We start from the raw sequence: 54,566 nt of genomic DNA, 5'->3' as shown, positions 1-54,566 counted from the left end.
CGGCCGCCATGACGGCTACGGCCTCGGCCTCGCCATCGTCAATGCCGTCACGCAAGCTCACCACGCCACCCTCACCGCCAGCGCACGCCCCCAAGGCGGCTTGTCCATCACCGTGCAGTTCGCGCACGGATCTCATCCGAACCTTCCCTAACGTCAGGGAAGGGCACACGGACAACGCGCTACCTGCGTCGCAGCGCCGAGCAGACGAACACACCGGACCAGGAGAAGACCCACCGCGTGAAAGGGCACGCGGGCAACGCGCTATGTGCGTCGGGTCACACGTGGATGGTGGTGATCGGCAGGGAGGAGTCGGCGGGGAGGTCCAGGTCCGAGGGGCCGACGCCGGCGGCCACCAGCTCGGAGCCGAGGGCCGCGATCATCGCGCCGTTGTCGGTGCACAGGCCGGGCCGTGGCACCCGCAGACGCACTCCCGCGGCGTCGCACCGCTCCTGGGCCAGAGCGCGCAGCCGCGAGTTGGCGGCCACGCCACCTCCGATCAGCAGGTCCTTCACGTCGTACCGGCCGCACGCCTGCAGCGCCTTGCGCGTGAGCACGTCCACGACGGCCTCCTGGAAGGACGCGGCGACGTCGGCGACCGGCACGGACTCGCCCGACCGCTCCTTGGCCTCCACCCAGCGTGCGACCGCGGTCTTCAGCCCCGAGAACGAGAAGTCCAGGGTGCCGTCGTCGTACTTGCCGCGCGGGAACGCGACCGCCATGCCGGACCCTTCGGCGGCGACCCGGTCGATATGGGGACCGCCCGGGAACGGCAGGCCCAGCACCCTGGCCACCTTGTCGAACGCCTCGCCGGCCGCGTCGTCCACCGTGGAACCCAGGGAGATCACGTCCTTGGCGACGTCCGGCACCAGCAGCAGCGAGGAGTGGCCTCCGGAGACGAGCATCGCGATCGACGGCTTGGGCAGCGGCCCGTGCTCCAGCTGGTCCACGGCGACGTGCGCGGCCAGGTGGTTGACGCCGTACAGCGGCACCCCGAGCCCCAGCGCGTAGGCCTTGGCCGCGGCGACGCCCACCAGCAGCGCGCCCGCGAGCCCGGGACCCGCGGTGACGGCCACGGCGTCGATGTCGGAGAAGCGCAGGCCGGCCTGCTCCAGAGCACGCTCGACGGTCGGGGTCATCGCCTCCAGGTGGGCGCGCGACGCCACCTCGGGCACGACCCCGCCGAACCGCGCGTGCTCCTCGACGCTGGAGGCCACGGTGTTGGCGAGCAGCGTGTGGCCGCGGACGATGCCGACCCCCGTCTCGTCGCAGGAGGTCTCGATGCCCAGGACCAGAGGTTCGTCAGCCATTCGCGCTCTCCACGCCGTCCAGCTTTCTCATCATCATGATCGCGTCGGTTCCGTCGTCGTAGTAGTCGCGGCGCAGCCCGATGCGCTCGAAGCCGAAGCGCTCGTACATCGCCTGCGCCGGCGGGTTGTCCGCCCGGACCTCCAGGAACACCGCCGTCGCGCCCCGGCGTACGGCCTCGGTGAGCAGGGCCTTCAACATCGCGCTGCCGATGCCGGCGCGCTGCTGGTCGGCGCTCACCGCGATCGTCTGCACGTCGGCCTGGTCGCCCGCCGCCGCCAGCCCGGCGTACCCCACGATGCGCCCGCCGGCCTCGGCGACGACGTAGTGGCGGGTGCGCGGCTGGTCGGCCAGCTCGCCCCGCAGCATGCCCTCACTCCAGGCGTCGAACGGGAACGTCGAGCGCTCGATCGCGAGGACCGCCGGCAGGTCGCCCTCGGTCATCTGGCGCAGCGTCGCGGCCGTCATGCGGTGACCTTCTTCGGCGGACCGGGCACCCGCGCGTCCGGACGTCGAAGGTAGATGGGGCTCGGCGAGGTCAGGACCCGGCCGTCCGCACCGGCGTCCGCGGCGGCGCCGGAGACGCCCGCCGCGAGGTGCTCGGCGGCGAGCGCGGCCAGCGCGCCCGCCCGAGGGTAGTCGGGAGCGTCCTCCACCAATCGGCCCTCCCCCACGATCTCGGCGTACATGCGAGCGCCGGCCCCCACCAGGGGAAGCTCGCCGGGCACGTCGCCGGGACGGTCCACGAAGGGTCCGGCCACCCGGGTGCGCATGTCGGCGTAGCGCGCCCAGAAGACCTCCTTGCGCCGGGCGTCGGTGGCCACGATGAAGGGCTCGGCGAGGCCGCTCGCGTAGGCGAGCACGTCCAGCGTGCACACGCCGTACGCCGGCGCCCCGCTCGTCGACGACAGCGCCTGGGCGGTCATCAACCCGACCCGCAGGCCGGTGTAGGGGCCCGGGCCCGAGCCGGCGACGATCGCGGTCACATCGCGCAGGGACGCTCCCGCCTCGCGCAGGACCTCGCGCACGGAGGGAACGAGCAGCTCACCGTGACGGCGAGCGTCGATCGTCGTCGATTCGGCGAGCACGCGCTCGCCGTCGTGAAGCGCCGCGGTGACGGCCGGAGTCGCGGTATCGAAGGCCAAGACCAGCACGAACATCAAGCCTAGCCGTGTTTGATGGCGCTCGCTCCGCTCGCGTGTGCTCGGGCGCCCTTGAGCCGGTGTCCTTCCCTCGTCACTCGGAAGCGCTCGTTCCTCGCACTTCCTCCTTCCTCGGTCAGGACACCGGCGCGCCCGAGCACACGCGAGCAATTCAGGTAGAGAGGTGGGAGGCGTAGACGATGATGTTGTCCACGTACTCGTGGGTCTTGCGGTCGAAGGTGCCGCCGCAGGTGATGAGGCGCAGGCCGTCGTCGATGTACACGCGTTCGGCGGGGAAGCGGTCCTTGGCGACCTGCTCGATGGAGTCGACCTTGTAGGAGGCGACCTTGCCGTCGCTGCGCAGGACCTTGATGACGGCGCCCTTCTTGACGTCGCGGAGCCGGTAGAACACCGCGGGGGCCGTCTTGGTGTCGACGTGACCGATGATCACCGAGGCTCCGGAGTCGCCGGGCACGACGCTCTGGTCGAACCACCCGGCCGTCGCGGGCTTCTCGAACGGCGGCAGTTCGACCTCCCCGTCGTCGCTGAGCCCGAGCTTCATGAGGGGGGCCTTGAGGTCCAGCGAGGGGATGTCGAGCCGCTTGGGGGTGGCGGCGGCCTGCCGGGGCGCGGCGGCGTCCCGCTCACGGCCGGTGAGCGCGAACATGATCGTCCCGGTGACGAACCCGGCCACCACGATCTTCAGCCACTTGGGGGAATCGGCCATCGGGGGAGCGCCGGTTCCGGGCTCAGCGGCTCTTGGACCTGCGGCGTGCCACGGCGATGCCGCCGGCGAGGGCCGCGCCGAGCGCCACGGCCACCACGGCAGGCGGCATGCTCGACGGTTCGTCGCCGGGCCCGCCCGCCGCCGTGCCGCCGCCGCCCGCCCGCGGCGCCTTGGTGGGCACGACGCGGGTCCTGGTGGGGGTGGGGGTCGGCTTGGGCTTGGCGGTCACGGTGAGCGTGGCCTTGCCGGTGTCGTTGGTGGCGTCGCACTTGACCTCGACCTGGTAGCTCCCCGGCTCGCTGTCCTCGTCGACGAGCGCGAAGCCGTGGACCTCGGGCGGCGGCGCCGCCGTGGTCAGCGGGGTCGAGGACGCGGCCGGGGTGGTGGCCGGCGGCTGGGTCAGGGTGACCAGACCGGTGAAGGCACCAGAGCGCGCGGTGGCGCGATACGCGGTGCCGCCCTGCGGCAGGGGGCAGTACGCCCGGACGCGGATCGACCGCGTCGCCCCGCCCTGCACCTTGTCGGGTATCAGCTGGACACGGATGTCCTGCCGGCTCATGGACGGGGTTGGCGTGGGTGCCGAACCGCCGGTCTGCGCCTCGGCCGTACATCCGACGCCACCTAAGAGAAGGAATGCTCCAGCAACCGCGAACTGCCCGACCCTGTGCACCGTCGCACTCCACTTCGCCCGCGATCCGACCCCGCCCGAATACGACCACACCTAGGCGTTACCCCACCTGCATACCCAGAAAATACTGGTCAATCCATCGAAAAGATCTTCTATCCGATGATCCATAGCGACGCGGGCATGAGTCAAGGCTGGCTAGATTACCGGTCTAGATCAGGGAAAGGCGGTCAATCGAGCGAGTTCGGCATGTCGCTCCATCGCCGGCCGATGCCGCGAAGCCGTACGAGGCGCTCGTCTCCGGCGTCGCCGCGCTCGATGGAGATCTCGAGCCGGTCGTCGGCCAGGCCTTCCACCAGACCCTCGCCCCACTCCACCACGGTCACCGAGTCGTCGAGGGACGCGTCGAGGTCGAGGTCGTCGACCTCCAGCGCGCCGCCGAGGCGGTAGGCGTCCGCGTGGACGAGCGCGGGACCGCCGGCCAGCGACGGGTGGACCCGCGCGATCACGAATGTCGGCGAGGTGATGGGACCGCGGACCTTCAACCCCTCGGCGACGCCCTGCACCAGGGTCGTCTTGCCCGCCCCCAGCGGGCCGGACAGCACCACGAGGTCGCCGGGACGCAGCAGGCGCGCGATCTCCTCGCCCAGCGCCCACATCTCCTCGGTCGTGGCCGCACGCCTCATCGGGCCCCCTCCACCGCGTGCCTCATCGAACCCTCCATCGCGCCTTTCGCCCCGTACTCCAAGATTGCCCCGTATTGAGCCCTCCGCCCCGGATGTCACGAGGCCTCCTCTTCCGGCTCCGTGTCGTCGTCCGCGCCGGCAGCGCGCATCGGCCGTACGCCGGCCTCCGCCAGGCCTTCGACACCCGCGGCCGACCCGCTCGCCTCAACCGCCTGGACCCTTTCCAGCAGCTCGCCGATCGCCTTGTTCACCACCGACGGCTTCTCCAGGAGTACCAGATGGGAGGTGCCCGGCACCTCGGTCAGCCGGGCGGACGCCACGGTCGCGTGGATGGCCCTGCTGTGCTCCGGCGGGGTCAGCCAGTCCTTCTCACCGACGATGACCTCGACCGGCACCTTGCCCACCACGTCGAGAGCGGCCAGCTTGTCGTGCGACATCAGCGCCGGATAGAAGTCGGCGATGACGTCCGTGGGGGTGGACCGGATCATCGACTCGGCGAAGTCGACCACCGTGGGACTGACGCTCGAGGGATCGCCGAACGCCAGGTAGCGCAGCGCCAGAAAGGACACGTCGTTGCCGGCCTGCCTGCCCCGGTCGACCAGCGCGGCGCGGCGGCCGAGCACCGACACCGCCGGCGGCGCCACCCGGTGGACGACCTTGGAGATCAGGGCGGGTAGTCCGAGGGTCAGCTCCGCGAGCCTGCCCGCCGAGGTGGAGATCAGCGCGACGCCGCGCACCTTGTCGCCGAACAGCTCGGGATGGCTGTCGGCCAGCGCCATGACGGTCATGCCGCCCATGGAGTGGCCGACCAGCACGCACGGCCCTGGCACCAGCACCTTGAGGACCTCCGCGAGGTCGTCTCCGAGCCGGTCGATGGTGCAGTCTTCGGCGGGGGTGCGGGCCGAGCGCCCGTGGCACCGCTGGTCCCAGAAGACCATGCGGTAGGTGTCACGCAGGCCGCGCCGCTGGTAGTGCCAGGCGTCGAGGTTCAGCGTGTACCCATGGCAGAAGACGATGGTCAGCGGGGCGTCCTCCGGCCCGTCGACCTCGGCGTACAGCTCGACACCATCGGAGGTCTTCACGCCGGCCTGGCGCCCGCGCAGCTCGCCGAAGGGCTCACTCGCCTCGAGATCGGGCCGGAGGCGGATGCGCCCCACGACGTACCTCTTGGCAAGGGCCGTCGCCGCCAGACCCGCCGACGCGGCTCCGAAGACCGCCCCTGCGATCCCGACCCTGCGCCGTGTGGACATTAACGACCTCCTCATACCGGTGTACGCGCGCCACTTGGGGAACTCTTTACCTGTGAACGCGCGGCACGCGTGAACCAATCCTGGTCACGATCTCATGAGTGATCGTGCCGAGGGAATCCGCCCACTCCTGAGCGGTGGGTTCACCACCGGTTCCCGGCCCGAACAGGACGACCTCGTCGCCCTCGCTCGCCTGGTCGTCCCCGAGGTCGATCATGAACTGGTCCATGCAGACCCGGCCCGCCACCGTGCGCCGCTTACCCGCCGCCAGGACCTGCGCCCGGTTGGTCGCCCCCCGAAGCACGCCGTCGGCGTAGCCGAGGGGGACCACCGCCACCGTGGTCTCGCGCTCGGTGACGTACAGGTGGCCGTAGGACACACCGGTGCCGGCGGCCACGCGCTTGACCACGGCCATGCGGGCGCTCAACGTCATCGCCGGACGCAGGCCGAAGTCGCCCAGCTCGGGGATGGGGCTGAGCCCGTACGTCGCGATGCCGGGCCGGACCATGTCGTAGTGGGCCTCGGGAAGGGTCACCGTGGCCGCCGAGTTGGCGATGTGGCGCAGGACGCGCGGCCCGGCCACGCCGGCCTTCTCGGCGATCGCGAGGGCGTCCTCGAACGCGGCGAGCTGCTGACCGATCGAGGGATGCCCGGGGATGTCCGCGCAGGCCAGGTGGGACCAGAGCCCCACGATCTCGATCATGCCCTCGGCCTGGGCGGCGAGGGCCCGGTCCAGCAGCGCCGGCCACCGGTCGGCCGTGGCGCCGCCGCGCGTTGTGCCGGTGTCGATCTTGAGGTGCACGCGGGCCGTACGCCCCGCGCGGCGGGCGGAGGCCGCGATGTCGTCGACCAGCCAGAGGGCCCCGGCGGACAGGTCGACGGCCGCCGCGACGGCGTCGTCGATGGGCTCACCGGGAGTGACGATCCACGACAGGATGGGCGCGGTCACGCCCGCGGCACGAAGGTCCAGGGCCTCCTGGATGTAGGCGGTGCCGAGCCAGGACGCGCCTGCGTCGAGCGCGGCGCGCGCGCAGGGCACCAGGCCGTGGCCGTAGGCGTCGGCCTTGACCACGGCCATCATCTCGGCGGCCGGGGCGTACCGGCGCAGCACGGCCACGTTGTGCCTGATCGCCGAGAGATCCACCCGGGCCTGGGCAGGGGTGACAAGGGAACCGTGAATGTGCAAGCTCACCCTCTCAGTCTCGCAGCCGCGCGCCCCGCCGGAGCCGGTTCGCCGCCGAGGCGGGGGTAACGGTCGTCACAGTTGCCAGGCGCTCGCCGTGAGCGCCCGGATCGCGCCGGGGAGCTCCACAGCCACGTCGAGGGCCGCGATCGGCGCCTCGCCCTCCTGCGGGTCGCAGGCCGCGAGGCGAGCCGCGAGACCATGCAGGTAGGCCGCGCACGAAGCGGCGTCGTAGCAGCTCAGACCCCCGGCGAGGAAGGCTCCCGCGATGCCGGCGAGCACGTCGCCCGTGCCGCCGGTCGCCAGCCAGGGGGTGCCCGTGAGGTTCACCCGGACCGGCCTGCCTTCCTCGGCGACCAGGGTAGTCGACCCCTTGAGCAGGACGGTCACGCCGAGCTCCCGCGCCGCCCGCCGCGCGTAGTGGAGCCTGCGGGCCTCGATCTCCTCAGGAGGGACGTCCAGCAGGCGGCCCAGCTCGCCCGTGTGCGGCGTGATCAGCGTGGGCGCCGCGCGGCGCAGGAGCGAGCGGTCGCGGGCCGCGATGGTCAGCCCGTCGGCGTCGACCAGCACCGGGACGTCACTGGCCAGCACGGATCTGGCGAGCGCGTGCGCCCCGTCGTCGGTGCCCATGCCGGGCCCGACCACCCATGCCTGCACACGGCCGACGTCGCGCACCCCCTCCTCGGGGGTGATGACCTTCGTCACGGCCTCCGGCCACCTGGCGCGCACCTGGCGGACGGGCTCCTCGGCGCTCGCGAAGCGCACCAGCCCGGCCCCCGCCCGTACGGCGCCGCCGGCCGAGAGCACGGCGGCCCCGGTGAACCGGTCGCTGCCCGCGACGATGCCGACCACTCCCCTGCGGTACTTGTTCGACTCCGCCGAGGGCCGCGGCAGCCGGTCGGCGACGTCCGGGCCGGTGAGCGCGGCCACGCCCGGGTCGGGGAGGTGCGAGCCGAGGCCGATGTCCACGACCTGCAGGGTGCCCACGTGGCTCGCCCCCGGATCGATCAGCAGACCCGCCTTGACCGCGCCGAAGGTGACCGTCAGGTGGGCGCGGATCGCCTCGCCCTCGACCTCGCCGGTGCTCGCGTTCACACCGCTCGGGACGTCCACCGCGACGACGACGCCGGGCGCCCGCGCGGTGAGCCCGGCCAGCGTCGCGTACGGCTCGCGCAGCGCCCCGGCGCCGCCGATGCCCACCAGGCCGTCGACGATGACGTCGGCCCGCTGGATCAGATCGGTGAGCACCTGGTCCGCGTCACCGCCGCGGGTACGGCCGCCTGCGCGGCGCAGGTCGGCGAGGCCGCCCTCGTGCGTCTTCTGCCCGGCGAGCACGGCGTCCACCCGCGCGCCGCGGCGGGCCAGCATGGCGCCCGCGTACAGCGCGTCCCCGCCGTTGTCCCCGCTGCCGATCAGCAGGACCACCCGCGAGCCGTACACGCGGGGAAGGGCCTTCGCGCAGGTCACGGCCAGGGCGGTGGCGGCCCGCCGCATGAGCGTCCCCTCGGGGAGCACGGCCATGAGCGCCCGCTCCGCGGCCCTGATCTCATCGGAGGTGTACGCGGTCAGCATCTCACCGAATGTAGCCCTCCCCGATCATCGCCGCGAGGGCCACCCGCCGCGCGCCGCCGATCTGCGGAGATCGCATGGCGGGTGCGGAACCCGCCGGCGGCCGTCAGCCTTCGGCGATCACGTACGCGATGGCGAACCCGCCGTCGTGGCTGAGGGAGATGTGCCATCGCTTCACCCCGAGCTCCGCCGCCACCTCGGCGACCCTGCCACGCACCCCGAGCACCGGACGGCCGTACTCGGCCGTCGTGACCTCGGCGTCCAGGTGACCGAGGCCCGGCGGCGCGCCCAGCGCCTTGGCCACCGCCTCCTTCGCGGCGAACCGGGCGGCCAGCGAGGCGACGGGAAGCCCCTTCTCGACATCGGTGAAGACACGGTCGAGCAGGTTCGGCGTCCGTTCGAGGGCGGCGCCCAGACGCGCGATGTCCACGATGTCCACACCGATGCCCACGATCACGCCCCCATCTTGCCTCAGACGGCCCGCCGGAGGCCGCAGGTGAGGCCATCAGTAGAGTTTGCGCCCATGGAGGCACCGAATCCGTACGTCGAGCTCAGCCGCGAGCAGTGGCGGGACCTACGAGAGAACACGCCTCTCACGCTGACGGCCGAGGAGCTGGAGGAGCTGCGCGGCGTCGACGACCCCATCGACCTGGCCGAGGTCACCGACATCTACCTCCCGCTGACCCGCCTGCTCAATCTGCACTTCACCGGGGCGCGGCAGCGCAGCGCGGCCGTGAACCTCTTCCTCGGCGACCGGCGGCAGCCGCCGCCGTACATTCTCGGCATCGCGGGCAGCGTCGCGGTCGGCAAGTCCACCACGGCCCGGCTGCTGCACACCCTGCTGGCACGCTGGCCCGAGCACCCCCGGGTCGACCTGATCACCACCGACTCCTTCCTGTACCCCAACAAGGTGCTGGAGGAGCGCGGGATCCCCCATCGCAAGGGGTTCCCCGAGAGCTACGACCGGCGGGCGCTGGTCCGGTTCGTCGCCGAGGTCAAGGCCGGGACGCCGGAGGTGCGCGCCCCCGTCTACAGCCACCTGGAGTACGACATCGTCCCGGGCGCCGTCCAGACCGTGCGCCGGCCGGACATCCTGATCGTCGAGGGCCTCAACGTGCTCCAGCCCGCTCCCCCCGCGGCGCTCGCGGTCAACGACTACTTCGACTTCTCGATCTACGTGGACGCCAAGGTGGAGGACATCCGGTCCTGGTACGTCGACCGGTTCCACAAGCTCCTCCGCACGGCCTTCGCCGACCCCAAGTCGTACTTCACCTACATCGCCGACCTGTCGGAGGAGGAGGCGACGCGGTTCGCCAAGGACGTCTGGCGGGACGTCAACGAACGCAACCTGATCGAGAACATCGCCCCGACGCGCGGGCGCGCGGGCCTGGTGCTGCTCAAGGGCCGCGACCACGCGGTACGCCGGATACGGCTGCGCCGCACGTAGCCCGTTTCCGCGCCGAGGCCGTACGGGGCGTCGTGCCGGCATGGTGATCGCCGGAACCGCGACACTCCTGGTCCAGCGGTTCTTCTGGGCGAAGTACGGCACGCGTATCGCCTCGCCCGCCGCTCGGATGAGTCGAGGTTCGTCCGTGTGAGGGAGGAACCCCGGGCACAGGCTTGGATAGTGTCCGGTCATGACCATCCTCGCCACCGAGGGACTCACCAAACGCTTTCCCCGCGTGACGGCGCTGGACCGCCTCACCGTCAGCGCGGGGTCCGGCGTCACCGGCCTGGTCGGCGCGAACGGCGCGGGGAAGTCCACCCTCATCAAGATCCTGCTCGGGCTGCTGCCTCCCACGGAGGGAAGCGCCACCGTTCTCGGGCTGGACCCGGCCACGCGGTCCCTGGACATCCGTCGAGCCGTCGGCTACATGCCCGAGCACGACTGCCTGCCACCGGACATGTCCGCGACCGAGTTCACCGTCCACATGGCCCAGATGTCGGGCCTGCCGCGCAGCGCCGCCCGCGAGCGCGCCGCCGACACCCTGCGCCACGTCGGCCTGTACGAGGAGCGCTACCGTCCCATCGGCGGCTACTCCACTGGCATGCGGCAGCGCGTCAAGCTCGCCCAGGCCCTCGTGCACGACCCTCAGGTCGTCTTCCTGGACGAGCCCACCAACGGCCTGGACCCTCAGGGCCGTGACGACATGCTCGCCCTGATCCGGCGCATCGGCACCGAGTTCGGCATCAGCGTGGTCGTCACCTCCCACCTGCTCGGCGAGCTCGAACGGGTCTGCGACCACGTCATCGTCATCGACGGGGGCCGCCTGCTGCGCTCCTCCTCCATCGGGGAGTTCACCCAGGCCACCACGTCGATCACCGTCGAGGTGGAGGAGGGCACAGAGCGCCTGGCCGAACTGCTCACGGCGGCGGGCCGGCAGGTCACGCTGCACGGCCGCCTGCTCACGGTCGAGGCCGGCTCACCCGACACCTTCGACATCGTCCGGGACGCCGTGTGCGACCTGGACCTGAGCCTGGTCCGACTCGAACAGGGCCGCCACCGCATCGAGGACGTCTTCAGGGAGGAGGCGTCCCATGTCTGAGACCGTCCCCGCGCCGGCTCCCGGCCCCACCGGCGTCATCCACGACATCGGCTACCGCCACTACGACGGCCCGCGGCTCGGCCGCGGCAGCGCGCTCGCCGCGCTCATCGTGCACAGCCTGCGGGGTGTCTTCGGCCTCGGCCGCACCGCCCGCGCCAAGATCATGCCGTTCCTGCTGGCCGGCGTGATGATGCTGCCCGCCGTCGTCTCGATCGCCGTGATGGCCATGATCAAGCGGCCGGGGCTGTCGTACCCGTCCTACGCCGTGACGATGCAGGCCGTGCTCGCCGTCTTCCTCGCCGCCCAGTCGCCCTACCTGGTGGCTCCCGACCTGCGCTTCCGCGTGCTGCCGCTCTACCTGTCGCGGCCGGTCAAGACCGGCGACTACGTCGCGGCCAAGCTCGCGGCCATGGCCATCGCGCTGTTCCTGCTGGTGGCGGTCCCGCTCACCACCCTGTACGTCGGCGAGCTGCTCATCGACCTGCCCGGCCCCCCGCACACCCACGACTACTTCGCCGCGCTCGCCACCTCGGTCGTCTACGCGGTGCTGCTGGCGTCCGTCGGGGTCGCGCTGGCCTCGTTCACCCCCCGGCGCGGGCTCGGAGTGGCCTCGGTCATCGCCATCTACCTGCTCTCCTCGGCGATCTCCGCCGTGCTGGTCGGCGTGCTGTTCTCGGTCAGCCGCGACAGCGCCGCCGCGTGGGCGTGGCTGATCAACCCGTTCTTCCTCGTGGACGCCGTCCAGGTGTGGCTGTTCGGCACCAGCCCCAACAACGACGGCGGGTACCCGCCGGGGGCGGGCGGTCCCGTCGCCGCCGTCGCCGTGCTCGCGGTCGTCGCCCTGTGCGTCACCGCCCTCGTCCTTCGCTACCGCAAGGCGGCCTCATCGTGAACATCGAACTGGCACAGGTCTCCCGCTGGTACGGCAACGTGGTGGCCGTCAACGACGTCACGATGACCGTCGGCCCCGGCGTGACCGGCCTGCTCGGCCCGAACGGCGCGGGCAAGTCGACCCTGCTGCACATGATGGCCGGGTTCCTCGCCCCCTCCACCGGCACCGCGACGCTCGATGGGAGGCCGATCTGGCGCAACCACCAGATCTACCGCTCGATCGGGCTGGTGCCCGAGCGCGAGGCCGTCTACGGGTTCCTCACCGGCTGGCAGTTCGTGCTCTCCAGCGCCCGGCTGCACCGCCTGCCCTCCCCCGAGGACGCCGCCGCCAAGGCCCTGGCCATGGTCGAGATGGAGGACGCCAAGGACCGGCGCATCGAGACCTACTCCAAAGGCATGCGCCAGCGGGTGAAGGTCGCCGCCGCGCTGGTCCACGACCCCCAGGTGCTGCTCCTGGACGAGCCGTTCAACGGCATGGACCCGCGCCAGCGGCTCCACCTGATGGACCTCGTCAGGGAGCTCGGGGCGGCCGGGCGCACCATCCTGTTCAGCTCCCACATCCTGGAGGAGGTCGAGCGGGTCGCCCAGCAGATCGAGGTGCTCGTCGCCGGACGGCACGCCGCCTCCGGCGACTTCCGCGAGATCCGCAGGCGCATGACCGACCGGCCCCACCTGTTCCACGTACGCTCCAGCGACGACCGGCGCCTGGCCGCCGCCCTGATCGCCGACGCCTCCTCCGGCGCGGTGTCCCTGGGAGAGGAGGGCCTGGAGGTCCAGGCCGTGGACTTCCGCAGGTTCACCTGGCTGCTCCCCCGCGTCGCCCGCGACGCCGGGGTCACCGTCTGGCAGCTCTCCCCCGCCGACGAGGACCTGGAAAGCGTCTTCTCCTACCTGATCTCCCGGAGCACCCGATGAACTCCGTCGTCGCCGGCATCACCTACCGCGCCGTCCTCGGGCGCCGCCGGGTCCTGCTGCTGATCCTGCTCCCCCTGGTGCTGATCGGGCTCGCCCTGATCCTGCGCGCGGTGGGCAGCACGGACGAGAAGGCCACCGTCACGCTCATGCAGGTGTACGCGATCGGCACCATGCTGCCGCTGCTCGGCCTCATCGCCGGCACCGGCACGATCGCGCCCGAGATCGACGACGGCACGATCATCCACCTGCTGTCCAAGCCCATCTCGCGCCCGATGATCGCCATCACGAAGTTCGCGGTGGCCGCCTCGCTGCTCGCGCTGTTCGCCGCGGTCCCGACGTTCGCCGCCTCCTACCTCCTCATCCGCAACGAGGCGGGCATCGCGTCCGGCTTCGCGCTCGGCGCCCTGATCGGCGGCATCGCCTACGCGGCGGTGTTCCTGCTGCTCGGCGTCATCACCCGGCACGCCGTGACGATCGGCATCATCTACGCGGTGGTCTGGGAGAGCCTGGTCGGGGGCCTGGTGCCCGGAGCGCGCAACTTCTCCATCCAGCAGTGGGCACAGACCTTCGCCGGCCAGATCAGCACCTCGGACTTCTTCAAGCCCACCGTCAGCATCGGCTTCGCCATCCCCGCCGTCCTGATCGTCACCATCGGCGCCGTCCTGTGGGCCGGCCAACGCCTCCGCTCCCTCTCCCTCACCGGCGACGAATAGCACGCCCTTCCCTCTTCGCACCGGGGGTGCCGGGGACGTCAGCGGCGGAACATGAGGCGCACGCATACCCCGATGGCGACGCAGCCGATCGAGAAGACCAGCAGCAGCGTCGAGGTGACGAACCCGAGGACCCACATGCCGCCGTCGCCGTCGGGGTGGGGCGTCATGCCGTCCCACAAGGCGACGAGCGGCTGCGGGAGCGAGAAGGGCACGAGAGCGGCCACAGCGCCTCGCACGGAGACGGTGGCGCCGAGGATCACCGCGCACAGCAGCACCGCCGCGAACATCCACGGGTACATCAGCGAGCGGAAGAAGTCCCCGTCGGTGCCGGTGGCCGAGAGCATCCACGTCGAGATCGCGCCTGCGACAAAGGACATGACCGCGATCAACTGGTGCCTGTGCCTATGGACCACGAGCAGCCACCCTAAATCACCACAGGAAAAGCGGTTGAGTCTCCACCAACTGGAGGGTGAAGTCTTGGCTCTCGAAGGATCGCCCGGTGCCGTCCTTCCGCACCATGACTGAGGAGACGAGAAAACATGCACGATATGGCCAAGCTGTCCGCACGGGAACGGCAGCAGATCATCGACGACTTCGTCGACCAGGCGTTCGCCGGCATCGGCACCGACGCACCCGGAGCCCACATCGCCCAGGCGATGCGCCGGTTGCCCGCCGACCTGCCGGACGAGCCGAGCGCCGAGCTGCGCGATGCGTGGACCGAGCTCGGCCGGCTGGTGGGCGATGACGCCTTCCGGCAGCGCGTACGGCAGATGGCGCTGGGGGGCTCGGAAGGCGGCGAGCAGCCGCCGTACGACCCGCAGCCGGTCTTGGAGCACGCCGGTGCCGCGGTCGAGGCGGGCGTCGACCCCGCGTCGCCGCAGGGCAAGGAGATCCTGGACAGGATCGTCTCCCCGGACGTGCCACCGGGCGAGCGTGCCCGGCTGGCCGACCAGATGGAGACCTTCTCCGACCGGCGGGTGGAGCGCTACTGGCAGCTGATGGGCGTCCTCAACGGCCGCGCGGCCTTCCCCTCCAGCACCCCGGCCTTCGAGTGGTTCATCACCGCCCTGCGCACCCACCACTGAGCCGAACGGCGGCCGGCTCACGGCCAGGCACGTGTACTCCTGCGTAATGAATGCGTATGAAGCGGTCAAGGCGGGCCCCCTTGAAGGGGACCCGCCTTGACGTCGATGCTTTCGAGCCGCTCGGGTCAGGAGCAGGTCGTGCGGACGACCTCGGCCAGCTTGCCGGCGATCGACTCGGCCTCGTCCTGGGACTCGGCCTCGACCATCACCCGCACCATCGGCTCGGTGCCGCTCGGCCGGATGAGCACCCGGCCGCTGTCGCCGAGCGCCTTCTCCGCGGCCGCCACGGCGGAGGCCAGTTCCCCGGAGGTGGCCGCCTTGGCCTTGGAGACGTCGCGGACGTTCACCAGGACCTGGGGAAGCCGCGTCATGACCGACGCCAGATCGGCGAGAGGACGGCCCGAACGCGTCACCTCCGCGAGCAGGTGCAGCGAGGTGAGCAGTCCGTCACCGGTAGTCGCGTGGTCGAGCATCACGACGTGCCCCGACTGCTCGCCGCCCAGGTTGTACCCGCCGGCCTTCATGGCCTCCAGGACGTACCGGTCGCCGACGGCCGTCTCCACCATGGTCAGCCCGGCCTTGTTCAGCGCGTGCTTGAAGCCCAGGTTGGACATGATGGTGGCGACGACGGTGTCCTTCACCAGGTTGCCGGCGGAGTGCATGGCCAGGGCCAGGACCGCCATGATCTGGTCGCCGTCCACGACCTCGCCCGTCGCCGTGACGGCGAGGCAGCGGTCGGCGTCGCCGTCGTAGGCGATGCCCGCGTCGGCCCCGCGCTCCACGACCGCTTCACGCAACGAGTCGAGATGGGTCGATCCGACCCCCTCGTTGATGTTGAGACCGTCGGGCGCGGCCCCGATCGTCTCGACGACGGCCCCCGCGCGCAGCAGCGCCTCCGGCGCCACCATGTGGGCGGCGCCGTGCGCGCAGTCGACGATCACGCGCAGGCCGTCCAGGCGTCCCGGGAGGGTCGTCAGCAGGTGGGAGACGTAACGGTCGGCCTCGCCGTACGCGTCGCGCACGCGGCCGACGGCCGCGCCCACCGGGCGGTTCCACTTCTCACCGAGCCGCTGCTCAATGTCGTTCTCGACCGCGTCGGGCAGCTTGTAACCGCCGCGGGCGAAGAACTTGATCCCGTTGTCGAGAGCGGGGTTGTGGGACGCCGAGATCATGACCCCGAGGTCGGCTCCGAGAGCCGAGGTCAGATATGCGACGGCCGGGGTGGGCAGCACGCCGAGGCGCAACACGTCCACTCCGGACGACGCGAGGCCGGCGACCACCGCGGCCTCGAGGAACTCCCCCGAGGCACGCGGGTCCCGGCCCACGACGGCGACCGGGCGGCCACGCCGCCCGACGCTCGACTCGAACGCGCCGGCATCCCCGAGGACATGAGCCGCCGCGACCGAAAGGTCCATGGCGAGCTCCGCCGTGAGGTCGCGACCCGCGACCCCACGAACGCCGTCGGTGCCGAAGAGCCGACCTGTCAACGCTTGCTGTACTGCGGAGCCTTACGAGCCTTCTTGAGACCGGCCTTCTTCCGCTCCGTCTCACGGGCGTCGCGGGTCAGGAAGCCGGCCTTCTTCAGCGGCGGGCGGTTGACCTCGGTGTCCAGCGCGGTGAGCGCGCGGGCGAGGCCCATGCGCACGGCACCGGCCTGGCCGGTCACGCCGCCGCCGTCGATGCGGACGAAGACGTCGAACTGGTCCTCGGCGCCCAGGACCACGAAGGGCTCCTTGACGATCTGCTGGTGGACCTTGTTCGGGAAGTAGTTCTCCAGCGAGCGGCCCTCGATGGTCCACTTGCCGCTGCCCGGCATGATGCGCACGCGGGCGATCGCTTCCTTGCGACGGCCGGTGCCGTAAGAGTTGCCCGTGGTGATGGGCTTACGTGCGGCGACCTCGCTGCTGGGAGCGGACTCGCTGGTGTACTCGGACGGGAACTCCTCGGGGGAGTTGTCCGCAATGTCCAGCTCGCCCTCGAGGGGCGTCTCGACACCGGTGGGCTCGGCCACGGTTCTCCTCTAACTTTCGATCTTGGCGTCAGCCGTCGGCCAACGGTGCGACTACTGGGCTACCTGGGTGATCTCGAACGGCACCGGCTGCTGCGCCAGGTGCGGGTGCTCGGGACCGGCGTAGACCTTGAGCTTCTTGGCCATCTTCCGGCCGAGGGAGTTCTTGGGGAGCATGCCCTTCACTGCCTTCTCGACAGCGCGGTCCGGACGCTTCTCGAGCAGCTCGCTGTAGGAGACCGAGCGCAGACCGCCCGGGTAGCCGGAGTGGCGGTACGCCTTCTTCTGCTCCAGCTTGTTGCCGGTCAGGGCCACCTTGTCGGCGTTGATGACGATGACGAAGTCACCGGTGTCGACGTGCGGCGCGAAGATCGGCTTGTGCTTACCGCGGAGCAGCGTCGCGACCTGGGTGGCCAGCCGACCCAGCACGACGTCGGTGGCGTCGATGACGTACCACTGACGCTGTACGTCGGTGGACTTAGGGGTGAACGTGCGCACGGTGGTAAGCCTTCTGTCGGGTTGGCATCTTTGGCGTTAGGTCATGGGCGGGCGCACGACAGGGCCCAGACCTTCCGTCTCCACGAACAGGGAGATGACGCCGGACGCGCCGCGCAACGGTCACGAGGGACCGAATCGCACACAACGAATCAGCAGACTACCGGTTGTGACAGGCACGGGTCAAAACGACGACATCGACGCCAGGATCATCACAACGGAGCCGCGTCGCGAGTCTACTGCGTGATCGGACCAATGACTCAACGAAAACCAGTCCCTCGCGTCTCTTCTTTAACATGAGCTGACCTCTCTATATTTGGCAGCGGTATGTGTCAGCCTCCTCACCTTCGGCACCCCCAGCGGTTCCCCCGTCGACGGAGCCACGTGGGGCTTTTGGCGTGCCTGACGGCGGCCCTGCTCGCCGGCGCCGTCGTGGTGCGGCTGAATGCCTCCCCCACCGCGGGCGAGTTCTACCTCCACACCGGCACGCCGACCCCCACCCAGAGCCGGCTCCACGCCGCTCCGCAGCCCAGCGCCACGTCGTCCGTAGGCCGGGCGCCCCTCGGCCACGTGGCCCGCCCGTACGTGTCGCCCACGGCCGAGACGCGGCCGCAGCCGACACCCACGGCCACCCGGCAACGCAGCACCATCGACGGCTCCGGGGGCGAGTTGCCCGCCGCCACGAGCGTCGGCACGGCAGGGGGGCAGGACCAGGCGGCGCCGCCCGACGACGCTCCCCCCGCCGGCCGGCTCGAAGCCGCCGCCGTCCGCCTCACCAACCAGGAGCGGGTGCAGAGAGGATGCGCGCCTCTGCGCGTCGACCCGCGCCTCACCCAGTCGGCGCGCGCCCACAGCCGCGACATGGCCGCGAAGGACTACTTCGGCCACAAGTCCCCGAGCGGCCTCACGCCATGGGACCGCATGGCGAGGGCCGGATACTCCAACAGCGCGGCCGAGAACATCGCCCGCGGCTACCAGTCGGCGGAGGAGACCGTGCGCGGCTGGATGGCCAACAGCGGACACCGCCGCAACATCCTGAACTGCCAGATCAAGACGGTCGGCGTAGGGGTCGCCTACGGTTCCGGCGACACCTGGTGGACGCAGGACTTCGGCTATTCCTGACCTGTTATGTCGCCCTGCCGGGCTAGTCTCGGCGCATGGGTTATCCCGGGGATCAACCGCCACGCCGTCCGCCTTACCACCCGTACGAGACGCCTCGGCCCACCGGCGACCTCCGGCCCGAGGCGGAGCCGCAGGAGCAGGCTCGCGAGTCCGCGTCATGGCCGTCCGCGGAGGAGCCGGGCACCGCTCGGCGGGCACGCCCACGCATGGAGGAGCGGCAGAGACGGGCGTACGGCGACCCCCTCGAGCAACCGTACGGCGACCCGGCCGGACAAGGCGGGGTCAACGCCACGAACCCCGACACAGGCCGCGGCGCACCCTCGTTCGGAACCGGCGATCCCCTCTTCGGCGTCGGCCGCACATTCGGCACCGACCGGAGCGCCGCATACCCGCAGCAGGGGCGCGAGGCCCGTCCCTTCGAGACCCCGCAGGCGCGGCAAGGCTCGTTCGAGCCCTCCCAGCAGCCGCAGAGCGATCCGTTCCCACCCTCGCAGCCGGAGAACGACCTGTTCCGGCCCGCACAGCCGCGTAGCGGCTCCTTCCCGGCGCCGCCGCAGCAGAGCGACCCGTTCCAGACCCCGCGGTCGCACACCGGCCCGTTCTCGTCGCCGGGCGCGCAGGGTGACCCGTTCTCAGCTCCGGGCACGCAGAGCGACCCGTTCTCGGCTACAGGCTCGCAGAGCGGCTCCTTCCAGAACGCTCCGCCGCGCCCGTTCGAGACTCCCGCCCCGCGGGCCGGCTCCTCCGAGAACCCATGGACGCAGCCCGGCCCCTCCGAGACCACACGGGCGCAGACGGGCTCGTTCGAGGCGACACGGGCGCAGACACAGACCGGCGGGTTCGAGGCCACGCGAGCGCAGGCCGGCTCGTCCGAGGCGACACGGGCGCAGACACAGACCGGCGGGTTCGAGGCCACGCGAGCGCAGACCGGCTCGTCCGAGGCGACACGGGCGCAGACCGGCCCGTTCGAGCGGCAGGGCAACGAGCGTGCCCGGGAGGCCGAGAGGTCTCTGCCACGGGCTCCCATGGAGACGAGGAGAAGCGAGCCGGATCCGGGACGACGTTCCCGCGGACCCCTCTTCCTCGCGGGCGGCGTCATGGCCATGATCGTCGCGATCGCCGCGGTCATCGTGGTCATGAGCCGCAGCGACGACCCCGTGAGCACCGCCAGCCCTTCGACGACCCGCCCGACGGTACAGGCGCCGCTCCCGGGCGGCGTCAGCGACAAGTACGGCTTCGCGGCGTCACGGAAGACCGACCCCCAGCCGCTCACGCTCAAAGAGCTCTTCGGCCGCAAGAAGGTAACCGCGCACGGCCGTAGCTATCAGATGACGGTGCGCCGGGCGGACAAGAAGTGCAAGGACGCCGTCCACGGCACGGCGATGCAGAAGGTGCTGACCGCGGCAGGGTGCACGCAGCTCCTGCGCGCGAGCTTCCGTGACGCTCCGGGCAAGCTCATCGGCACGGTCGGCGTGGCCAATCTGAGGACCGCCGCCGCGGCGAAGAAGGCCGCCAAGACCGGGACCGGGGGTGAGCTGGAGGACTACATCACGCCACTGCCCGGTAAGGACTCTGTCACCAAGCTCCTCGGCAGCGGCGGAGAGTCCTTCGCCACCGCCTGGCCGCAGGGCCACTACCTGATCTTGCTGTGGTTCCAGTACAAGGACGGGCACAAGCCGTCCAAGACGGAGTTGAAGCGACTCAACCGAGCGGCGACGGACATCACCGAGGCGAGCGTCTTCTCCGCTCTGGACACCCGGGCACTCACCGGAGCCCGAAGCAATTGACTCCTAAATCGCCCACAAACCCAATTAACCGGACAAACCGACTGTCGAGCTAGACCGGGAAACGCCCATAGCGGTATGCGGATCTTCGACTGTGGATACGCTTCCGCGTATGCGTGGCCAGGATTCCGGATCCGAGCACGAACGCGAGACCGAGAACTCGGGGGCTCCGGCAATGCCACCCCCGAGCTTCGGGCAGGCGCGCCCGCACGTGCCGCGGACCGACCAGAGCATGGCGGACCCCGACTCGACCCAGGAGGTGAGGCTCTCCACCGCGAACGACGCGAGAGGCCTCACTTCCACCAAGGACCCGAGGGGCCTCGCCGCCGCCAACGACACCAGGGACCTCGCCTCCGCCCCGGACACAAGGGGCCTCGCCTCGGCCAAGGAGACGGCCGTCCCTACCTCTGGCGACGCCCCAACGGACCGCCCCTCGGCCATCGGGCCCACGGACCGCCCTTCTCCCATCGGGCCCACGGGCGCCCACTCCTGGGATCCCGCCGGGCGCTTCCCGCTCGACTACGAGTGGTTCGATCCTGACCAGCCGCCCCAGCAGACCTACCGGCACGGGCGTTCCGCGAGCGCACCCACCGGACCCCCCGCACCTCGCCCTGAGGACCTGCCCGGCACTTTCCCCACCACCGGCCAGCACGCCATCCGACCCACCTCATCATCGGACCAGCCGAGCCACCCGGCCGCCTCGCACACCCCGGGCACCCCAGAGGCGCACAACCGGCCGAGCACCCTGGACGGCCCAGGCCTTCCCCCCACACCCAGCCCAGACGTTCCCACTGGAACCGGCACCCCGGGCAGCTCAACCTTCCCAACCGAAACCAGCGGTCCAGGCAGCCCGGGCATATCAACCGGAACCGGCACATCGAGCAGCAGCTCCGGCATTCTCCCCGGGACCGGCACACCGGGCACTCCCACCGGGACTGGCGGCCCAGGCAGCTCAGGCCTTTCAAGCGGAACCGGCGCTCCTGGCGGCCCTGGCACGTCCACGGGGGCCGGTGGCCCTGGCGGGTCCAACGCCTCGACCTGGCAGTCCCCACCCGCGCACCGCTCGCCCGGTGACATGCAACTCTGGCCGGCGCCCGTGGTCCTCCCTCCGGAGGCTCCCCCTCAGGAGCCGCTCTCCCCTCCGAGCTCGTGGTTCCCTCCACCAGGGGTAGTGACGCCGATCCCGCAGGACGCACCCCCGCCCCCACAGGACGCGCCGCAGCCGCCGCACTCCTCTCCCCAGCCACCGCAGTCCTCTTCTCAGGCGACGCGACCTTCCTACGGCGCCCCTTCCTGGACCCCCTCTCCCTCGCAAGGCGCTTCCGGGAGCCACTCTCCGCAGGGTCAAGACGGCCCGTCCTGGAACGCGGCATCGCCGCAGGACGCTCCGTGGACGCCACCCGCCCCGCAGCACGGCCCGTGGACTCCGCCGCCTCCGCAACAGAACGGTCCCTGGACTCCGCCGCCTCCCCAGCACGGATCCTGGACGCCACCCACCACGCAAGATGAGCCCTCGACGCCACCCGCCGCGCAGAACGGGCCGTGGACGCCACCCGCCCCGCAGAACGGGCCGTGGACGCCACCGACCGCGCAAGACGGGCCGTGGACACCGCCGCCTCCGCAGAACGATCCGTGGGCACCACCGTCCTCGCCGAACGATCCGTGGGCACCCTCGGCCCCACAGTCCGGGTCTTGGGGGCCGTCGGCTCCGCAGGGCAGGCCATGGGCGCCGCCGGTTCCGGGCAACGCTTCTCCGACACCGCCGGCGCCACAGAACGCCCAATGGGCACCCACCGCGCTACCGAACGCACCCTGGACCGGGCCGGCTCCCCAGGATGCGGTGCCTCCCATGCCGCAGGACGCCACACCACCGGTCCCCCAGGACGCCCAATGGGGACCGTCGCCGACACAGGACGCACAATCCACCTCGCCCGCACCGCACGGCGCACGCTGGACACCAGCGATACCGCAGGACGCGCAGTCCACATCGCCGGTACCCCTGGACGCGGCACCACCTGCCCCCGGGGGCGCACAGTGGGCAGCGCCTGCGCTACCCGGCTCTGTGACACCGCAAGACGCGCCGTCGGCCGGGTCGCGAGACGCCACAATGGGTGCGCGAGACGCGCTCTGGCTCCCGCCCACCGAGACGGCCCCCACGCCAGGTGGCCCCGTACACTCGGGCGCCGATGTTCCTCCGGGTAACGCCGTGACCTCCGGCAGTTCGGGTCTGCCGGGCGACGCCGCCCGTGGAGGCGCGGCCGCCTCCCAGGGGTCGCCTTCTGGGCGTACACGTCCGGTGCACCCGCCTCTCCCGGGCGACGTTCCGGTCTGGCCTCCCCCCTCGCAGGCCGAGGCGGCCTCCGGTGATGTCGTGCAGGGTGAGAAGTCCGAGACTTCCTCGGGCGGCACTCCGCCGTCTCAGCCGCCGACCCCGCCCGCGCCGGGCCCCCGGCCTTCTCCGTCCATCCCCGCGCCCTCGCCGCCGCCGGTCCCCGCACCCTCCGTACCGGCTCCGCGCCCACCGGCGCCCGCGTCACCTCCGGAGACATCGCAGCCGGAGACCGCCGGATCGCCGATGGCCAGCGGCTCCTTCGAGCCCGCGGGACCACGAACGACCAGCAGCACCTCCGAACCTGCCGGAACACGAACGACCAGCGACACCTCGGAACCTGCCGGATCACGGACGACCGGCAGCAGCTCCGAACCTGCCGGATCGCCAATGACCGACGGCACCTCCGAACCTGCGGGATCACGGAGGACCAGCGGCACCTCGGAGCCTGCCGGCACAGAGCCGACCAGCGGTACTTCCAAGTCCCCGGGGTCGCCGGCGCTCGCCGGGGTACCGGGTGAGGCCACGGACACCGGGGCGTCTCCGGCGTCGACACCGTCCAAGCCACTCGCCCCCTCGGATCCATCGACGCCGCTCAAGCCGCCCGCCTCGTCCGATCCATCGACGAGGTCCACGTCGCCTGTCTCATCCGATCCGTCGGCCGCGCTCAAGGGGGCGGTGCCGTCGGTCATCGGGCGTTCGCAGGCTGGGCCTCCGCCGAAGGCCGCCCTGCCTCCCGCGCCGCCACCCGGCACCCCGCTGCCGCCCGCGCCGATGACCTTGTCCCCCTTGGACCGCCCGTCCCTGGACCGCCCGTCGCCGGCCGACCCCGGGACTGCCGGGCCGGCGGCTGCCGGGTCGGGCCATGCCCGTCCGGTGAAGCCAGGGCGGGTGCCCGGTACGCCGCTCCCGCCCGCGCCCCTCACTAGTGACGCGCTCTCGCCCATCGCGCCTACGGGCACATCGCAATCACCGGGCTCGTCCGCGAGCACGCAACACCCGCTCGGATCAGGCACAGGCACGCAACAACAGCCCGGATCGGGCACGGGCGCAGGAACGCAACATCAGCCCGGATCAGGCACAGGCACGCAGCACTCGCCCGGGTCGGCCGGCGGCGCGCACCACCGGCTCGGATCGTCCCCCGGCGCCCCGCAGTCGCCAGTGTCCGCGTCCGGTCTTCCGCCCGCGCCGCCCCCGGGGACGCCGCTGCCGCCGGCGCCCCGGAGCCTTTCTTCGCTGGCGCTTCCCGCGCCCCCGGCCCCGTCCGCTCAGGGCTCGTCCCCGAGCGGCGGCCCCGCCATCGGCATCTCCACGCCGAGCACCGCCATCACTCGGGGAGAGCGTCCCGCCGGCTCTGGAGGCCGGGACGCCGAACGTCCCGCAGGCCTTGCAGGCCCGGGTGCCGAACGATCTACGGGGCTTGGGCGCCCAGACGCCGAACGGTCCGCGGAGCCTGGGGGCTCGGGCGCACCCACGGCTCTTGGAGGCGTGGGAACATCCACAGGCCCTGGAAGCCCAGGAGCACCCACGGCTCTTGGAAGCCTCGGAACGACCACAGGTCCTGGAGGCCCGGCGGCATCCACGGGTCTTGGAGGCTCGAGGGCAGCCGCCGGTCCCGGAAGCGCGGGAGCGTCCACGGGTCTGGGAAGCGCGGGAGCATCCGCGGGTCCTGGAGGCTCGGGGGGTTCCGCGGCTGCTGGAGGCTCCGGAGTATCCGCAGGTCTTGGGAGTCTCGGGGCACCCTCCGGAGGTTCTAGCGGCGAGCAGCCGACGGGTTCAGGGGCAGTGGTGGAGCGGCCGCCGTTCATCCCACCGGGCGCCGCTCCGCCGGGGCCACCCGCCGAAGGGGGTTCCCCGCAGCCGCCTCCCCGTTCCGGGAAGAGGGTGGTACTGGCGGCAGGCGTGGCCGTGGCGATCGCCGCCATCGGCACCGCCGCGTACTTCGGCTACCAGGCCTACAACGCCGGCAACACTCCGGTGGCGCTGCCCCAGCCGCTGCCGTCCGTGGACGTCGAGGTACCCGAGGAGTCGATCGAGCCACCTACTCCGGAGCCGACGCCTGCCGCTACCACCGTGCTCGACTCCGAGCAGAGTGACCCCAAGAAGCTCACCCTGAAGGAGGCGTTCCCCCGAAAGCGCGTGTCGATCGGGGGGCGTACCTACACGTGGACCAAGGTGAACATCACCGCACGGTGCGACAAGGTCGCCGTGGGCACCTTCGCCACGGCGCTGAAGCGGCAGAAGTGCAGCCGCGTCCTGCGGGCGACGTACGTCGACGCCAAACGGCAATACGCGGTGACGACGGGCATCGCCGTGTTCCCGACCAAGGAGGCGGCGGTCGCGGCGGACAAGAAGAAGAACCTGGCGAAGACCGTGTGGTTCCGCGGGCTGGCGGGTGCCACCGGAAGCGGCGCGGACAAGGCCGACATCTCCGGCGGATACGCCGCTGGGCTGGTCTGGGGCCGTTACATCGTGTTCAGCTTCGCGACCTACGCCGACGGCCACACGCCGACCACCCAGGAGAAGGACCTCGGACCGGTCAGCGGTGCCTTCCGCGATTACACAGCACGAGTGATCGAGAAGCGAGTCACCGGCTGAGCACCAGCACAAGTGATCGAACAGCACAACACCGACTGAGCACCCGCACGGGCGATCGGGAGACGGGGCCGCCTGGCTGGAGTGGTTAGGGGCCGAGGGTGCGGATGCGGCGGGTTTGCTGGGCGCGGTGGGTGAGGGCGCCGTCCTCGGGGTAGCGGACCTCTTCCAGGCACAGGCCGTGGGCGGCCGCGACGTTCACCCCGGAGTCGCGCACGGCGTTGAGCAGTACGTCTGCGGGCCACTCGACGGGCCTGTGCCCTTCGCCGACGGCCAGGAGGCATCCCACCAGGGCACGCACCATGGAGTGGCAGAAGGCGTCCGCGACGACGGTGGCGACCAGCAGGCCCTCGGCGTCGCGCGTCCACTCCAGGCGCTGGAGTTCCCGGATGGTGGTGGCGCCGTCTCTCCGCTTGCAGAACGCGGCGAAGTCGTGCTCGCCGAGCAGGTGCACGGCCGCCGCGTTCATCCGGTCCACGTCGAGTGGCCGGGGGTACCAGAGGACTTCGCGCCTGCGGAGCGGGTCGCCGCCGCCGGGGGCGTCGCAGACGCGGTAGGCGTAGCGCCGGGAGAGCGCGGAGAAACGGGCGTCGAAGCCCTCAGGAGCCTCTGTGACGGCTTGAACCCGTACATCTGGTGGCAGGACCCCGGCCAGGCGGCGGACGAGCGCGGAGCGGCGCTGAGCCGCGCTCATGTCCACTGCTCCGCTCCTGCGTCCCTCGACGGCCCGCAGGGCTTCGGCGGGGAGGTCCACGTGGGCCACCTGGCCGCGCGCGTGCACGCCCGCGTCCGTGCGGCCGGCGACCGTCAGGGAGGGGGCGGGGTCGAGGCGCAAGATGCGGCCGAGTGCCGCTTCGAGCTCCCCTTGGACGGTGCGCAGCCCGGGCTGGCGTGCCCAGCCGGAGAACTCGGTGCCCTCGTAGGCGAGATCAAGCCGGAGCCGCACCGTTCCCACCGGCGGCACCACAGGCACCGTGTGCGGCACCGCGTCCGAACTCAGCACCGAAGCCCCCTCTGGCATCACGTTCGCCCTCCGACGACGACGGGCCCAGCACACCGGATCAGTGCGCTGGGCCCGTTCGCGATCATCAGTGGCCGGGAGGCGAGGCCCCCGGCCGTCACCACTACGAGATCAGGCCTCGTCCTTCTTGGACTCGGTCTTCTCGTCCGCGGGAGCCGCGTCCGACGGAGCCTCGTCGGCCGGAGCAGCGTCCGAGGGCGCCGCGTCGGCCGGGGTCTCGTCGGCAGAGGCCGCGGTGGCGTCGTCCGCGGGGAGCTCGACGATCTCCTCGGCGGGGGCGGCGGCCGGTGCGGCGGCGGGCGCCGTACGGGTCGTGGTGACCGCGTTCAGCGGCTCGGAGACCAGCTCGATCAGCGCCATCGGGGCGTTGTCGCCCTTGCGCGGGCCGAGCTTGGTGATCCGGGTGTAGCCACCGGGACGCTCGGCGAAGGTCGGAGCGATCTCGGTGAACAGGTGGTGGACGACGCCCTTGTCCTTGACCACGGTCAGGACCTGGCGGCGGTTGTGGATGTCGCCCTTCTTCGCCTTCGTGATGAGACGCTCGGCCAGCGGCCGAAGGCGCTTGGCCTTGGTCTCGGTGGTGCGGATGCGGCCGTGCTGGAACAGCTGAGTGGCGAGGTTCGCCAGGATCAGCCGCTCGTGGGCCGGGCTACCACCAAGACGTGCGCCCTTGGCAGGCTTGGGCATGATCGTTCTCCTTTGGGATAACCCGCTCCGGCCGTGTCAGGTACCGGAGTCAGGCCGGGAGCCCCGGTCGAGGCTCGACGAGGCTCCCGTTGACAGAAAATGCGATGAAAGGCTCAGGCCGCCGGCCGGAACCGATCAGTACTGCTCGGTCTCGACGTAACGGGCGTCGTCGTCGTCGTAGTCGCCGCCGGCGACCGCGGTCGGGTCGAACCCGGGAGGCGAGTCCTTGAGCGCGAGCGTCATCTCGTGCAGCTTCTGCTTGACCTCTTCGATCGACTTGGCGCCGAAATTCCTTATATCGAGAAGGTCCTGCTCGCTGCGCGCGACCAGCTCGCCCACGGTGTGGATGCCCTCGCGCTTGAGGCAGTTGTAGGAGCGGACCGTGAGGTTCAGCTCCTCGATCGGCAGCGCCAGGTCGGCGGCGAGCGCCGCGTCCGTCGGCGAGGGGCCGATGTCGATGCCCTCGGCCTCGACGTTGAGCTCACGGGCCAGGCCGAACAGCTCGACCAGCGTCTTGCCGGCGGAGGCCACCGCGTCGCGGGGCTTCATGGACGGCTTGGTCTCGACGTCCAGGATCAGACGGTCGAAGTCGGTGCGCTGCTCGACTCGGGTGGCCTCGACCTTGTAGGTCACCTTGAGGACCGGGGAGTAGATCGAGTCGACGGGAACGCGACCGATCTCCTGGCCGGGCTGCTTGTTCTGGGCGGCGGAGACGTAGCCGCGACCGCGCTCGACGGTCAGCTCCATCTCGAGCTTCGCCTTGCCGTTCAGGGTGGCGATGTGCAGGTCGGGGTTGTGCACCTCGACACCGGCGGGCGGCGCGATGTCGGCCGCGGTGACCTCACCGGGGCCCTGCTTGCGCAGGTACATCACGACCGGCTCGTCGTGCTCGGAGGAGACGACCAGCGCCTTGAGGTTCAGGATGATGTCGGTGACGTCTTCCTTGACCCCGGGCACGGTCGAGAACTCGTGCAACACGCCCTCGATGCGGATGCTCGTGACCGCCGCCCCCGGGATGGAGGACAGCAGCGTGCGGCGCAGCGAGTTGCCGATGGTGTAGCCGAAGCCCGGCTCCAGCGGCTCGATGACGAACCGGGACCTGGTCTCCTCGATCGACTCCTCGAGGAGGGATGGGCGCTGTGCGATGAGCATGTGGGTTCTCCCCTGGTTCCGCGGGGCCCGCTATTTGACCTCCGCGACGGTGTTCTTCACTGCCGAAGCTGTACGGCCTCCTCTGAGGAGGCCGTACAGCTCCTGAAGCAGGCTCTGCAACCAGCCTATGCGAGCTTTACTTGGAGTAGAGCTCGACGATCAGCTGCTCTTGGACCTGGGTGTCGATCTGCTGGCGGACCGGGAGCTGGTGCACGAGGACGCGCAGCTTGTCCGGGACGACGCCGAGCCAGGCCGGGATGGTCCTGTCGCCGGTGGTGGCGCGGGCCACCTCGTACGGCATCAGGTTCCGGGCCTTCTCGCGCACCTCGATGATGTCGTGCTCGCGCACGCGGTACGACGGGATGTCGACCTTCTTGCCGTTGACCGTGATGTGGCCGTGGCGCACCTGCTGGCGGGCGGCGTCACGGGACACGGCGAGGCCGGCGCGGAAGACGACGTTGTCGAGACGGCTCTCCAGGATCTGGAGGAGGTTCTCACCCGTCTTACCCGACTTGCGGTTGGCTTCCTCGTAGTAGTTGCGGAACTGCTTCTCGAGGATGCCGTAGATGCGGCGGGTCTTCTGCTTCTCGCGGAGCTGGAGCTGGTACTCCGACTCCTTGGGACGCCCGCGACCGTGCTCACCCGGGGGGTAAGGACGGATCTCGATGGGGCACTTGGGGGACTCACACTTGCTGCCCTTGAGGAAGAGCTTGGTCTTCTCTCGGCGGCAGAGCTTGCAGTCCGCTCCGGTGTAACGAGCCATTTCTCAATATCTCCTGGGCCTCAGACGCGGCGGCGCTTGGGCGGACGGCAGCCGTTGTGGGGAACGGGGGTGACGTCCTGGATGGAACCCACCTCCAGGCCGGTGGCCTGGAGGGACCGGATGGCGGTCTCACGACCGGACCCGGGGCCCTTCACGAAGACGTCGACCTTGCGCATGCCGTGCTCCATGGCACGACGCGCGGCGTTCTCGGCGGCCATCTGCGCGGCGAACGGCGTGGACTTGCGGGAGCCCTTGAAGCCGACGTGGCCGGCGCTGGCCCAGGCGATCACATTCCCGGTCGGGTCGGTGATCGAAACGATGGTGTTGTTGAACGTGCTCTTGATGTGGGCGTGCCCGTGAGCGATGTTCTTCTTTTCCTTGCGGCGCACCTTTTTCGGTGCACCCTGGCGGCTCTTCGGAGGCATGTAGCGCTATCTCCTGAGGTGGTCGGTCCTGCTGCGTGGACGGGGCGCGGCTTCGGGCTCTGCCTAGGGCCCGGCTCGGCTCCCCGTCGCGGACTACTTCTTGCCGGGCTTCTTCTTGCCGGCCACGGTCTTCTTCTTGCCCTTACGGGTGCGCGCGTTGGTCTGCGTACGCTGACCATGCACGGGAAGGCCGCGGCGGTGTCGGATGCCCTGGTAGCAGCCGATTTCGATCTTGCGACGGATGTCGGCCTGAACCTCGCGGCGGAGGTCACCTTCGATTTTGAAGGTGGCCTCGATGTAGTCGCGCAGCGGCACCAGTTCGCTGTCGGAGAGCTGGTGGACCCGGAGGTCCCCGTTCACCCCGGTAGCGTTCAGGATCTCGAGGGCGCGGCTGCGGCCGATTCCGTAGATGTAGGTGAGAGCGATCTCCAGCCGCTTGTCGCGGGGGAGGTCGACGCCAACCAGGCGAGCCATGGTCGGGCATTCTCCTTCGATATGGCGGAGGTCCTGCGCTTCACTACCCCTCCCCATGCCCGGGGTGAGGGCCCCGGCCTCCGACCGGGGGTCGCCCGCGTGGTTCGGCCTCGCGGCCGCCTGCGCGGGTGTGATGCGCGATTACTTTGTTCCAGGCCGGATGGCTTCGCCCGCTATGGGCGTGGCCGTCCCTCCTGGGCTGCGATCAGCCCTGGCGCTGCTTGTGGCGCAGGTTGTCGCAGATCACCATGACGCGACCGTGCCGGCGAATCACCTTGCACTTGTCGCAGATCTTCTTGACGCTCGGCTTGACCTTCATAGTCCTTGTCGTTTCCTCAGACGGCCCGCCCGCCGGCCCTGCCCGGTCGAACCCCCGCGTGCCGTGTGGTCGCACGGCCGTGGCGGATCTTCCTTGCTGCCAGGACGGGAGGCTTACTTGTATCGGTAGACGATCCGCCCACGACTCAAGTCGTAGGGGCTCAGTTCAACGACAACCCTGTCGTCGGGGAGGATCCGGATGTAGTGCATCCGCATCCGTCCGCTGATGTGGGCCAGGACCTTATGGCCGTTGTCGAGTTGCACCCGGAACATCGCGTTCGGGAGCGACTCAACCACAGTGCCCTCGATCTCGATGGCGCCGTCCTTCTTGGCCATGTCCCTCGCGTTTCACTGATCGGTCGTCTGAGGTATCGGCACACTACGCAGCCGCGACCTAGAGCGCGTGAGAGAGCGGCGATAGCTGACCGCCGACGCGCAATGGTCATAGTGAACCGACAAAGGAGTGTACGACAATCGGCGAGGAATTGCGAAACGCCTGGCGCTTGTCTGGACACAACCGACCACCAGCGTACCCCAGACCACCGGCTCGGAACACTGCCGCGCCGCAGGACCGTGTAAACCGCGCACCGCGAGACGGTCCGCGGGGCATCGCGGGACGGGACGCCGGGCGTCGCGGGACGGGGACACCATGCGCCGCGAGACGCCGCGGACCGCGGGAGTAGGGGGATGGACGCGCCCACCCGGCCCCCGGTACCGCCGATACCGGGCCGGGTGGGCGCGTGCTCGTGGCGTGCCCGGGGGTGCTCGCAAAAGATCACCTACCCGGCGACACCCCGGGAAACTGCCATCAGCGGTAAAGGCTGCGTCCAATGCCCGTGAACACGAGAAGAGCGGACGCCCCCCGTAAGGAGCGCCCGCTCTTCGTCCCCCGCCTCCGGTCTCCCCCTCACTGAGACCGGAAGGTCAGATCAGTGCGAGAGGAGGCCCGATCAGAAGCTGCCGTACCGGTGCCAGCCGCTCCAGTCGTAGTCGCTGGTGGAACCCTCGCCGACGCGGAACCGGAAGCCGTCGGTGTCCTCGCTGAAGCGGATCGTCTTGCCGAAGTGACCGAAGGTCTTGTACCGGTTGAAGCTGTGCCAGCCGCGGTCGTCGTGGTAGTAGACGTCGAACCACGCGTACTGCCGGTCGTGGTCACGGTCGAACAGGTCGAAGTCGACGTAGTAGTGTCCGCCCGACCTCCACCAGTAGCCCTTGGCGTAGGAGCGGTCGCCGCGGTCCTCTCCCCCACCGAAGTCGGAGAAGAACGGGCCGAAGCGGTGGCGCGCCGACTGCGCCTGGGCGGCCGAGTCCGCGTCGGTGGTGCCGGCCGTCGACGCCGAGGCGGCGGGAGCGGCGGCGAGCCCGGCCGCCAGAGCACCGGCGAGGGCGGTGCCGACGAGCAGGTTGCGAATGTTTCGCACGGTTTCCTCCTGTGAGCCAGCGTCCTCGGGGTGAGGACGGATTCCCCGTGCCGGCCGAGCTTTCTGTGTGCTGCTCGTTCCGGGCACCGCTCACGTTAGGGAGGCCGGGCGTTCCGTTCTGCGTACGAATACGCACTCGCCCGCGAGCGTGCATTACTGCACAGAACGGACAGGCTCGCGGGCCGTTCAGCGCCTCCTGTCGCGACCGTGCGGGTCGGAGCCGAAGATGGTGGCGACCAGCAGGATCGCGCCCCAGGGGCCCGCCACCCACATCGGCCAGAAGTAGTCGCCGAAGCTGGTCAGGGCCCAGATCACCGTGGTGACGGCCACCGCGGACGCCCACGACGCCCACGCGGCCTTGATCCCCTTCTGGGCGTTGCTCGGCTGGGGGCGCCGATCCGGCGGCTGGGCCGCGGGAAGGGCGTGCATGTCGATGTCGGGCAGGTCCGCGGTGAGCTTCTGCAGGTCGCCGTAGGTCCTGCCTTGGTAGACCTGCTCCAGGCGCTCGTTGAACTCCTCCATCGTGAGCCTGCCCTGTGCGCAGTGCTCACGCAGCGCGGCGGCGACCTTGTCCCTGTCGCCGTCGGACGCCCTCATGTCCGGTGTCGCCGCCATCATCCTCAACTCCCGCGCAGACGTCCGCCATTGAGCCGTCCCGCGAACGGGTCAAAGGAGTTCATCACTCCGTCTTGCCGTCGGTGGCGGCTTTCTCTCCCAGAAGCTCACTGAGGCGTGCCTTCCCCCCGTCAAGGGCGGTGAGCACCCAAGGACCATTATCGGTCACGGCGACGCTGTGCTCGAAGTGCGCGGAGGGCTTTCCGTCGATCGTCACGACGGTCCAGTCGTCCGAGAGCACCCGGGTGCGGTCGGTGCCGAGGTTGACCATCGGCTCGACGGCGAAGCACATGCCCGGCTCGAAGCGCGGGCCCCGGCCCGGCTTGCCATGGTTGGCCACCCACGGGTCCATGTGCATCTCGGTGCCGATGCCGTGGCCGCCGTACTCCTGAGGGATGCCGTATCGGCCCTGAGAGCGCACGTAGCGCTCGACCTCGTACCCGATGTCGGAAAGGTGCCTGCCGACGGTCAGCGCCGCGATACCGCGCCACATGGCCTCTTCGGTCACCCGCATCAGCTCGGTCAGCTTGGGGTCGACCTCGCCGACGGCCATCGTGATCGCCGAGTCGCCGTGCCAGCCGTCGAGGATGGCCCCGCAGTCGATGGAGATGACGTCGCCCTCGCGCAGGGGCCGCCGGTCGCTCGGGATGCCGTGCACGACCTCCTCGTTGACCGAGGCGCAGATGGTCGCGGGAAACCCCTGATAGCCCTTGAAGGAGGGGACGGCCCCCTCGTCGCGGATGGCCTTCTCCGCGATCGCGTCCAGGTCGAGCGGCGTCATTCCGGGACGCACCGACTCGCGCAGCAACTGGAGCGTCCGTCCGACGACCAGGCCGGCGGCCCTCATCTTGTCCAGCTGCTCAGCTGACTTGATCTGAATTCCGTGTTTGTTCTTCTTGAACACTTACTGGCACCCCCTGGGGTGGATGAACGGACGGTGGGGCGTCCCAATTCCCCCGATTGTCCCCCAACAAGCCGAACGCCACCCCCGGGGCGGGGCCCCGAAAGTGGCGTCGGTGATGCGTGTCTCAGTCGGCGAAGCGGCGTAGCTCCGACATCGCCCTCTCCGTGATCTCTTCGACAGGCCCGGTCGCGTCCACCCCGTGCAGGATGCCCTCGTCCGCGTAGAACGAGATCAGCGGGGCGGTCTGCTGCTGGTAGACCTCCAGCCGGTGGCGGATGGTCTCTTCCCGGTCGTCGTCTCGCTGGAACAGCTCGCCACCACAGGCGTCGCACACACCCACCTGGGAAGGCGGGTCGAACACCACGTGCCAGACCTTGCCGCAGGAGCGGCAGGTGCGGCGGCCGGCCAGGCGGCGCACCACCTCGTCGTCGTCGACGACGAGTTCCAGCACGATGTCGAGTGACGTGCCGAATTCGGCCAGCATCTTGTTCAAGATCTGCGCCTGCGGCACGTTACGCGGGAAGCCGTCGAGCAGGAAACCCTCCTGCGCGTCCGGCTCCCCGAGGCGGTCGCGGACCATGGCGACGGTCACCTCGTCGGGTACGAGGTCGCCACGGTCCATGTACTCCTTGGCAAGCTTGCCGAGATCCGTGCCGCCCGACACGTTGGCACGGAAAATGTCACCTGTCGAGATCTTCGGGATGGACAGGTTCGATGCGATGTACTGGGCCTGTGTCCCCTTGCCCGCTCCGGGGGGCCCGACCAGGACGACGCGCACTACTTGAGGAAGCCCTCGTAGTTCCGCTGCTGCAGCTGGCTCTCGATCTGCTTAACGGTGTCCAGCCCAACACCAACCATGATCAGAATGCTCGTGCCTCCGAACGGGAAGTTCTGGCTCGCTCCTGCCACCGCCAGCGCGATGATCGGCACCATGGATATCAACCCCAGATACAGCGAACCAGGGGCGGTCAATCGCGTAAGCACGTAGTTGAGGTACTCGGCGGTCGGCCGTCCCGGGCGGATGCCCGGGATGAATCCACCGTACTTCTTCATGTTGTCGGCCACTTCAACGGGGTTGAAGGTGATGGACACGTAGAAGTACGTGAAGAAGATGATCAGCACGAAGAACGTGGCCATGTAGACCGGGTGGTCGCCGCGAACGAAGTTCTGCGCCAGCCACTGGACGACCGCGCCGGGGTTCTCCTTGTTGCCGAACAGAGAGACCACGAGCTGCGGCAGGTAGAGCAGCGAGGAGGCGAAGATGACCGGGATGATGCCGGCCTGGTTCACCTTCAAGGGAATGTAGGTCGAGGTGCCGCCGTACATCCGGCGCCCGACCATTCGCTTGGCGTACTGCACCGGAATGCGCCGCTGGGCCTGCTCGACGAACACCACCGCCGCGATCATGAACACTCCGACGATCATCACGACGACGAAGGTGAAGGCGTTCTGACGGAAGATGTTCAGCAGTTCCGACGGGAAGACGGCGATGACCTGGGTGAAGATCAGGATCGACATGCCGTTGCCGACGCCACGGTCGGTGACGAGCTCGCCCAGCCACATGATGACCGAGGTGCCGGCGGTCATGACGACCACCATGGTCACGATGGTGAAGGCGTCGTTGTTGACCAGGAGCGGCTGGCGGCAGTTCGGGAAGAGCTGCCCCGTGCGCGCCAGTGCGACGAACGCGGTCGACTGCAGGACCGCCAGGCCGATGGTCAGATAACGCGTGTACTGCGTGATCTTCGCGTTACCGGACTGGCCTTCCTTCTTCAGTGCCTCGAGGCGGGGGATGACCACCGTCAGGAGCTGAAGAATGATGCTCGACGTGATGTACGGCATGATGCCGAGCGCGAAAACTGAAAGTTTCAGCAGCGCGCCGCCACTGAACAGCTGCACCATGCCATAGATGTTGGCGGCGTCGCCCGACTGCGCCTCTTTCAAACACTGCTGGACGTTGACCGTGTTGACGCCCGGGGTCGGCAGCACCGAACCCAGCCGGAACAACACGATGATCGCCAGCGTGAACAGCAACTTGTTGCGCAGGTCGGGCGTACGGAACGCCCGGGTAATCGCGGTCAGCACGGCCCCTCCTGCGCGCCTGAAAGGCGGTATCGGTCAGCGAAGGTCTCGAAGTGATCCATGGGCACATCTCTGATCAACGAGCCCTGGACAGCCTTCTGTCCAGCGCACTCTAACGCACTACGGGCGCGGCGGCTCCCAGGGAGCCCCCGCGCCTCGTACTGCCTGCCTACAGCTCAGTGACGGCGCCACCGGCCGCGGCGATCTTCTCCTTCGCGGAGGCGGAGAAAGCATGCGCCTGCACGTTCAACGCCACCGAGATGTCACCGGTTCCCAGGATCTTCACCGGCTGGTTCTTACGGGCCGCGCCACGGCTGACGAGCGTGTCCACCGTGACGTCGCCGCCCTCGGGGAACAGCTCGCCGAGCTTGTCCAGGTTGACGACCTGATAGGTCACCTTGAACATGGCGTTCGAGAAGCCCTTCCGCTTCGGCAGCCGCCGCTGGAGCGGGACCTGGCCACCTTCGAAGCCGAGAGGGACACTGTTCCGGGCCTTGGTGCCCTTGGTACCACGACCGGAGGTCTTGCCCTTGGACGCCTCGCCGCGGCCCTTGCGGACCTTGGACTTGTTGGCGCCGGGAGCAGGACGCAGGTGGTGGATGCGCAGCGGCGTGCCGCCGGCGTTGTTTTCAGCGTTAGCCATGACTAGTCGACCTCTTCCACCTCGACGAGGTGCGTCACCACGGCGACCATGCCCCGGATCTCCGGGCGGTCCTCCTTGACGACGACGTCGCCGATCCGCTTCAGGCCCAGCGAGCGAAGCGAGTCACGCTGGTTCTGCTTGCCACCGATCTTCGATCGGGTCTGGGTGATCTTGAGACGAGCCATCGGCTAGCTCACCGCCTTCGCCGCCGCGGCGGCCTCGGCGATGCCCTCGGCGCGAGCCTTGAGCATGCGCACGGGGGCGACGTGCTCGATCGGCAGTCCACGGCGGGCGGCGATCTCCTCGGGCCGGCTGAGGCCCTTCAGCGCCGCCACGGTGGCGTGGACGATGTTGATCGGGTTGTCCGAGCCGAGCGACTTGGACAGCACGTCGTGGATCCCGGCGCACTCCAGGACGGCGCGCACGGGGCCACCCGCGATGACACCGGTACCGGGCGAGGCCGGACGCAGCAGGACGACGCCGGCGGCGTCCTCCCCCTGCACGGTGTGCGGGATGGTGCCCTGGATGCGCGGCACCTTGAAGAAGTGCTTCTTGGCCTCCTCGACACCCTTGGCGATCGCCGCGGGCACCTCCTTGGCCTTGCCGTACCCGACACCGACCAGGCCGTTGCCGTCACCGACGACAACCAGGGCGGTGAAGCTGAAACGCCGACCACCCTTGACGACCTTGGCCACTCGATTGATCTTCACGACGCGCTCGATGTACGAGACGCCCTTCTCGGCAGCGCCGCCGCGGCGATCGTCGCGACGGTCACGCCGCTCACCACCGCCGCCGGCACCGCGACGCGGAGCTGCAGCCATCAGTGGTTCCTCTCCTCGTTGCTCTTGATTGCGATCCTGGCCGGAGACATCAGAACTCCAGCCCGCCTTCTCGGGCGCTGTCCGCGAGGGCCGCGATGCGGCCCGCGTAGCGGTTGCCACCGCGGTCGAACACGACAGCGGTGATCCCGGCGGCCTTGGCCCGCTGAGCGAGGAGCTCGCCGACCTTCTTCGCCTTGTCCGTCTTGGTTCCCTCGGCGGTGCGCAGCGAGGCGTCCAGCGTGGACGCGCTCACCAGCGTGTGGCCGGCGGTGTCGTCCACGATCTGCACGAACAGGTGACGCGCGGAGCGGTTGACGACGAGGCGCGGGCGGGCCAGGGAGCCGACGACCTTCTTGCGGACGCGACGGTGACGACGCGAGCGCGACAGCGCACGCGCGGCCGTGTGCTTGGCAACCTTGGTGAAGGCCATGACTACTTACCAGCCTTTCCGACCTTGCGGCGGATGACTTCGCCCTGGTACCGCACACCCTTGCCCTTGTAGGGGTCAGGCTTGCGCAGCTTGCGGATGTTCGCGGCGACCTCGCCGACCTTCTGCTTGTCGATGCCGTCCACGTGGAACAGGGTCGGCCGGTCGACACGGAAGGTGACGCCCTCGGGGGCGTCGACGATCACCGGGTGGCTGAAGCCCAGAGCGAACTCGAGCTGCGCCGGGCTCTTGGCCTGGACGCGGTAACCAACGCCGACGATCTCCAGCGTCTTGCTGTATCCCTTTGTCACGCCGTCCACCATGTTGGCGATCAGCGTGCGGGAAAGCCCGTGCAGCGCACGGACCTTCTGCTCGTCGTTGGGACGGGTGACGGCGATGGTGCCGTCGTCCTCCCGAGCGACCACGATCGGCTCAGCGATCGTGTGCGAAAGCGTGCCCTTGGGGCCCTTGACCGTGACATCCCGGCCGTCGATGGTGATGTCAACACCATTCGGTACGGGGATGGGCAGCCGTCCAATTCGCGACATGCTGTAGTTCCTCCCCTCGTTACCAAACGTAGGCGAGGACTTCCCCGCCCACACCACGCTTGCCGGCCTGCTTGTCGGTCATGAGCCCGCCGGACGTCGAGATGATCGCGACGCCCAGACCGCCCAGGACCCGGGGCAGGTTGTCCTTCTTTGCATAGACCCGCAGACCAGGCTTGGAAACCCGGCGCAGGCCCGCGATAGACCGTTCACGCGTTGGCCCGAACTTGAGCTCCACCACGAGGTTCCTCCCGACCTTGGCGTCTTCGACGGCCCAGGCCTGGATGTAACCCTCCTGCTGGAGGATCTCGGCGATGTGCGCCTTGATCTTCGAGTACGGCATGGCCACGGTGTCGTGGTATGCCGAGTTCGCGTTACGCAGACGTGTCAACATGTCTGCGATCGGGTCGGTCATCGTCATGGCCGGTGGCCCTCCTCACCGCGGTTTCCCTGACGGGACCTACGGTGTGGTCGTGGGCGCTTGAATCAGCGCCCGGTTGATATGACTTATATGTACGGCTGGCGCCGTGCGGGCCCCTCCCGGAGGGATGTCCCTCGGGGAGCCCCTCGAAGAGGAGCCCGCACGCGAACTACCAGCTGGACTTCGTGATGCCGGGCAGCTCGCCGCGGTGCGCCATCTCACGGAAGCACACGCGGCAGAGGCCGAACTTGCGGTAGACGGCGCGAGGCCGGCCGCAGCGCGTGCACCGAGTGTACGCACGAACACCGAACTTCGGCTTGCGCTCGGCCTTGGCGATCAAGGACTTCTTAGCCATCAGGCCTCCTTAAAGGGGAAGCCGAGAAGCTTGAGCAGCGCCCGGCCCTGGTCGTCGGTCGTAGCCGTGGTCACGACCGTGATGTCCATGCCCCGCTGCCGGTCGGCCTTGTCGGGGTCGACCTCGTGGAACATGACCTGCTCGGTGAGGCCGAAGGTGTAGTTCCCGTTGCCGTCGAACTGCTTGGGCGACAGGCCGCGGAAGTCCCTGATGCGCGGAAGCGCCAGGGAGAGCAGCCGGTCCAGGAACTCCCACATGCGGTCGCCGCGGAGCGTCACGTGCGCGCCGATCGGCATGCCCTCGCGCAGCTTGAACTGGGCGATGGACTTACGAGCGTGGGCGACGGCCGGCTTCTGGCCGGTGATGGCGGTGAGATCGCGCACCGCGCCCTCGATGAGCTTGGAGTCACGAGCCGCCTCGCCGACGCCCATGTTCACCTTGATCTTGGTGAGCCGGGGGATCTGCATGACGTTCTCGATGCCGAACTGCTCGCGCAGCTTGTCGGCGATCTCCGCGCGGTAGCGCTCCTTGAGGCGCGGCACCGAGCGCTCGGTCTCAGTTGTGGTGGCGGTCATCAGTTGTCCTCACCCGATTCGTCGGCCTTCTCGGCCTTCTTGGCGGGCTTGTCGTCCTTCTTCGCCTCATCCTTGAGCTTCTTGACGTTGCTCACGTGGATGGGGGCCTCCTTGGTCGTCACGCCGCCTTCCTTGGCGCCGCGAGGACCTTGGTGGGTGACCTTCGAGTGCTTCTTGATCATGTTCACGCCCTCGACCACCACGCGGTCCTCGCGCGGCAGGGAGACGATCACCCGACCCTTGGCACCCTTGTCCTTACCGGCGATGACCTGGACGAGGTCACCCTTCTTCACATGCAGCTTCGGCATTTACAACACCTCCGGCGCGAGCGAGATGATGCGCATGAACTTCTTCTCGCGCAGCTCGCGACCCACCGGACCGAAGATACGCGTGCCCCGAGGGTCACCGCTGTCCTTGATGATGACCGCGGCGTTCTCGTCGAAGCGGATGTAGGAGCCGTCGGGGCGGCGGCGCTCCTTACTGGTGCGCACCACGACAGCCTTGACCACATCACCCTTTTTGACACCCGCGGCGGGAAGGGCGTCCTTCACCGTCGCGACGATGATGTCGCCGATACCCGCGTAGCGCCGACCCGAGCCACCGAGCACGCGGATGCACAAGATCTCCTTGGCACCCGTGTTGTCGGCGACCTTGAGCCGCGACTCCTGCTGGATCACGTCAACTCCCGTGTGTCACGCCGGTTCTCATTCGTTGAGCCTGGCGGAACTAGATTTGGTCTGATGCACCCTCGGTGCCGGCCGTGCCTGCGCCGAGGGGGGACGCCCGCGCGGGAGACCCCCTTCCGAGGGGTCTCCCGCAAAGCGACTTACTTGGCCCGCTCGAGGATCTCCACGACCCGCCACCGCTTGGTGGCGGACAGCGGCCGGGTCTCCATCAGGAGAACGCGGTCGCCGACGCCGCAGGAGTTGCCCTCGTCGTGGGCCTTGTACTTGGTCGTACGGCGGATGACCTTGCCGTACAGCGGGTGCTTCACGCGGTCCTCGACAACGACGACGACGGTCTTGTCCATCTTGTCGCTGACGACGAGACCCTCACGGGTCTTGCGGTAGTTCCGCGCCTTCTTGTCGGTGGTCTCAGTTGACTCAGCCATCGCTCGGCTCCTTCTCGACCGTGATGATTCCGAGCTCCCGCTCGCGCATCACGGTGTAGATACGGGCGATCTCGCGGCGGACGGCACGGAGCCGCCCGTGGCTTTCCAACTGACCGGTCGCCGCCTGGAAGCGGAGGTTGAACAGCTCCTCCTTGGCTTCCTTCAGCTTCTGGACCAGCTCATCCTGGTCAGAAGTCCGCAGCTCACCGGCGGTCAGGCCCTTAGCCATCACGCCTCACCCACTTCACGCTTAACAAACCGGCTGCTTTTCGACGAGCACAGCATCGGGAGCTTGTGCATCTGACGGTGCATCACGCCTCCCCTACTTCGCGCTTGACGAACCGGCACTTCATCGGGAGCTTGTGCATCGCGCGCCGGAGGGCCTCACGGGCCACCGGCTCGGAGACGCCCGAGAGCTCGAACATGACACGGCCGGGCTTGACGTTGGCGATCCACCACTCGGGCGAACCCTTACCGGAACCCATGCGGGTCTCGGCGGGCTTCTTCGTCAGAGGACGGTCCGGGTAGATGTTGATCCACACCTTGCCGCCACGGCGGATGTGCCGGGTCATGGCGATACGAGCGGCCTCGATCTGGCGGTTGGTCACGTAGTGGTGCTCAAGCGCCTGAATGCCGAACTCGCCGAACACGACCCTGGTGCCGCCCTTGGCGGCTCCGCTGCGGTCAGGCCGGTGCTGCTTGCGGTGCTTGACCCTGCGAGGGATCAGCATGGTCAGCTCCCTTCAGCACCCGGCTGCTCCGCCGGGCCGGTCTCGGGCGCCCCTGCGGGCGCAGTGGATTCGGTCCGAGGACCACGGCCGCCGCCACGGGGGGCGCCGCCGTCACGACCGCGACCGCCGCCACCGCCCGCACCACGGCCGCGCTGCGGCCGGTCGGTACGGTCACGACGCTGGCCGCCCGCACGCGCGCCGGCCGCGGCCGCCTCGCGCTCGGCCCGGCTGGTCGGGGCCTCGCCCTTGTAGATCCACACCTTCACGCCGATGCGGCCGAAGGTGGTGCGGGCCTCGTAGAAGCCGTAGTCGATGTCCGCGCGAAGGGTGTGCAGAGGCACACGACCCTCACGGTAGAACTCCGACCGCGACATCTCGGCGCCGCCGAGACGACCGGAGCACTGGACACGGATGCCCTTGGCGCCGCTCTTCATCGCCGACTGCATGGCCTTGCGCATCGCACGCCGGAAAGAGACCCGGCTCGACAGCTGCTCGGCGACGCCCTGGGCGACGAGCTGAGCGTCCACCTCGGGGTTCTTGACCTCGAGAATGTTCAGCTGGACCTGCTTCTTGGTCAGCTTCTCGAGGTCGCCACGGATGCGGTCCGCCTCGGCGCCGCGGCGGCCGATGACGATGCCCGGCCGGGCGGTGTGAATGTCGACCTGAACTCGGTCGGTGGTCCGCTCGATCTCGACCTTGGAGATGCCGGCCCGCTCCATGCCCTTCTGCAGCATGCGGCGGATCGACACGTCCTCGGCGACGTAGGACTTGTACAGCTTGTCGGCGTACCACCGGCTCTTGAAGTCGGTCGTGATGCCGAGTCGGAACCCGTGCGGGTTAACCTTCTGGCCCACTAGCGGGTCCTTCCCTTCGGCCTGCCCTGACCTTCCGGCCGGGCTTCGACGATCACAGTGATGTGGCTCGTCCGCTTGTTGATCCGATAGGCACGGCCCTGGGCCCGCGGACGGAACCGCTTCAGCGTCGGGCCCTCATCGACCCACGCCCGGCTCACGACCAGCGACTCGCGGTCGAGCTTGAAGTTGTGCTCGGCGTTCGCCATCGCGCTCGTGAGCACCTTGAAGATCGGCTCGCTCGCCGCCTGGGGGGCGAACTGCAGCACGGCCTGCGCCTCCGAAGCGGGCAGCCCGCGAATGAGGTCCACCACGCGGCGGGCCTTCTGGGGCGTGACGCGGACGAACCGCGCCTGAGCCCTGGCTTCCATCGCTTACTCCTCGTTTCTAAGGCGCTTACCGCCGGCTACGCCGGTCTTCCTTGACGTGGCTGCGGAAGGTCCGCGTCGGCGCGAACTCACCCAGCTTGTGACCGATCATCGACTCGGTGACGAACACCGGGACGTGCTTGCGCCCGTCGTGGACGGCGATCGTGTGGCCGAGCATGTCGGGCACGATCATGGAGCGCCGCGACCACGTCTTGATGACGTTCTTGGTGCCCTTTTCGTTCTGGACGTCCACCTTCTTCATCAGGTGGCCGTCAACGAAAGGACCCTTCTTAAGGCTACGTGGCATTTAGGCTGCTCCTACCGCTTCTTCCTCTTGCTCCGCCGACGGATGATCAGTCGGTCGCTGGCCTTGTTGGCCTGACGGGTACGGCCCTCGGGCTTGCCCTTGGGGTTCACCGGGTGGCGACCGCCGGAGGTCTTACCCTCACCACCACCATGCGGGTGGTCGACCGGGTTCATGGCGACACCGCGGACGGTCGGGCGCTTGCCCTTCCAGCGGTTACGGCCGGCCTTGCCGATGTTGATGTTGGCCTGCTCGGCGTTGCCGACCTGGCCGACCGAAGCGCGGCAGCGCACGTCCACCTGGCGCATTTCCCCGGAGGGCATGCGCAGAGTGGCGTACTGCCCCTCCTTGGCCAGCAGCTGGATCTGAGCGCCGGCGGACCGGCCCAGCTTCGCGCCGCCACCGGGCTTCAGCTCCACGGCGTGGATGAAGGTACCGGTCGGAATGTTGCGCAGCGGCAGGCAGTTGCCCGGCTTGATGTCGGCCGCAGGACCGTTCTCGATGCGGTCGCCCTGCTTGATGCCCGTAGGAGCGAGGATGTAGCGCTTCTCGCCGTCCGCGTAGTGCAGGAGCGCGATGCGTGACGTCCGGTTCGGGTCGTACTCGATGTGAGCGACCTTGGCCGGAACGCCGTCCTTGTCGTGGCGCCGGAAGTCGATGATCCGGTACGCGCGCTTGTGCCCGCCGCCCTGGTGACGCGCGGTCACCCGACCGTGGACGTTACGACCACCCTTGCTGTGCAGGGGAGCAAGCAGCGACTTCTCCGGCGTGCTGCGCGTGATCTCGGCGAAGTCCGAGACGCTCGCGCCGCGACGACCCGGAGTCGTCGGCTTGTATTTACGGATGCCCATCTTTTTCGTTCATCCCTTGTCGATGTTGCTTGGCAATGCGGCGGAGATCAGCTGATCTGACCGAAGATGTCGATCCGGTCGCCTTCCACCAGGCTCACGATCGCCCGCTTGGTGCTCGGGCGCTGGCCGTAACCGAACTTCGTCCGCTTACGCTTGCCCTGGCGGTTGATCGTGTTCACGCTGGTGACCTTGACGCCGAAGATCTGCTCAACCGCGATCTTCACCTGCGTCTTGTTGGCCGTCTTGCGTACCAAGAACGTGTACTTGTTGTGCTCATCGATCAGGCCGTAGCTCTTTTCGGAGACGATCGGCTTGATGATGATGTCGCGCGGGTCGGCGATCTTCTGCATCAGGCGTCTTCCTTCCCGCTGTTGCCCAGCCGCGCCACGACCTGGTCGTACGCCTCACGCGTGAAGACCACGTCGTCGTAGCAGAGCACGTCGTACGTGTTGAGCTGGCCCGCGTCCAGGAGGTGAACCTCCGGCGCGTTCCGCAGGCTCAGCCAGGTGAGCTCGTCGTCCGCGTCGACCACGACGAGGACGCTGCGAGCCTTGGAGATGTTGCGCAGCGCCTCGAGGGCCGCCTTGGTCTTCGGGGTGTCCCCGCTGACCAGGCTGTCCACGATGTGCACGCGGCCGCCCGCCGCCCGGTCGCTGAGGGCGCCGCGGAGCGCGGCGGCCTTCATCTTCTTGGGCGTCTTCTGGGCGTAGTCGCGCGGCTGGGGACCGTGGACGGTGCCACCGCCGGCGAACTGCGGCGCGCGGGTCGAACCCTGGCGGGCCCGGCCGGTGCCCTTCTGGCGGTACGGCTTCTTGCCACCGCCGCTGACCTCACCGCGGGTCTTCGTCTTGTGAGTGCCCTGCCGGCGAGCGGCCAGCTGGGCGACGACGACCTGGTGGATCAGCGGGATGTTCACCTTGGCGCCGAAGATGTTCTCCGGCAGCTCCACGGAACCGGTCTTCGCGCCGGCCGCGTCGAGGACGTCAACGGTGGTGCTCACTTGGCAGCCCCCTTCTTGGCAGCGGTGCGAATGAGGACCAGGCTGCCGTTGGCGCCGGGAATCGCACCCTTGACGAGGATGAGACCCTTTTCGGCGTCCACGGCGTGAACCTTGAGGTTCTGGACGGTGGTCCGGACGTTGCCCATCCGGCCAGCCATGCGCAGACCCTTGAAGACGCGACCCGGGGTGGCACAGCCACCGATGGAGCCGGGCGAGCGGTGCTTGCGCTGGGTGCCGTGCGAGGCGCTGAGGCCCTTGAAGCCGTGACGCTTCATGACACCCGCGAAGCCCTTGCCCTTGCTCTTGCCGGTCACGTCGATGAACTCGCCGGCCTCGAAGGTCTCGGCCAGGACTTCCTGGCCGAGCGTGTACTCGGAAGCGTCGGAGGTCCGGAGCTCGACGAAGTAGCGGCGCGGGGTGATGTCGTGCTTGCGCAGATAATCACCCAGCGGCTTGTTCACCTTGCGCGGGTCCACCTGCCCGTAGCCGAGCTGAACAGCGGAGTAGCCGTCCTTGTCCTCAGTGCGGACGCGGGTCACCACGCACGGACCGGCCTCGACGACGGTCACCGGGACGATCCGGTTGCCCTCGTCGAAGACCTGGGTCATGCCGAGCTTCTTGCCCAGGACGCCCTTGATCTGCTTAGCCATGTCAGTGCGTTCCCTCAGAGCTTGATCGAGATGTCGACGCCGGCCGGAAGGTCGAGACGCATGAGCGAGTCGACGGTCTTCGGCGTCGGATCGATGATGTCAATCAGCCGCTTGTGCGTGCGCATTTCGAAGTGCTCACGGCTGTCCTTGTACTTGTGCGGCGAGCGGATGACGCAGTACACGTTCTTCTCGGTCGGCAACGGCACCGGGCCCGCGACCTTCGCGCCAGTCCGCGTCACCGTCTCGACGATCTTCTTGGCCGAGCTATCGATGACCTCGTGGTCATAGGCCTTAAGCCGGATGCGGATCTTCTGTCCCGCCATAGTGGCCTCGGTGTCCTTCGCTGTCGTCCTGCAGAAGTTTCGTGCGGCCTTTTGCCGCTGTGGGTGTCCCACGTGGCTTTGCGCCCCGTGACCCGCCTCGTGCTTCCGTGATCTTGCAGTCATCTCGGTCACTATCGGCCGAGACGGCTGCGAGATCACGGTCCTGGATCGGGACGGAGCTCGCTGTGGGCTCCGGGGCCGACGGATCGGCCCCTTCGTGGTGCGGCGGTCGGCCCCGGTTCCCCGAGGCCGACCGCCGACCCGCGGTCGTACTACTTGATGATCTTCGTGACTCGACCCGCACCGACGGTGCGGCCACCCTCGCGGATGGCGAACTTGAGACCGTCCTCCATCGCGATGGGCTGGATGAGCTGGACGGTCATCTCGGTGTTGTCACCGGGCATGACCATCTCAGTGCCCTCGGGGAGGGTCACGACGCCCGTCACGTCCGTGGTACGGAAGTAGAACTGCGGGCGGTAGTTGTTGAAGAACGGCGTGTGCCGGCCACCCTCGTCCTTCGACAGGATGTAGACCTGGCCCTCGAACTCGGTGTGCGGGGTGGTCGTGCCCGGCTTGATGATGCACTGGCCGCGCTCGACGTCCTCGCGCTTGATACCGCGCAGGAGCAGACCGACGTTGTCACCGGCCCGACCCTCGTCAAGGAGCTTGCGGAACATCTCGACACCGGTGACGGTGGTCGTGGTGCTCTTCTCCTTGATGCCGATGATGTCGACGGTCTCGTTGACCTTGACGATGCCGCGCTCGATACGGCCGGTCACGACGGTGCCGCGGCCGGTGATCGAGAAGACGTCCTCGATCGGCATGAGGAACGGCTTGTCGGTGTCACGAACGGGCTCGGGGACGTTGTCGTCCACGGCGTTCATGAGCTCGATGATGGAGTCGGCCCACTTCTCGTCGCCCTCGAGCGCCTTCAGCGCCGAGACGCGGACGACCGGCAGGTCGTCGCCGGGGAACTCCTGAGCGGACAGGAGCTCGCGGACCTCGAGCTCGACGAGCTCCAGGATCTCCTCATCGTCGACCATGTCGGCCTTGTTCAGGGCGACGACGATGTAGGGGACGCCGACCTGGCGGGCCAGGAGGACGTGCTCCTTGGTCTGCGGCATCGGACCGTCAGTGGCGGCGACCACGAGGATCGCGCCGTCCATCTGGGCCGCACCGGTGATCATGTTCTTCACGTAGTCGGCGTGACCGGGGCAGTCCACGTGGGCGTAGTGGCGCTTCTCGGTCTGGTACTCGACGTGGGCGATGGAGATGGTGATACCGCGGGCCTTCTCCTCGGGCGCCTTGTCGATCTTGTCGAACGGGGTCGCCTCATTGAGGTGAGGGAAACGGTCGTGGAGCACCTTGGTGATCGCCGCGGTCAGAGTGGTCTTGCCGTGGTCGATGTGCCCAATGGTGCCGATGTTCACGTGCGGCTTGGTCCGCTCGAACTTGGCCTTGGCCACTGCTCTGTCTCCTTAGAGATTCTGACTTTACTTGCGTAGTCTCACTCGGGCTCGAAGCCCGTGGCCCGGAGGCGGGGACACCCCGCCACCGGACACTTGGGTTCTGGGCTATTCGCCCCGAGCCTTCGCGACGATCTCCTTGGCGATGCCCGGGGGCACCTCCGAGTAGGAGTCGAACTGCATGCTGTAGACAGCCCGGCCCTGGGTCTTGCTGCGCAGGTCACCCACGTAACCGAACATCTCTGACAGCGGGACGAGGGCATTGATGACCTTTGCCCCGGTCCTGTCTTCCATCGCCTGGATCTGCCCGCGGCGACCGTTGAGGTCACCGATGACGTCACCCATGTAGTCCTCGGGCGTGGTGACCTCGACGGCCATCATCGGCTCCAGGATTACGGCGTCCGCACGGCGCGCGGCCTCCTTGAAGGCCATCGAACCGGCGATCTTGAAAGCCATTTCGGACGAGTCGACCTCGTGGTAGGCGCCGTCCCGGAGGGTGACCTTGACGCCCACCATCGGGTAGCCGGCCAGCACGCCGAACTCGGCGGCCTCCTGGGCGCCCGCGTCCACCGACGGGATGTACTCCCGGGGGATGCGGCCACCACTGACCTTGTTGGAGAACTCGTATCCGTCGTTGCCCTCGCCGAGAGGCTCCAGGTCGATGATCACGCGCGCGAACTGGCCGGAACCACCGGTCTGCTTCTTGTGCGTGTACTCGATCTTCTCCACCTTGCGGCGGATGGTCTCGCGGTAGGCGACCTGCGGGCGGCCGACGTTGGCCTCGACCTTGAACTCGCGGCGCATCCGGTCGACGAGGATCTCCAGGTGGAGCTCGCCCATACCCCAGATGACCGTCTGCCCGGTCTCCTCATCACGCCGGACCTGGAAGGACGGGTCCTCCTCGGCCAGGCGCTGGATCGCGGTGCTCAGCTTCTCCTGGTCGCCCTTGGTCTTGGGCTCGATCGCGACGTTGATGACCGGCGCCGGGAAGTTCATCGACTCGAGGACGACCTGGTGCGTCGGGTCGCTGAGGGTGTCACCGGTGGTGGTGTCCTTCAGCCCCATGACGGCGACGATCTGACCAGCCACAGCCGACGGGCGCTCTTCGCGCTTGTTGGCGTGCATCTGGTAGATCTTGCCGATCCGCTCCTTCTTGCCCTTCACCGAGTTCACGACCGACGTTCCGGTCTCGAGCGTGCCCGAGTAGATCCGGATGAAGGTGAGCTTGCCCAGGTGCTGGTCGCTCATGATCTTGAACGCCAGAGCGGAGAACGGCTCCTCCGGGTCCGCGTGACGCTCGATGACCTGCTCCTCGTGACCGACCGCGTGCCCCTTGAGAGCGGGGATGTCGGTCGGGGCCGGGAGGTAGGCCACGATCGCGTCGAGCAGGGGCTGCACGCCCTTGTTCTTGAACGCGGTGCCGCACAGGACCGGGTTGATCGAGCTGGCCAGCGTCGCGCGGCGGATGCCGGCGATCAGCTGCTCCTCGGTGGGCTCGACGCCCTCGAGGTACAGCTCCATGAGCTGGTCGTCGTTCTCGGCGGCCGTCTCGATGAGCTTGTCGCGCCACTCGCGGGCCACGTCGGCGTGGTCGGCCGGGATGTCGACGGTGTCGTACATCTCGCCCTTGGCGGCCTCGGCGCTCCAGATGAGGCCCTTCATCTTCACCAGGTCGATGATGCCCTTGAAGTCGGCCTCGACGCCCCACGGAAGCTGGATGACCAGCGGAGTCGCACCGAGGCGCGACACCATCATGTCGACGCAGCGGTGGAACTCGGCGCCGACCCGGTCCATCTTGTTGACGAAGCAGATGCGGGGGACGCCGTAGCGGTCCGCCTGCCGCCAAACCGTCTCCGACTGGGGCTCGACGCCGGCGACGGCGTCGAAGACCGCGACCGCACCGTCAAGCACGCGCAGCGAGCGCTCCACCTCGACGGTGAAGTCGACGTGACCGGGCGTGTCGATGATGTTGATGGTGTGGTCAAGCCAAATGCAGGTGGTCGCGGCGGAGGTGATGGTGATGCCGCGCTCCTGCTCCTGCTCCATCCAGTCCATCGTGGCAGCGCCCTCGTGGACTTCACCGATCTTGTAGTTGATACCGGTGTAGAACAGGATGCGCTCGGTCGTGGTGGTTTTGCCCGCGTCGATATGGGCCATGATCCCAATGTTGCGGACCTTGGCCAGGTCAAGAGCGGTCACTGTCGCCACTTCTCTCGCGTCCTCGTCGTCTCGTCGTCGCCGCTGGGATTACCAGCGGTAGTGGGCGAAGGCCTTGTTGGACTCGGCCATCTTGTGCGTGTCCTCGCGCCGCTTCACGCTTGCGCCAAGGCCGTTGCTGGCGTCGAGCAGCTCGTTCATCAGCCGCTCGGTCATGGTCTTCTCGCGGCGGGCGCGGGAGTACTGCACCAGCCAACGGAGTGCCAGCGTGGTGCTGCGCGCGGCGCGCACCTCGACCGGCACCTGGTAGGTGGCGCCACCGACACGGCGGCTGCGCACCTCAAGCGTGGGCTTGACGTTGTCGAGGGCACGCTTCAGGGTGACGACCGGGTCGTTGCCCGACTTGTCCCTGCAGCCCTCGAGGGCGTCGTAGACGATCGTCTGAGCGAGCGACCGCTTACCGTTCAGAAGCACCTTGTTGATGAGCGCGGTGACCAGCGGTGAGTTGAACACCGGGTCTGCGACAAGCTGTCGGCGCCCAGCGGGACCCTTGCGCGGCATGTCAGCCCTTCTCCTTCTTCGCCCCGTAGTGGCTGCGGCCCTGCTTGCGGTTCCGGACGCCCTGCGTGTCCAGCGAACCACGGATGATCTTGTAGCGAACACCCGGCAGGTCCTTCACACGACCGCCACGCACGAGCACGATGGAGTGCTCCTGCAGGTTGTGACCCACACCAGGGATGTAGGCCGTCACCTCGATGCCGTTCGTGAGCCGCACGCGCGCCACCTTGCGAAGGGCGGAGTTCGGCTTCTTCGGGGTCGTCGTGTACACGCGCGTGCAAACGCCGCGCCGCTGGGGGCTCCCCTTGAGCGCCGGGGTCTTGGTCTTACTGACCTTGTCCTGGCGGCCCTTGCGGACCAGCTGCTGAATCGTGGGCACCGCGTCTCCGTTCGTGCTTGGCCGGTAATTCGAAAAGTCGTGCATTTGCAGGCTCTGCCGGTGTCATGACCTGCGGTTATTCCCCTGGCTCCGACCCACGCGTTCGGGCGTGTCGCGATCTTTGCCGCAGTGCGCCCGGCGATGACCGGACCCGGTGGAGGAGTTCACACGACGCCCTGCCGGCCCCCACAGGGGCCTCGGAGCGCACGCATGTGAGCCCATGAAGCCACGGGCACGAAGGGCAAGACTACCCAGCCCATCGCAACACGTCAAAACGGCTGCGCCGAGCCGCTTGTGTGGGCGGTTTCGGGTCGTGTCGTGGTCCCGCGGCCGGTTTCCCCCCGGCCGCTAGTAGGCACTCAGCAAGTTTACGTCAATCAGCGACCGGTCTCGACGATTTCCGCGTGTTGCCCCTCAGGCGTCCCCCACGACCACGCAGGGAGCCCGGGAAACCGCGAGGGGCGCCCGCCCCCTCTCGGGAACGGGCGCCCCTCGTGCGCCTCGGTGACGCGTGGCCGGCGGACCGGCCGCGCCGTCAGCGGTTGTACTGACCGAAGTCGTACTCCTCCAGCGGGACGGCCTCGCCGCTACCCGTGCCGAAGGTGTAGTCCGTCGCGGAGCCGTCGTAGCCGCCGACGGTGTACATCGCCGCCTTGGCCTCCTCGGTGGGCTCGACCCGGATGTTGCGGTACTGGGGCATGCCCGTACCGGCCGGGATGAGCTTGCCGATGATGACGTTCTCCTTCAGGCCGAGCAGGCTGTCGGACTTGGCGTGGATCGCCGCGTCCGTGAGCACCCGGGTGGTCTCCTGGAAGGACGCCGCCGACAGCCACGACTCGGTGGCGAGCGAGGCCTTGGTGATGCCCATGAGGACCGGACGGCCGGAGGCGGGGGTGCCGCCCTCGGCGACGACCTCGCGGTTGACCATCTCGAAGCGCGGCCGCTCGACGAGCTCGCCGGGCAGCAGATCGGTGTCACCCGACTCGAGCACGTTCACGCGCTTGAGCATCTGCCGCACGATGATCTCGATGTGCTTGTCGTGGATCGACACACCCTGCGAGCGGTACACCTGCTGGACCTCGGCCACCAGGTGGAGCTGCACGGCCCGGGGGCCGAGGATGCGCAGCACCTCGTTGGGGTTGACCGCACCGGCGATGAGCTGCTGGCCCACCGTCACGCGCTGACCGTCGCCCACCAGCAGGCGCGACCGCATCGACACCGGGTAGGCGATCTCCTCGGAGCCGTCGTCCGGAGTGATGACGATCTTGCGGGTCTTGTCGGTCTCGTCGATGCGCGCGCGGCCGTCCGCCTCGCTGATCGGGGCGACGCCCTTGGGGACGCGCGCCTCGAACAGCTCCTGGACACGGGGCAGACCGTGGGTGATGTCCGCACCCGCCACACCACCGGTGTGGAACGTACGCATCGTCAGCTGCGTGCCGGGCTCACCGATCGACTGGGCCGCGATGATGCCGACGGCCTCGCCGACGTCCACCAGCTTGCCGGTCGCCAGAGAGCGGCCGTAGCAGGTGGCGCAGACACCGATCTTGGCCTCGCAGACGAGCGCGCTGCGCGTGCGGACCGTCTCGATGCCGGCCTCGACCAGCGCGGTGACGGTGATGTCGTTGATGTCGACACCCGCCGACGCGATGACCTTGCCGTCCACCTCGACGTCCTCGGCCAGGATGCGGCCGTGCACGTTGCTCTCGGCGTTCTCGGCCTTGACCAGGTTGCCCGACGAGTCGCGCTCGCCGACGTGCAGCGGGACGCCTCGGTCGGTGCCGCAGTCGATCTCGCGGACGATGACGTCCTGCGCGACGTCCACCAGACGACGGGTCAGGTAACCCGAGTCGGCGGTACGCAGGGCGGTGTCGGCCAGGCCCTTCCGCTGTCCGTGGGTGGAGATGAAGTACTCCAGCACCGACAGACCCTCACGGAAGGAGGACTTGATCGGCCGCGGGATCGTCTCACCCTTGGTGTTGGACACCAGGCCGCGGATGCCCGCGATCTGACGGACCTGCATCTTGTTACCGCGGGCACCGGAGTTGACCATCATCCAGACGGAGTTGGTCGCCGGGAAGGCGTTCACCATGTCCGTCTCGACCTCGGCCGTGGCGTGCGTCCAGATCTCGATGAGCTCCTGACGGCGCTCCTCGTCGGTGATCAGACCACGCTCGTACTCACGCTGGACCTTGTCGGCCTTGCGCTCGTACTTCTCCATGATCTCCGGCTTGTTGGGCGGCGCGACGACGTCGTCGATGGAGATCGTGACGCCGGAGCGGGTCGCCCAGTGGAAGCCCGCGTCCTTGAGCGCGTCCAGAGCGGCCGCGACCTCGACCTTCGGGTACTTCTCCGCCAGCTCGTTGACGATCAGCGAGAGCTGCTTCTTGCCGATCTGCGAGTTCACGAACGGGTAGTTGTCGGGCAGCGTCTGGTTGAACAGGCACCGGCCCAGCGTGGTCTCCAGGCGGTAGGCCTCGCCGGCCTCCCAGCCCTCGGGCGCGGACCAGCCCCGCGGCGGCGGGACGTCCTTGACCCGGACCTGGATCTTGGCCTGGATGTTCAGCTCGCGCCGGTCGTAGGCCATGAGCGCCTCGGAGATCGAGCCGAAGACCCGGCCCTCCCCCACAGCGCCGTCCAGCTGGGTGGTCAGCCAGTACAGACCGATGATCATGTCCTGGGTGGGCATGGTCACCGGCTTGCCGTCGGCCGGCTTGAGGATGTTGTTGGTCGAGAGCATCAGGATGCGTGCCTCGGCCTGGGCCTCCGCCGACAGGGGCAGGTGGACCGCCATCTGGTCGCCGTCGAAGTCGGCGTTGAAGGCGGTGCAGACCAGCGGGTGGATCTGGATGGCCTTGCCCTCGACCAGCTGCGGCTCGAAGGCCTGGATGCCGAGGCGGTGCAGGGTCGGCGCGCGGTTGAGCAGCACCGGGTGCTCGGTGATGACCTCTTCGAGCACGTCCCACACGACGGGCCGGGCCCGCTCGACCATGCGCTTGGCCGACTTGATGTTCTGCGCGTGGTTGAGGTCCACCAGGCGCTTCATCACGAACGGCTTGAAGAGCTCCAGCGCCATCTGCTTGGGCAGGCCGCACTGGTGCAGCTTCAGCTGCGGGCCGACGACGATGACCGAACGGCCGGAGTAGTCGACACGCTTGCCGAGGAGGTTCTGCCGGAAACGACCCTGCTTGCCCTTGAGCATGTCCGACAGCGACTTCAGCGGACGGTTGCCCGGTCCGGTGACCGGACGGCCGCGGCGGCCGTTGTCGAACAGCGCGTCGACGGCCTCCTGCAGCATCCGCTTCTCGTTGTTGACGATGATCTCGGGCGCGCCGAGGTCCAGCAGCCGCTTGAGGCGGTTGTTGCGGTTGATGACCCTGCGGTACAGGTCGTTGAGGTCCGAGGTCGCGAACCGGCCACCGTCGAGCTGCACCATCGGGCGCAGGTCCGGCGGGATGACCGGGATGCAGTCGAGGACCATGCCGTTGGGCGAGTTGCGCGTCGTGAGGAACGCGGACACGACCTTCAGCCGCTTGAGCGCGCGGGCCTTCTTCTGACCCTTGCCGCTGCGGATGGTCTCCCGCAGCGACTCGGCCTCGGCGGCCAGGTCGAAGTTGTTCAGGCGCTCCTGGATCGCCTGCGCGCCCATGCCGCCGCGGAAGTAGCGGCCGAAGCGGTCGCGCATCTCGCGGTAGAGCAGCTCGTCGCCCTCGAGGTCCTGGACCTTGAGGTTCTTGAACCGGCTCCAGACCTCCTCGAGGCGGTCGAGCTCGCGCTGGGTGCGGTCGCGGAGCTGCCGCATCTCGCGGTCGGCGCCCTCACGGACCTTGCGGCGCTGGTCGCCCTTGGCGCCGGCGGCCTCCAGCTCGGCCAGGTCGGCCTCGAGCTTCTTCTGGCGGGCCTCGATGTCGGCGTCACGGCGCTGCTCGATGTGCTGCCGCTCGACGGAGATCTTCGCTTCCAGCGAGGGCAGGTCACGGGCACGCATGTCGGTGTCGACAAACGTGATCATGTAGGCCGCGAAGTAGATGACCTTCTCGAGGTCCTTCGGGGCCAGGTCGAGCAGGTACCCGAGGCGCGACGGGACGCCCTTGAAGTACCAGATGTGGGTGACCGGAGCCGCCAGCTCGATGTGGCCCATCCGCTCACGACGCACCTTGGCGCGAGTGACCTCGACGCCACAGCGCTCACAGATGATGCCCTTGAAGCGGACGCGCTTGTACTTGCCGCAGTAGCACTCCCAGTCCCGGGTCGGACCGAAGATCTTCTCGCAGAAGAGCCCGTCCTTTTCCGGCTTCAGGGTGCGGTAGTTGATGGTCTCCGGCTTCTTCACCTCGCCGTGCGACCACTGACGGATATCGTCGGCCGTGGCGAGACCGATTCGTAGCTCGTCGAAGAAGTTGACGTCGAGCACTTCTTATCCCCTCGCTTGAAAATCAGACCTCTTCGACACTGCTCGGCTCGCGCCGCGACAGGTCGATGCCGAGCTCCTCCGCCGCGCGGAAGACATCCTCGTCGGTGTCCCGCATCTCGATGGACATGCCGTCGCTGGAGAGCACCTCGACGTTGAGGCACAGCGACTGCATTTCCTTGATGAGGACCTTGAAGGACTCAGGGATACCCGGCTCGGGGATGTTCTCGCCCTTGACGATGGCCTCGTAGACCTTCACGCGACCGAGAACGTCGTCGGACTTGATGGTCAGCAGCTCCTGCAGCGCGTACGCCGCTCCGTAGGCCTCCAGAGCCCACACCTCCATCTCACCGAAGCGCTGGCCACCGAACTGGGCCTTACCGCCGAGCGGCTGCTGGGTGATCATGGAGTACGGCCCGGTCGACCGAGCGTGGATCTTGTCGTCGACCAGGTGGAGCAGCTTGAGGATGTAGATGTAGCCGACCGAGATGGGGTGCGGGAAAGGCTCCCCGGAACGGCCGTCGAACAGGCGGGCCTTGCCGCTGACGCCGACCATTCGCTCGCCGTCGCGGTTGACCAGGGTGTTGTCGAGCAGGCCGGTGAGCTCCTCCTCGTGGGCGCCGTCGAACACCGGAGTGGCGACGTTGGTTCGCGGGGCGACCTGGCCGAAGCCCTTGTCGCGCAGCCGCTCGGCCCATGCCTCCTGGACCCCCGTGATGTCCCACCCTCTGGCGGCGATCCACCCGAGGTGGGTCTCCAGCACCTGGCCGACGTTCATCCGGCCGGGCACGCC

General features: G+C 68.9%; 65 protein-coding genes (1 of these 65 running past the window's edge). 10 read left to right on the top strand and 55 right to left on the bottom strand.

Annotated features, from left to right (window positions below; translation table 11 throughout):
* On the top strand, positions 1–151 hold the final stretch of the coding sequence (locus tag MYF83_RS34790) for a sensor histidine kinase (RefSeq protein WP_248964996.1). The gene continues 965 nt to the left of window position 1, outside the view; the window shows 151 of its 1,116 coding nt (coding positions 966–1,116); the start codon falls outside the window, past its left edge; it ends in the stop codon at positions 149–151.
* A 124-nt stretch (positions 152–275) separates the two neighbouring features.
* On the opposite strand, the gene tsaD is transcribed toward MYF83_RS34790, so the two are convergent.
* From tsaD to MYF83_RS34740, 10 genes are all read right to left on the bottom strand, one after another.
* Positions 276–1,307: a tRNA (adenosine(37)-N6)-threonylcarbamoyltransferase complex transferase subunit TsaD gene (gene tsaD, locus MYF83_RS34785; protein WP_248964995.1), complete on the bottom strand. Its 1,032-nt coding sequence runs from the start codon at positions 1,305–1,307 to the stop codon at positions 276–278.
* The gene (gene rimI, locus MYF83_RS34780) at positions 1,300–1,773 is read right to left on the bottom strand and encodes a ribosomal protein S18-alanine N-acetyltransferase (RefSeq protein ID WP_248964994.1); all 474 of its coding nucleotides are present in this window, start codon (positions 1,771–1,773) and stop codon (positions 1,300–1,302) included. Before rimI ends, tsaD begins: the two co-directional genes overlap by 8 nt.
* Entirely contained in the window at positions 1,770–2,459 is a 690-nt protein-coding gene (tsaB, locus tag MYF83_RS34775; RefSeq protein ID WP_248965011.1) for a tRNA (adenosine(37)-N6)-threonylcarbamoyltransferase complex dimerization subunit type 1 TsaB, read from the bottom strand. The genes rimI and tsaB overlap by 4 nt, the downstream gene beginning before the upstream one ends.
* Before the next feature lie 160 nt (positions 2,460–2,619).
* Positions 2,620–3,174: a class F sortase gene (locus tag MYF83_RS34770; protein WP_248964993.1), complete on the bottom strand. Its 555-nt coding sequence runs from the start codon at positions 3,172–3,174 to the stop codon at positions 2,620–2,622.
* A 22-nt stretch (positions 3,175–3,196) separates the two neighbouring features.
* Entirely contained in the window at positions 3,197–3,733 is a 537-nt protein-coding gene (locus MYF83_RS34765) for a hypothetical protein (RefSeq protein ID WP_248964992.1), read from the bottom strand.
* Positions 3,734–4,029: 296 nt separating this feature from the next.
* Positions 4,030–4,485: a tRNA (adenosine(37)-N6)-threonylcarbamoyltransferase complex ATPase subunit type 1 TsaE gene (gene tsaE, locus MYF83_RS34760; RefSeq protein WP_248964991.1), complete on the bottom strand. Its 456-nt coding sequence runs from the start codon at positions 4,483–4,485 to the stop codon at positions 4,030–4,032.
* Positions 4,486–4,580: 95 nt separating this feature from the next.
* On the bottom strand, positions 4,581–5,735 hold the full coding sequence (locus tag MYF83_RS34755) for an alpha/beta fold hydrolase (RefSeq protein WP_248964990.1): 1,155 nt from the start codon (positions 5,733–5,735) through the stop codon (positions 4,581–4,583).
* Positions 5,736–5,781: 46 nt separating this feature from the next.
* A complete protein-coding gene (gene alr / locus MYF83_RS34750; protein ID WP_248964989.1) occupies positions 5,782–6,924 on the bottom strand; it encodes an alanine racemase in 1,143 nt (380 codons plus the stop codon).
* A 66-nt stretch (positions 6,925–6,990) separates the two neighbouring features.
* Positions 6,991–8,487: an NAD(P)H-hydrate dehydratase gene (locus MYF83_RS34745; protein WP_248964988.1), complete on the bottom strand. Its 1,497-nt coding sequence runs from the start codon at positions 8,485–8,487 to the stop codon at positions 6,991–6,993.
* 103 nt (positions 8,488–8,590) lie between these two features.
* On the bottom strand, positions 8,591–8,941 hold the full coding sequence (locus tag MYF83_RS34740; protein ID WP_248964987.1) for a holo-ACP synthase: 351 nt from the start codon (positions 8,939–8,941) through the stop codon (positions 8,591–8,593).
* Positions 8,942–9,007: 66 nt separating this feature from the next.
* Between MYF83_RS34740 and coaA the strand changes: the two genes are divergently transcribed.
* From coaA to MYF83_RS34715, 5 genes are all read left to right on the top strand, one after another.
* The gene (coaA, locus tag MYF83_RS34735) at positions 9,008–9,931 is read left to right on the top strand and encodes a type I pantothenate kinase (protein ID WP_248964986.1); all 924 of its coding nucleotides are present in this window, start codon (positions 9,008–9,010) and stop codon (positions 9,929–9,931) included.
* A 190-nt stretch (positions 9,932–10,121) separates the two neighbouring features.
* On the top strand, positions 10,122–11,030 hold the full coding sequence (locus tag MYF83_RS34730) for an ABC transporter ATP-binding protein (protein ID WP_248964985.1): 909 nt from the start codon (positions 10,122–10,124) through the stop codon (positions 11,028–11,030).
* Positions 11,023–11,922, top strand: coding sequence for an ABC transporter permease (locus MYF83_RS34725; RefSeq protein ID WP_248964984.1), 900 nt, complete (start codon positions 11,023–11,025; stop codon positions 11,920–11,922). The genes MYF83_RS34730 and MYF83_RS34725 overlap by 8 nt, the downstream gene beginning before the upstream one ends.
* A complete protein-coding gene (locus MYF83_RS34720; protein ID WP_248964983.1) occupies positions 11,919–12,836 on the top strand; it encodes an ABC transporter ATP-binding protein in 918 nt (305 codons plus the stop codon). Before MYF83_RS34725 ends, MYF83_RS34720 begins: the two co-directional genes overlap by 4 nt.
* Complete coding sequence (locus tag MYF83_RS34715) at positions 12,833–13,549, top strand: ABC transporter permease (RefSeq protein WP_248964982.1); 717 nt, start codon at positions 12,833–12,835, stop codon at positions 13,547–13,549. Before MYF83_RS34720 ends, MYF83_RS34715 begins: the two co-directional genes overlap by 4 nt.
* Before the next feature lie 38 nt (positions 13,550–13,587).
* Here MYF83_RS34715 and MYF83_RS34710 read toward each other — a convergent pair whose 3' ends face one another.
* Positions 13,588–13,926 (bottom strand): hypothetical protein, encoded by a 339-nt coding sequence (locus tag MYF83_RS34710; RefSeq protein ID WP_248964981.1) that lies wholly within the window; start codon positions 13,924–13,926, stop codon positions 13,588–13,590.
* A gap of 162 nt (positions 13,927–14,088) precedes the next feature.
* Here MYF83_RS34710 and MYF83_RS34705 point away from each other — a divergent pair, with 162 nt between their 5' ends.
* On the top strand, positions 14,089–14,634 hold the full coding sequence (locus MYF83_RS34705; RefSeq protein WP_248964980.1) for a hypothetical protein: 546 nt from the start codon (positions 14,089–14,091) through the stop codon (positions 14,632–14,634).
* Between the two features lie 125 nt (positions 14,635–14,759).
* Here MYF83_RS34705 and glmM read toward each other — a convergent pair whose 3' ends face one another.
* From glmM to rplM, 3 genes are read right to left on the bottom strand one after another with little or no spacing between them, the layout of a single operon-like run.
* Positions 14,760–16,121: a phosphoglucosamine mutase gene (glmM, locus tag MYF83_RS34700; protein WP_248964979.1), complete on the bottom strand. Its 1,362-nt coding sequence runs from the start codon at positions 16,119–16,121 to the stop codon at positions 14,760–14,762.
* The gene (gene rpsI / locus MYF83_RS34695) at positions 16,118–16,645 is read right to left on the bottom strand and encodes a 30S ribosomal protein S9 (RefSeq protein WP_248964978.1); all 528 of its coding nucleotides are present in this window, start codon (positions 16,643–16,645) and stop codon (positions 16,118–16,120) included. Before rpsI ends, glmM begins: the two co-directional genes overlap by 4 nt.
* 51 nt (positions 16,646–16,696) lie before the next feature.
* Positions 16,697–17,140 (bottom strand): 50S ribosomal protein L13, encoded by a 444-nt coding sequence (rplM, locus tag MYF83_RS34690; RefSeq protein ID WP_248964977.1) that lies wholly within the window; start codon positions 17,138–17,140, stop codon positions 16,697–16,699.
* A gap of 381 nt (positions 17,141–17,521) precedes the next feature.
* Between rplM and MYF83_RS34685 the strand changes: the two genes are divergently transcribed.
* Both MYF83_RS34685 and MYF83_RS34680 read left to right on the top strand, forming a co-directional pair.
* On the top strand, positions 17,522–18,259 hold the full coding sequence (locus MYF83_RS34685; RefSeq protein WP_248964976.1) for a CAP domain-containing protein: 738 nt from the start codon (positions 17,522–17,524) through the stop codon (positions 18,257–18,259).
* A 206-nt stretch (positions 18,260–18,465) separates the two neighbouring features.
* Positions 18,466–20,046 carry a hypothetical protein gene (locus tag MYF83_RS34680; RefSeq protein ID WP_248964975.1) on the top strand — a complete coding sequence of 527 codons (1,581 nt, stop codon included), beginning with the start codon at positions 18,466–18,468 and terminating at the stop codon, positions 20,044–20,046.
* Between the two features lie 2,415 nt (positions 20,047–22,461).
* Here the strand turns inward: MYF83_RS34680 and MYF83_RS34675 are convergent.
* Positions 22,462–23,334, bottom strand: coding sequence for a hypothetical protein (locus tag MYF83_RS34675; RefSeq protein WP_248964974.1), 873 nt, complete (start codon positions 23,332–23,334; stop codon positions 22,462–22,464).
* A gap of 940 nt (positions 23,335–24,274) precedes the next feature.
* Between MYF83_RS34675 and MYF83_RS34670 the strand changes: the two genes are divergently transcribed.
* Positions 24,275–24,970, top strand: a complete 696-nt coding sequence (locus MYF83_RS34670) for a hypothetical protein (protein ID WP_248964973.1) — start codon at positions 24,275–24,277, stop codon at positions 24,968–24,970.
* Positions 24,971–25,055: 85 nt separating this feature from the next.
* On the opposite strand, the gene truA is transcribed toward MYF83_RS34670, so the two are convergent.
* The 40 genes from truA to MYF83_RS34470 form a co-directional block, all read right to left on the bottom strand.
* Complete coding sequence (truA, locus tag MYF83_RS34665; RefSeq protein WP_248964972.1) at positions 25,056–25,970, bottom strand: tRNA pseudouridine(38-40) synthase TruA; 915 nt, start codon at positions 25,968–25,970, stop codon at positions 25,056–25,058.
* 129 nt (positions 25,971–26,099) lie between these two features.
* Positions 26,100–26,675, bottom strand: coding sequence for a 50S ribosomal protein L17 (rplQ, locus tag MYF83_RS34660; protein ID WP_248964971.1), 576 nt, complete (start codon positions 26,673–26,675; stop codon positions 26,100–26,102).
* Between the two features lie 135 nt (positions 26,676–26,810).
* Positions 26,811–27,827, bottom strand: a complete 1,017-nt coding sequence (locus MYF83_RS34655; RefSeq protein ID WP_114032755.1) for a DNA-directed RNA polymerase subunit alpha — start codon at positions 27,825–27,827, stop codon at positions 26,811–26,813.
* A gap of 136 nt (positions 27,828–27,963) precedes the next feature.
* Positions 27,964–28,590, bottom strand: a complete 627-nt coding sequence (rpsD, locus tag MYF83_RS34650) for a 30S ribosomal protein S4 (protein WP_248964970.1) — start codon at positions 28,588–28,590, stop codon at positions 27,964–27,966.
* Between the two features lie 20 nt (positions 28,591–28,610).
* Positions 28,611–29,015 (bottom strand): 30S ribosomal protein S11, encoded by a 405-nt coding sequence (gene rpsK / locus MYF83_RS34645; RefSeq protein ID WP_248964969.1) that lies wholly within the window; start codon positions 29,013–29,015, stop codon positions 28,611–28,613.
* A gap of 93 nt (positions 29,016–29,108) precedes the next feature.
* Positions 29,109–29,489, bottom strand: coding sequence for a 30S ribosomal protein S13 (gene rpsM, locus MYF83_RS34640; RefSeq protein ID WP_248964968.1), 381 nt, complete (start codon positions 29,487–29,489; stop codon positions 29,109–29,111).
* Between the two features lie 205 nt (positions 29,490–29,694).
* Complete coding sequence (gene rpmJ / locus MYF83_RS34635) at positions 29,695–29,808, bottom strand: 50S ribosomal protein L36 (RefSeq protein WP_003956441.1); 114 nt, start codon at positions 29,806–29,808, stop codon at positions 29,695–29,697.
* A 113-nt stretch (positions 29,809–29,921) separates the two neighbouring features.
* Positions 29,922–30,143 carry a translation initiation factor IF-1 gene (gene infA / locus MYF83_RS34630; protein ID WP_012887858.1) on the bottom strand — a complete coding sequence of 74 codons (222 nt, stop codon included), beginning with the start codon at positions 30,141–30,143 and terminating at the stop codon, positions 29,922–29,924.
* A gap of 614 nt (positions 30,144–30,757) precedes the next feature.
* The gene (locus MYF83_RS34625; RefSeq protein WP_248964967.1) at positions 30,758–31,228 is read right to left on the bottom strand and encodes a hypothetical protein; all 471 of its coding nucleotides are present in this window, start codon (positions 31,226–31,228) and stop codon (positions 30,758–30,760) included.
* A gap of 186 nt (positions 31,229–31,414) precedes the next feature.
* Positions 31,415–31,846 carry a DUF1707 SHOCT-like domain-containing protein gene (locus tag MYF83_RS34620; protein ID WP_308201555.1) on the bottom strand — a complete coding sequence of 144 codons (432 nt, stop codon included), beginning with the start codon at positions 31,844–31,846 and terminating at the stop codon, positions 31,415–31,417.
* Positions 31,847–31,907: 61 nt separating this feature from the next.
* A complete protein-coding gene (map, locus tag MYF83_RS34615; protein WP_248964966.1) occupies positions 31,908–32,747 on the bottom strand; it encodes a type I methionyl aminopeptidase in 840 nt (279 codons plus the stop codon).
* 124 nt (positions 32,748–32,871) lie between these two features.
* Positions 32,872–33,525, bottom strand: a complete 654-nt coding sequence (locus MYF83_RS34610; protein WP_248964965.1) for an adenylate kinase — start codon at positions 33,523–33,525, stop codon at positions 32,872–32,874.
* On the bottom strand, positions 33,525–34,832 hold the full coding sequence (secY, locus tag MYF83_RS34605; protein WP_248964964.1) for a preprotein translocase subunit SecY: 1,308 nt from the start codon (positions 34,830–34,832) through the stop codon (positions 33,525–33,527). The genes MYF83_RS34610 and secY overlap by 1 nt, the downstream gene beginning before the upstream one ends.
* A 166-nt stretch (positions 34,833–34,998) precedes the next feature.
* Complete coding sequence (gene rplO / locus MYF83_RS34600) at positions 34,999–35,472, bottom strand: 50S ribosomal protein L15 (protein ID WP_248964963.1); 474 nt, start codon at positions 35,470–35,472, stop codon at positions 34,999–35,001.
* 2 nt (positions 35,473–35,474) lie between these two features.
* Positions 35,475–35,657, bottom strand: a complete 183-nt coding sequence (rpmD, locus tag MYF83_RS34595; protein ID WP_030451484.1) for a 50S ribosomal protein L30 — start codon at positions 35,655–35,657, stop codon at positions 35,475–35,477.
* Positions 35,658–35,660: 3 nt separating this feature from the next.
* Positions 35,661–36,293 carry a 30S ribosomal protein S5 gene (gene rpsE / locus MYF83_RS34590; protein WP_114032746.1) on the bottom strand — a complete coding sequence of 211 codons (633 nt, stop codon included), beginning with the start codon at positions 36,291–36,293 and terminating at the stop codon, positions 35,661–35,663.
* A 49-nt stretch (positions 36,294–36,342) separates the two neighbouring features.
* Entirely contained in the window at positions 36,343–36,723 is a 381-nt protein-coding gene (rplR, locus tag MYF83_RS34585) for a 50S ribosomal protein L18 (RefSeq protein WP_248964962.1), read from the bottom strand.
* A 2-nt stretch (positions 36,724–36,725) separates the two neighbouring features.
* Positions 36,726–37,268, bottom strand: coding sequence for a 50S ribosomal protein L6 (gene rplF, locus MYF83_RS34580; protein ID WP_248964961.1), 543 nt, complete (start codon positions 37,266–37,268; stop codon positions 36,726–36,728).
* A gap of 19 nt (positions 37,269–37,287) precedes the next feature.
* Complete coding sequence (gene rpsH / locus MYF83_RS34575; protein ID WP_248964960.1) at positions 37,288–37,686, bottom strand: 30S ribosomal protein S8; 399 nt, start codon at positions 37,684–37,686, stop codon at positions 37,288–37,290.
* Positions 37,687–37,855: 169 nt separating this feature from the next.
* Positions 37,856–38,041: a type Z 30S ribosomal protein S14 gene (locus MYF83_RS34570; RefSeq protein ID WP_248964959.1), complete on the bottom strand. Its 186-nt coding sequence runs from the start codon at positions 38,039–38,041 to the stop codon at positions 37,856–37,858.
* A complete protein-coding gene (gene rplE, locus MYF83_RS34565) occupies positions 38,041–38,616 on the bottom strand; it encodes a 50S ribosomal protein L5 (protein WP_248964958.1) in 576 nt (191 codons plus the stop codon). The genes MYF83_RS34570 and rplE overlap by 1 nt, the downstream gene beginning before the upstream one ends.
* The gene (gene rplX, locus MYF83_RS34560; RefSeq protein WP_248965009.1) at positions 38,616–38,915 is read right to left on the bottom strand and encodes a 50S ribosomal protein L24; all 300 of its coding nucleotides are present in this window, start codon (positions 38,913–38,915) and stop codon (positions 38,616–38,618) included. The genes rplE and rplX overlap by 1 nt, the downstream gene beginning before the upstream one ends.
* Positions 38,916–38,924: 9 nt before the next feature.
* On the bottom strand, positions 38,925–39,293 hold the full coding sequence (rplN, locus tag MYF83_RS34555; protein ID WP_203982318.1) for a 50S ribosomal protein L14: 369 nt from the start codon (positions 39,291–39,293) through the stop codon (positions 38,925–38,927).
* A gap of 149 nt (positions 39,294–39,442) precedes the next feature.
* Positions 39,443–39,727 (bottom strand): 30S ribosomal protein S17, encoded by a 285-nt coding sequence (gene rpsQ, locus MYF83_RS34550; RefSeq protein ID WP_248964957.1) that lies wholly within the window; start codon positions 39,725–39,727, stop codon positions 39,443–39,445.
* Positions 39,720–39,956, bottom strand: coding sequence for a 50S ribosomal protein L29 (gene rpmC, locus MYF83_RS34545; protein ID WP_114032840.1), 237 nt, complete (start codon positions 39,954–39,956; stop codon positions 39,720–39,722). The genes rpsQ and rpmC overlap by 8 nt, the downstream gene beginning before the upstream one ends.
* 82 nt (positions 39,957–40,038) lie before the next feature.
* Entirely contained in the window at positions 40,039–40,458 is a 420-nt protein-coding gene (gene rplP, locus MYF83_RS34540) for a 50S ribosomal protein L16 (RefSeq protein WP_184608221.1), read from the bottom strand.
* Between the two features lie 2 nt (positions 40,459–40,460).
* On the bottom strand, positions 40,461–41,312 hold the full coding sequence (gene rpsC, locus MYF83_RS34535) for a 30S ribosomal protein S3 (protein ID WP_248964956.1): 852 nt from the start codon (positions 41,310–41,312) through the stop codon (positions 40,461–40,463).
* Positions 41,312–41,680: a 50S ribosomal protein L22 gene (gene rplV, locus MYF83_RS34530; protein ID WP_248964955.1), complete on the bottom strand. Its 369-nt coding sequence runs from the start codon at positions 41,678–41,680 to the stop codon at positions 41,312–41,314. The genes rpsC and rplV overlap by 1 nt, the downstream gene beginning before the upstream one ends.
* 25 nt (positions 41,681–41,705) lie before the next feature.
* On the bottom strand, positions 41,706–41,984 hold the full coding sequence (gene rpsS, locus MYF83_RS34525; RefSeq protein WP_248964954.1) for a 30S ribosomal protein S19: 279 nt from the start codon (positions 41,982–41,984) through the stop codon (positions 41,706–41,708).
* A gap of 11 nt (positions 41,985–41,995) precedes the next feature.
* A complete protein-coding gene (gene rplB, locus MYF83_RS34520; RefSeq protein ID WP_248964953.1) occupies positions 41,996–42,832 on the bottom strand; it encodes a 50S ribosomal protein L2 in 837 nt (278 codons plus the stop codon).
* Between the two features lie 47 nt (positions 42,833–42,879).
* The gene (rplW, locus tag MYF83_RS34515; protein WP_248964952.1) at positions 42,880–43,182 is read right to left on the bottom strand and encodes a 50S ribosomal protein L23; all 303 of its coding nucleotides are present in this window, start codon (positions 43,180–43,182) and stop codon (positions 42,880–42,882) included.
* Positions 43,182–43,832, bottom strand: a complete 651-nt coding sequence (gene rplD, locus MYF83_RS34510) for a 50S ribosomal protein L4 (RefSeq protein WP_248964951.1) — start codon at positions 43,830–43,832, stop codon at positions 43,182–43,184. Before rplD ends, rplW begins: the two co-directional genes overlap by 1 nt.
* The gene (gene rplC, locus MYF83_RS34505) at positions 43,829–44,482 is read right to left on the bottom strand and encodes a 50S ribosomal protein L3 (RefSeq protein WP_248964950.1); all 654 of its coding nucleotides are present in this window, start codon (positions 44,480–44,482) and stop codon (positions 43,829–43,831) included. Before rplC ends, rplD begins: the two co-directional genes overlap by 4 nt.
* A 14-nt stretch (positions 44,483–44,496) precedes the next feature.
* Entirely contained in the window at positions 44,497–44,805 is a 309-nt protein-coding gene (gene rpsJ, locus MYF83_RS34500) for a 30S ribosomal protein S10 (RefSeq protein ID WP_012887830.1), read from the bottom strand.
* A gap of 272 nt (positions 44,806–45,077) precedes the next feature.
* Entirely contained in the window at positions 45,078–46,271 is a 1,194-nt protein-coding gene (gene tuf, locus MYF83_RS34495; protein ID WP_248964949.1) for an elongation factor Tu, read from the bottom strand.
* Positions 46,272–46,379: 108 nt separating this feature from the next.
* Positions 46,380–48,428, bottom strand: a complete 2,049-nt coding sequence (fusA, locus tag MYF83_RS34490; protein WP_248965008.1) for an elongation factor G — start codon at positions 48,426–48,428, stop codon at positions 46,380–46,382.
* A 90-nt stretch (positions 48,429–48,518) separates the two neighbouring features.
* Entirely contained in the window at positions 48,519–48,989 is a 471-nt protein-coding gene (rpsG, locus tag MYF83_RS34485) for a 30S ribosomal protein S7 (protein ID WP_248964948.1), read from the bottom strand.
* A gap of 1 nt (position 48,990) precedes the next feature.
* Positions 48,991–49,365, bottom strand: coding sequence for a 30S ribosomal protein S12 (gene rpsL, locus MYF83_RS34480; RefSeq protein ID WP_248964947.1), 375 nt, complete (start codon positions 49,363–49,365; stop codon positions 48,991–48,993).
* A gap of 535 nt (positions 49,366–49,900) precedes the next feature.
* Positions 49,901–53,776: a DNA-directed RNA polymerase subunit beta' gene (locus MYF83_RS34475; RefSeq protein WP_248964946.1), complete on the bottom strand. Its 3,876-nt coding sequence runs from the start codon at positions 53,774–53,776 to the stop codon at positions 49,901–49,903.
* A 22-nt stretch (positions 53,777–53,798) separates the two neighbouring features.
* A partial coding sequence (locus MYF83_RS34470; RefSeq protein ID WP_443729306.1) for a DNA-directed RNA polymerase subunit beta occupies positions 53,799–54,566 on the bottom strand: 768 nt, incomplete at its 5' end.

It is taken from the genome of Sphaerisporangium perillae (assembly GCF_023276435.1).
Taxonomy (GTDB): Bacteria; Actinomycetota; Actinomycetes; order Streptosporangiales; family Streptosporangiaceae; genus Sphaerisporangium; species Sphaerisporangium perillae.
Note: the sequence above shows the minus strand (reverse complement) of the source record. Positions and strands in the feature narration are given on the sequence as shown.

What these genes read in the sequence shown, in the direction of transcription:
- tsaD (WP_248964995.1), bottom strand. Translation starts at nt 1,307, where the DNA reads ATGGCTGACGAACCTCTGGTCCTGGGCATCGAGACCTCCTGCGACGAG.
- rimI (WP_248964994.1), bottom strand. Translation starts at nt 1,773, where the DNA reads ATGACGGCCGCGACGCTGCGCCAGATGACCGAGGGCGACCTGCCGGCG.
- MYF83_RS34770 (WP_248964993.1), bottom strand. Translation starts at nt 3,174, where the DNA reads ATGGCCGATTCCCCCAAGTGGCTGAAGATCGTGGTGGCCGGGTTCGTC.
- MYF83_RS34765 (WP_248964992.1), bottom strand. Translation starts at nt 3,733, where the DNA reads ATGAGCCGGCAGGACATCCGTGTCCAGCTGATACCCGACAAGGTGCAG.
- tsaE (WP_248964991.1), bottom strand. Translation starts at nt 4,485, where the DNA reads ATGAGGCGTGCGGCCACGACCGAGGAGATGTGGGCGCTGGGCGAGGAG.
- MYF83_RS34755 (WP_248964990.1), bottom strand. Translation starts at nt 5,735, where the DNA reads ATGTCCACACGGCGCAGGGTCGGGATCGCAGGGGCGGTCTTCGGAGCC.
- MYF83_RS34745 (WP_248964988.1), bottom strand. Translation starts at nt 8,487, where the DNA reads ATGCTGACCGCGTACACCTCCGATGAGATCAGGGCCGCGGAGCGGGCG.
- coaA (WP_248964986.1), top strand. Translation starts at nt 9,008, where the DNA reads ATGGAGGCACCGAATCCGTACGTCGAGCTCAGCCGCGAGCAGTGGCGG.
- MYF83_RS34730 (WP_248964985.1), top strand. Translation starts at nt 10,122, where the DNA reads ATGACCATCCTCGCCACCGAGGGACTCACCAAACGCTTTCCCCGCGTG.
- MYF83_RS34725 (WP_248964984.1), top strand. Translation starts at nt 11,023, where the DNA reads ATGTCTGAGACCGTCCCCGCGCCGGCTCCCGGCCCCACCGGCGTCATC.
- MYF83_RS34715 (WP_248964982.1), top strand. Translation starts at nt 12,833, where the DNA reads ATGAACTCCGTCGTCGCCGGCATCACCTACCGCGCCGTCCTCGGGCGC.
- MYF83_RS34710 (WP_248964981.1), bottom strand. Translation starts at nt 13,926, where the DNA reads ATGTCCTTTGTCGCAGGCGCGATCTCGACGTGGATGCTCTCGGCCACC.
- MYF83_RS34705 (WP_248964980.1), top strand. Translation starts at nt 14,089, where the DNA reads ATGCACGATATGGCCAAGCTGTCCGCACGGGAACGGCAGCAGATCATC.
- MYF83_RS34680 (WP_248964975.1), top strand. Translation starts at nt 18,466, where the DNA reads ATGGAGGAGCGGCAGAGACGGGCGTACGGCGACCCCCTCGAGCAACCG.
- rplQ (WP_248964971.1), bottom strand. Translation starts at nt 26,675, where the DNA reads ATGCCCAAGCCTGCCAAGGGCGCACGTCTTGGTGGTAGCCCGGCCCAC.
- MYF83_RS34655 (WP_114032755.1), bottom strand. Translation starts at nt 27,827, where the DNA reads ATGCTCATCGCACAGCGCCCATCCCTCCTCGAGGAGTCGATCGAGGAG.
- rpsD (WP_248964970.1), bottom strand. Translation starts at nt 28,590, where the DNA reads ATGGCTCGTTACACCGGAGCGGACTGCAAGCTCTGCCGCCGAGAGAAG.
- rpsK (WP_248964969.1), bottom strand. Translation starts at nt 29,015, where the DNA reads ATGCCTCCGAAGAGCCGCCAGGGTGCACCGAAAAAGGTGCGCCGCAAG.
- rpsM (WP_248964968.1), bottom strand. Translation starts at nt 29,489, where the DNA reads ATGGCTCGCCTGGTTGGCGTCGACCTCCCCCGCGACAAGCGGCTGGAG.
- rpmJ (WP_003956441.1), bottom strand. Translation starts at nt 29,808, where the DNA reads ATGAAGGTCAAGCCGAGCGTCAAGAAGATCTGCGACAAGTGCAAGGTG.
- infA (WP_012887858.1), bottom strand. Translation starts at nt 30,143, where the DNA reads ATGGCCAAGAAGGACGGCGCCATCGAGATCGAGGGCACTGTGGTTGAG.
- MYF83_RS34620 (WP_308201555.1), bottom strand. Translation starts at nt 31,846, where the DNA reads ATGATGGCGGCGACACCGGACATGAGGGCGTCCGACGGCGACAGGGAC.
- rplO (WP_248964963.1), bottom strand. Translation starts at nt 35,472, where the DNA reads ATGGCTAACGCTGAAAACAACGCCGGCGGCACGCCGCTGCGCATCCAC.
- rpmD (WP_030451484.1), bottom strand. Translation starts at nt 35,657, where the DNA reads ATGGCTCGTCTCAAGATCACCCAGACCCGATCGAAGATCGGTGGCAAG.
- rpsE (WP_114032746.1), bottom strand. Translation starts at nt 36,293, where the DNA reads ATGGCTGCAGCTCCGCGTCGCGGTGCCGGCGGCGGTGGTGAGCGGCGT.
- rplR (WP_248964962.1), bottom strand. Translation starts at nt 36,723, where the DNA reads ATGGCCTTCACCAAGGTTGCCAAGCACACGGCCGCGCGTGCGCTGTCG.
- rplF (WP_248964961.1), bottom strand. Translation starts at nt 37,268, where the DNA reads ATGTCGCGAATTGGACGGCTGCCCATCCCCGTACCGAATGGTGTTGAC.
- rpsH (WP_248964960.1), bottom strand. Translation starts at nt 37,686, where the DNA reads ATGACGATGACCGACCCGATCGCAGACATGTTGACACGTCTGCGTAAC.
- MYF83_RS34570 (WP_248964959.1), bottom strand. Translation starts at nt 38,041, where the DNA reads ATGGCTAAGAAGTCCTTGATCGCCAAGGCCGAGCGCAAGCCGAAGTTC.
- rplE (WP_248964958.1), bottom strand. Translation starts at nt 38,616, where the DNA reads ATGACCGCCACCACAACTGAGACCGAGCGCTCGGTGCCGCGCCTCAAG.
- rpsQ (WP_248964957.1), bottom strand. Translation starts at nt 39,727, where the DNA reads ATGGCTGAGTCAACTGAGACCACCGACAAGAAGGCGCGGAACTACCGC.
- rpmC (WP_114032840.1), bottom strand. Translation starts at nt 39,956, where the DNA reads ATGGCTAAGGGCCTGACCGCCGGTGAGCTGCGGACTTCTGACCAGGAT.
- rplP (WP_184608221.1), bottom strand. Translation starts at nt 40,458, where the DNA reads ATGCTGATCCCTCGCAGGGTCAAGCACCGCAAGCAGCACCGGCCTGAC.
- rplV (WP_248964955.1), bottom strand. Translation starts at nt 41,680, where the DNA reads ATGGAAGCCAGGGCTCAGGCGCGGTTCGTCCGCGTCACGCCCCAGAAG.
- rpsS (WP_248964954.1), bottom strand. Translation starts at nt 41,984, where the DNA reads ATGCCACGTAGCCTTAAGAAGGGTCCTTTCGTTGACGGCCACCTGATG.
- rplB (WP_248964953.1), bottom strand. Translation starts at nt 42,832, where the DNA reads ATGGGCATCCGTAAATACAAGCCGACGACTCCGGGTCGTCGCGGCGCG.
- rplW (WP_248964952.1), bottom strand. Translation starts at nt 43,182, where the DNA reads ATGCAGAAGATCGCCGACCCGCGCGACATCATCATCAAGCCGATCGTC.
- rplC (WP_248964950.1), bottom strand. Translation starts at nt 44,482, where the DNA reads ATGGCTAAGCAGATCAAGGGCGTCCTGGGCAAGAAGCTCGGCATGACC.
- rpsJ (WP_012887830.1), bottom strand. Translation starts at nt 44,805, where the DNA reads ATGGCGGGACAGAAGATCCGCATCCGGCTTAAGGCCTATGACCACGAG.
- fusA (WP_248965008.1), bottom strand. Translation starts at nt 48,428, where the DNA reads ATGGCCCATATCGACGCGGGCAAAACCACCACGACCGAGCGCATCCTG.
- rpsG (WP_248964948.1), bottom strand. Translation starts at nt 48,989, where the DNA reads ATGCCGCGCAAGGGTCCCGCTGGGCGCCGACAGCTTGTCGCAGACCCG.